The organism is Lysinibacillus sp. FW12 (assembly GCF_050817245.1).
GTDB classification, from domain to species: Bacteria; Bacillota; Bacilli; order Bacillales_A; family Planococcaceae; genus Lysinibacillus; species Lysinibacillus irui.
In genome coordinates this window covers 170,172-227,842 of the sequence record NZ_CP139094.1, presented here as the reverse complement: position 1 = coordinate 227,842, position 57,671 = coordinate 170,172, and the positions used below count along the sequence as shown (strand labels likewise).

At 35.5% G+C, this 57,671-nt stretch carries 53 protein-coding genes (1 of these 53 only partly in view); 26 read left to right on the top strand and 27 right to left on the bottom strand.

The genetic code is table 11. The annotated features are described in order from the left end of the window. Nucleotides 1–94 precede the first annotated feature (94 nt). Nucleotides 95–1,285 (top strand): coenzyme F420-0:L-glutamate ligase, encoded by a 1,191-nt coding sequence (locus SJW71_RS01140; protein ID WP_274795009.1) that lies wholly within the window; start codon nt 95–97, stop codon nt 1,283–1,285. A 210-nt stretch (nt 1,286–1,495) separates the two neighbouring features. Here the strand turns inward: SJW71_RS01140 and SJW71_RS01135 are convergent, their stop codons facing one another. Continuing rightward, complete coding sequence (locus SJW71_RS01135; protein ID WP_431811669.1) at nt 1,496–2,131, bottom strand: RNA ligase family protein; 636 nt, start codon at nt 2,129–2,131, stop codon at nt 1,496–1,498. Between the two features lie 24 nt (nt 2,132–2,155). Then, on the bottom strand, nt 2,156–3,112 hold the full coding sequence (locus SJW71_RS01130) for an AAA family ATPase (protein WP_313470986.1): 957 nt from the start codon (nt 3,110–3,112) through the stop codon (nt 2,156–2,158). Nucleotides 3,113–3,536: 424 nt separating this feature from the next. Here SJW71_RS01130 and helD point away from each other — a divergent pair, with 424 nt between their 5' ends. After that, entirely contained in the window at nt 3,537–5,840 is a 2,304-nt protein-coding gene (gene helD, locus SJW71_RS01125; protein WP_274795012.1) for an RNA polymerase recycling motor HelD, read from the top strand. A 44-nt stretch (nt 5,841–5,884) separates the two neighbouring features. On the opposite strand, the gene SJW71_RS01120 is transcribed toward helD, so the two are convergent. From SJW71_RS01120 to SJW71_RS01100, 5 genes are all read right to left on the bottom strand, one after another. After that, the gene (locus SJW71_RS01120) at nt 5,885–6,640 is read right to left on the bottom strand and encodes an amino acid ABC transporter ATP-binding protein (protein WP_274795013.1); all 756 of its coding nucleotides are present in this window, start codon (nt 6,638–6,640) and stop codon (nt 5,885–5,887) included. Nucleotides 6,641–6,653: 13 nt separating this feature from the next. Further along, a complete protein-coding gene (locus SJW71_RS01115; protein ID WP_274795015.1) occupies nt 6,654–7,355 on the bottom strand; it encodes an amino acid ABC transporter permease in 702 nt (233 codons plus the stop codon). Nucleotides 7,356–7,367: 12 nt separating this feature from the next. Then, nucleotides 7,368–8,075, bottom strand: a complete 708-nt coding sequence (locus tag SJW71_RS01110) for an amino acid ABC transporter permease (protein ID WP_274795016.1) — start codon at nt 8,073–8,075, stop codon at nt 7,368–7,370. 83 nt (nt 8,076–8,158) lie between these two features. Continuing rightward, nucleotides 8,159–9,022, bottom strand: coding sequence for a transporter substrate-binding domain-containing protein (locus SJW71_RS01105; protein WP_274795017.1), 864 nt, complete (start codon nt 9,020–9,022; stop codon nt 8,159–8,161). A gap of 35 nt (nt 9,023–9,057) precedes the next feature. Continuing rightward, nucleotides 9,058–10,224, bottom strand: a complete 1,167-nt coding sequence (locus SJW71_RS01100) for an acyl-CoA dehydrogenase family protein (RefSeq protein WP_431811668.1) — start codon at nt 10,222–10,224, stop codon at nt 9,058–9,060. 438 nt (nt 10,225–10,662) lie between these two features. On the opposite strand from SJW71_RS01100, the gene SJW71_RS01095 reads away from it, so the two are divergent. Further along, nucleotides 10,663–11,409 carry a hypothetical protein gene (locus SJW71_RS01095; protein WP_313471401.1) on the top strand — a complete coding sequence of 249 codons (747 nt, stop codon included), beginning with the start codon at nt 10,663–10,665 and terminating at the stop codon, nt 11,407–11,409. An 83-nt stretch (nt 11,410–11,492) separates the two neighbouring features. On the opposite strand, the gene SJW71_RS01090 is transcribed toward SJW71_RS01095, so the two are convergent. After that, nucleotides 11,493–11,873 carry a VOC family protein gene (locus tag SJW71_RS01090; RefSeq protein ID WP_313471400.1) on the bottom strand — a complete coding sequence of 127 codons (381 nt, stop codon included), beginning with the start codon at nt 11,871–11,873 and terminating at the stop codon, nt 11,493–11,495. A gap of 226 nt (nt 11,874–12,099) precedes the next feature. Between SJW71_RS01090 and SJW71_RS01085 the strand changes: the two genes are divergently transcribed. Continuing rightward, entirely contained in the window at nt 12,100–14,049 is a 1,950-nt protein-coding gene (locus tag SJW71_RS01085; protein ID WP_312506385.1) for a methyl-accepting chemotaxis protein, read from the top strand. A 60-nt stretch (nt 14,050–14,109) separates the two neighbouring features. Here SJW71_RS01085 and SJW71_RS01080 read toward each other — a convergent pair whose 3' ends face one another. Beyond that, nucleotides 14,110–14,529: a VOC family protein gene (locus SJW71_RS01080; RefSeq protein ID WP_274795022.1), complete on the bottom strand. Its 420-nt coding sequence runs from the start codon at nt 14,527–14,529 to the stop codon at nt 14,110–14,112. 235 nt (nt 14,530–14,764) lie between these two features. On the opposite strand from SJW71_RS01080, the gene guaC reads away from it, so the two are divergent. Continuing rightward, entirely contained in the window at nt 14,765–15,748 is a 984-nt protein-coding gene (gene guaC, locus SJW71_RS01075) for a GMP reductase (RefSeq protein ID WP_274795023.1), read from the top strand. Nucleotides 15,749–15,917: 169 nt separating this feature from the next. Next, nucleotides 15,918–17,639: a methyl-accepting chemotaxis protein gene (locus tag SJW71_RS01070; protein ID WP_431811667.1), complete on the top strand. Its 1,722-nt coding sequence runs from the start codon at nt 15,918–15,920 to the stop codon at nt 17,637–17,639. Nucleotides 17,640–17,687: 48 nt separating this feature from the next. Here the strand turns inward: SJW71_RS01070 and SJW71_RS01065 are convergent, their stop codons facing one another. Beyond that, complete coding sequence (locus tag SJW71_RS01065) at nt 17,688–17,912, bottom strand: hypothetical protein (protein WP_004233486.1); 225 nt, start codon at nt 17,910–17,912, stop codon at nt 17,688–17,690. A gap of 234 nt (nt 17,913–18,146) precedes the next feature. On the opposite strand from SJW71_RS01065, the gene psiE reads away from it, so the two are divergent. Continuing rightward, a complete protein-coding gene (gene psiE / locus SJW71_RS01060; RefSeq protein ID WP_322611872.1) occupies nt 18,147–18,602 on the top strand; it encodes a phosphate-starvation-inducible protein PsiE in 456 nt (151 codons plus the stop codon). A gap of 17 nt (nt 18,603–18,619) precedes the next feature. On the opposite strand, the gene SJW71_RS01055 is transcribed toward psiE, so the two are convergent. After that, complete coding sequence (locus SJW71_RS01055) at nt 18,620–19,879, bottom strand: GNAT family N-acetyltransferase (RefSeq protein WP_322611873.1); 1,260 nt, start codon at nt 19,877–19,879, stop codon at nt 18,620–18,622. A gap of 126 nt (nt 19,880–20,005) precedes the next feature. On the opposite strand from SJW71_RS01055, the gene SJW71_RS01050 reads away from it, so the two are divergent. Further along, on the top strand, nt 20,006–21,013 hold the full coding sequence (locus tag SJW71_RS01050; RefSeq protein WP_274795027.1) for an HAAS signaling domain-containing protein: 1,008 nt from the start codon (nt 20,006–20,008) through the stop codon (nt 21,011–21,013). A 150-nt stretch (nt 21,014–21,163) separates the two neighbouring features. Then, complete coding sequence (locus tag SJW71_RS01045) at nt 21,164–22,312, top strand: fused response regulator/phosphatase (protein ID WP_274795028.1); 1,149 nt, start codon at nt 21,164–21,166, stop codon at nt 22,310–22,312. A gap of 44 nt (nt 22,313–22,356) precedes the next feature. On the opposite strand, the gene SJW71_RS01040 is transcribed toward SJW71_RS01045, so the two are convergent. Then, nucleotides 22,357–23,211 carry a CheR family methyltransferase gene (locus SJW71_RS01040; RefSeq protein WP_274795029.1) on the bottom strand — a complete coding sequence of 285 codons (855 nt, stop codon included), beginning with the start codon at nt 23,209–23,211 and terminating at the stop codon, nt 22,357–22,359. Nucleotides 23,212–23,216: 5 nt separating this feature from the next. Continuing rightward, on the bottom strand, nt 23,217–25,958 hold the full coding sequence (locus tag SJW71_RS01035) for an ATP-binding protein (protein WP_322605778.1): 2,742 nt from the start codon (nt 25,956–25,958) through the stop codon (nt 23,217–23,219). 185 nt (nt 25,959–26,143) lie between these two features. Between SJW71_RS01035 and SJW71_RS01030 the strand changes: the two genes are divergently transcribed. From SJW71_RS01030 to SJW71_RS01000, 7 genes are all read left to right on the top strand, one after another. Further along, nucleotides 26,144–27,334 carry a M14 family metallopeptidase gene (locus tag SJW71_RS01030; protein WP_431811666.1) on the top strand — a complete coding sequence of 397 codons (1,191 nt, stop codon included), beginning with the start codon at nt 26,144–26,146 and terminating at the stop codon, nt 27,332–27,334. Nucleotides 27,335–27,521: 187 nt separating this feature from the next. Then, nucleotides 27,522–27,851, top strand: a complete 330-nt coding sequence (locus SJW71_RS01025) for a PadR family transcriptional regulator (RefSeq protein ID WP_274795032.1) — start codon at nt 27,522–27,524, stop codon at nt 27,849–27,851. Then, complete coding sequence (locus SJW71_RS01020) at nt 27,848–28,255, top strand: permease prefix domain 1-containing protein (protein ID WP_274795033.1); 408 nt, start codon at nt 27,848–27,850, stop codon at nt 28,253–28,255. Before SJW71_RS01025 ends, SJW71_RS01020 begins: the two co-directional genes overlap by 4 nt. Before the next feature lie 2 nt (nt 28,256–28,257). Beyond that, a complete protein-coding gene (locus SJW71_RS01015; protein ID WP_312506381.1) occupies nt 28,258–28,914 on the top strand; it encodes a hypothetical protein in 657 nt (218 codons plus the stop codon). A gap of 199 nt (nt 28,915–29,113) precedes the next feature. Beyond that, nucleotides 29,114–29,521, top strand: coding sequence for a MarR family transcriptional regulator (locus tag SJW71_RS01010; RefSeq protein WP_312506380.1), 408 nt, complete (start codon nt 29,114–29,116; stop codon nt 29,519–29,521). A gap of 145 nt (nt 29,522–29,666) precedes the next feature. Beyond that, nucleotides 29,667–30,326, top strand: a complete 660-nt coding sequence (locus tag SJW71_RS01005) for a hypothetical protein (protein WP_312506379.1) — start codon at nt 29,667–29,669, stop codon at nt 30,324–30,326. Beyond that, on the top strand, nt 30,323–30,604 hold the full coding sequence (locus tag SJW71_RS01000; protein ID WP_431811665.1) for a hypothetical protein: 282 nt from the start codon (nt 30,323–30,325) through the stop codon (nt 30,602–30,604). Before SJW71_RS01005 ends, SJW71_RS01000 begins: the two co-directional genes overlap by 4 nt. A gap of 118 nt (nt 30,605–30,722) precedes the next feature. Here the strand turns inward: SJW71_RS01000 and SJW71_RS00995 are convergent, their stop codons facing one another. From SJW71_RS00995 to SJW71_RS00980, 4 genes are all read right to left on the bottom strand, one after another. Next, nucleotides 30,723–31,802, bottom strand: coding sequence for an ankyrin repeat domain-containing protein (locus SJW71_RS00995; protein ID WP_274795038.1), 1,080 nt, complete (start codon nt 31,800–31,802; stop codon nt 30,723–30,725). A gap of 227 nt (nt 31,803–32,029) precedes the next feature. After that, on the bottom strand, nt 32,030–33,511 hold the full coding sequence (locus SJW71_RS00990) for a malate:quinone oxidoreductase (RefSeq protein WP_274795039.1): 1,482 nt from the start codon (nt 33,509–33,511) through the stop codon (nt 32,030–32,032). A gap of 388 nt (nt 33,512–33,899) precedes the next feature. After that, nucleotides 33,900–34,670 carry a nucleotidyltransferase domain-containing protein gene (locus tag SJW71_RS00985; RefSeq protein ID WP_431811664.1) on the bottom strand — a complete coding sequence of 257 codons (771 nt, stop codon included), beginning with the start codon at nt 34,668–34,670 and terminating at the stop codon, nt 33,900–33,902. 119 nt (nt 34,671–34,789) lie between these two features. Further along, entirely contained in the window at nt 34,790–34,939 is a 150-nt protein-coding gene (locus SJW71_RS00980) for a hypothetical protein (RefSeq protein WP_274797399.1), read from the bottom strand. Between the two features lie 156 nt (nt 34,940–35,095). On the opposite strand from SJW71_RS00980, the gene SJW71_RS00975 reads away from it, so the two are divergent. Next, nucleotides 35,096–35,587 carry a hypothetical protein gene (locus SJW71_RS00975; RefSeq protein WP_274795041.1) on the top strand — a complete coding sequence of 164 codons (492 nt, stop codon included), beginning with the start codon at nt 35,096–35,098 and terminating at the stop codon, nt 35,585–35,587. A gap of 66 nt (nt 35,588–35,653) precedes the next feature. Here SJW71_RS00975 and SJW71_RS00970 read toward each other — a convergent pair whose 3' ends face one another. Further along, on the bottom strand, nt 35,654–35,929 hold the full coding sequence (locus SJW71_RS00970; protein WP_274795042.1) for a hypothetical protein: 276 nt from the start codon (nt 35,927–35,929) through the stop codon (nt 35,654–35,656). A gap of 173 nt (nt 35,930–36,102) precedes the next feature. Next, entirely contained in the window at nt 36,103–36,315 is a 213-nt protein-coding gene (locus SJW71_RS00965; RefSeq protein ID WP_431811663.1) for a hypothetical protein, read from the bottom strand. A gap of 227 nt (nt 36,316–36,542) precedes the next feature. Here SJW71_RS00965 and SJW71_RS00960 point away from each other — a divergent pair, with 227 nt between their 5' ends. From SJW71_RS00960 to gnd, 4 genes are read left to right on the top strand one after another with little or no spacing between them, the layout of a single operon-like run. Continuing rightward, the gene (locus SJW71_RS00960) at nt 36,543–37,274 is read left to right on the top strand and encodes a GntR family transcriptional regulator (RefSeq protein WP_274795045.1); all 732 of its coding nucleotides are present in this window, start codon (nt 36,543–36,545) and stop codon (nt 37,272–37,274) included. After that, nucleotides 37,267–38,808, top strand: coding sequence for a gluconokinase (gene gntK / locus SJW71_RS00955; RefSeq protein ID WP_274795046.1), 1,542 nt, complete (start codon nt 37,267–37,269; stop codon nt 38,806–38,808). Before SJW71_RS00960 ends, gntK begins: the two co-directional genes overlap by 8 nt. Nucleotides 38,809–38,823: 15 nt before the next feature. Beyond that, a complete protein-coding gene (locus tag SJW71_RS00950) occupies nt 38,824–40,170 on the top strand; it encodes a GntP family permease (RefSeq protein ID WP_274795047.1) in 1,347 nt (448 codons plus the stop codon). Between the two features lie 26 nt (nt 40,171–40,196). Further along, nucleotides 40,197–41,597 carry a decarboxylating NADP(+)-dependent phosphogluconate dehydrogenase gene (gene gnd, locus SJW71_RS00945; protein WP_322611474.1) on the top strand — a complete coding sequence of 467 codons (1,401 nt, stop codon included), beginning with the start codon at nt 40,197–40,199 and terminating at the stop codon, nt 41,595–41,597. 60 nt (nt 41,598–41,657) lie between these two features. Here gnd and SJW71_RS00940 read toward each other — a convergent pair whose 3' ends face one another. Continuing rightward, nucleotides 41,658–43,187 carry a histidine kinase N-terminal 7TM domain-containing diguanylate cyclase gene (locus SJW71_RS00940; RefSeq protein ID WP_431811662.1) on the bottom strand — a complete coding sequence of 510 codons (1,530 nt, stop codon included), beginning with the start codon at nt 43,185–43,187 and terminating at the stop codon, nt 41,658–41,660. 82 nt (nt 43,188–43,269) lie between these two features. On the opposite strand from SJW71_RS00940, the gene SJW71_RS00935 reads away from it, so the two are divergent. After that, a complete protein-coding gene (locus tag SJW71_RS00935; protein ID WP_274795050.1) occupies nt 43,270–43,602 on the top strand; it encodes a BRCT domain-containing protein in 333 nt (110 codons plus the stop codon). A gap of 41 nt (nt 43,603–43,643) precedes the next feature. Here the strand turns inward: SJW71_RS00935 and SJW71_RS00930 are convergent, their stop codons facing one another. The 4 genes from SJW71_RS00930 to SJW71_RS00915 form a co-directional block, all read right to left on the bottom strand. After that, entirely contained in the window at nt 43,644–44,735 is a 1,092-nt protein-coding gene (locus tag SJW71_RS00930; protein ID WP_431811661.1) for a DUF4179 domain-containing protein, read from the bottom strand. Then, nucleotides 44,732–44,911, bottom strand: coding sequence for a sigma factor-like helix-turn-helix DNA-binding protein (locus SJW71_RS00925; RefSeq protein WP_431811660.1), 180 nt, complete (start codon nt 44,909–44,911; stop codon nt 44,732–44,734). Before SJW71_RS00925 ends, SJW71_RS00930 begins: the two co-directional genes overlap by 4 nt. Then, nucleotides 44,877–45,308 carry a sigma factor gene (locus SJW71_RS00920; protein WP_431811659.1) on the bottom strand — a complete coding sequence of 144 codons (432 nt, stop codon included), beginning with the start codon at nt 45,306–45,308 and terminating at the stop codon, nt 44,877–44,879. The genes SJW71_RS00925 and SJW71_RS00920 overlap by 35 nt, the downstream gene beginning before the upstream one ends. Before the next feature lie 153 nt (nt 45,309–45,461). Beyond that, on the bottom strand, nt 45,462–46,136 hold the full coding sequence (locus SJW71_RS00915) for a peptidylprolyl isomerase (protein WP_431811658.1): 675 nt from the start codon (nt 46,134–46,136) through the stop codon (nt 45,462–45,464). 401 nt (nt 46,137–46,537) lie between these two features. On the opposite strand from SJW71_RS00915, the gene SJW71_RS00910 reads away from it, so the two are divergent. Continuing rightward, on the top strand, nt 46,538–49,315 hold the full coding sequence (locus tag SJW71_RS00910) for a bifunctional diguanylate cyclase/phosphodiesterase (protein ID WP_431811657.1): 2,778 nt from the start codon (nt 46,538–46,540) through the stop codon (nt 49,313–49,315). Between the two features lie 32 nt (nt 49,316–49,347). Further along, a complete protein-coding gene (locus SJW71_RS00905) occupies nt 49,348–50,985 on the top strand; it encodes a thiamine pyrophosphate-binding protein (protein WP_274795055.1) in 1,638 nt (545 codons plus the stop codon). 131 nt (nt 50,986–51,116) lie between these two features. On the opposite strand, the gene SJW71_RS00900 is transcribed toward SJW71_RS00905, so the two are convergent. Next, nucleotides 51,117–51,710, bottom strand: coding sequence for a hypothetical protein (locus SJW71_RS00900; RefSeq protein WP_431811656.1), 594 nt, complete (start codon nt 51,708–51,710; stop codon nt 51,117–51,119). A 143-nt stretch (nt 51,711–51,853) separates the two neighbouring features. Then, complete coding sequence (locus SJW71_RS00895) at nt 51,854–53,731, bottom strand: leucine-rich repeat domain-containing protein (RefSeq protein WP_431811655.1); 1,878 nt, start codon at nt 53,729–53,731, stop codon at nt 51,854–51,856. A 217-nt stretch (nt 53,732–53,948) separates the two neighbouring features. Here SJW71_RS00895 and SJW71_RS00890 point away from each other — a divergent pair, with 217 nt between their 5' ends. Further along, nucleotides 53,949–54,926: a tRNA dihydrouridine synthase gene (locus SJW71_RS00890; RefSeq protein ID WP_274795058.1), complete on the top strand. Its 978-nt coding sequence runs from the start codon at nt 53,949–53,951 to the stop codon at nt 54,924–54,926. Nucleotides 54,927–55,024: 98 nt separating this feature from the next. On the opposite strand, the gene SJW71_RS00885 is transcribed toward SJW71_RS00890, so the two are convergent. Beyond that, complete coding sequence (locus SJW71_RS00885; protein WP_274795059.1) at nt 55,025–55,915, bottom strand: LysR family transcriptional regulator; 891 nt, start codon at nt 55,913–55,915, stop codon at nt 55,025–55,027. Between the two features lie 120 nt (nt 55,916–56,035). Here SJW71_RS00885 and SJW71_RS00880 point away from each other — a divergent pair, with 120 nt between their 5' ends. Further along, nucleotides 56,036–57,671 carry the 5' portion of a YhgE/Pip family protein gene (locus SJW71_RS00880; RefSeq protein ID WP_431811654.1) on the top strand. Its footprint extends 368 nt past the window's final position, so 1,636 of the gene's 2,004 nt are visible here — the first part of the coding sequence; its start codon is at nt 56,036–56,038; its stop codon lies off the right edge, out of view.

The following is a 57,671-nucleotide window of genomic DNA, read 5'->3' as shown; positions in this document are numbered from 1 at the left end:
ACTATTAATTTTACTTATATCATTAATGAAGAGTATAGTAAAATCATATGGATTTTATTTCATTTGACGTTAGAGAGAATGAGGAGAGATTAAATTGGAACGTGTAATCGGTACAGTTGTAAGAGGTCTTCGTGGTCCTATTATTAACGAGGGCGATAATATTGAACAAATCGTTGTAGATACAGTGTTAAATGCTGCAAAAATTGAAGGATATGCAATCGAGGATCGTGATATTGTCACAGTAACTGAGTCTGTCGTGGCACGTGCACAAGGTAACTATGCAACGATTGACGATATCGCAGTAGATGTAGCGGCAAAGTTCGGTGATGATACGGTAGGTGTTATTTTCCCAATTTTAAGTCGCAACCGCTTTGCAAACTGTTTACGTGGAATCGCAAAAGGTGTAAAAAAAGTTGTATTAATGCTTAGCTACCCATCCGATGAAGTTGGTAATCACCTTGTAGATATTGATGAGCTTGATGTAAAAGGTATTAACCCATGGACGGATACACTAAATGAGGTTGAGTTCCGCGAGCATTTTGGCTATAAAAAACATACATTTACTGGTGTAGATTATATTGAATACTATAAAGAGTTAATTGAAGCGGAAGGGGCTTCCTGTGAGGTCATCTTCTCTAATAATCCAAAAACAATTTTAAATTATACAAAGAGTATTTTAACATGTGACATTCATACACGTTTCCGCACAAAACGTATTTTAACAGCGAATGGTGCAGAAAAAGTTTACAGCCTTGATAACATTTTAGCTGAATCTATTAACGGTTCTGGCTTCAATGCGGAGTATGGCCTTCTTGGCTCGAATAAAGCAACTGAGGATAGTGTGAAATTATTCCCACACACTTGCCAACCAATTGTTGACGGAATCCAAGCAAAAATTAAAGAAGCTACTGGCAAAACTGTAGAGGTCATGATTTACGGTGATGGCGCATTTAAAGATCCAGTAGGCAAAATTTGGGAGCTTGCAGATCCTGTTGTTTCGCCAGCGTTCACAGCGGGATTACATGGTACACCGAACGAAGTAAAATTAAAATACTTAGCAGACAATGATTTTGCGGACCTTCGAGGTGAGGAATTAAAAGCTGCTATTTCGGAATATATTCAGAATAAAGATGAGGATTTAACTGGTCAAATGGCTGCACAAGGAACAACACCTCGTCGCTTAACTGACCTAATCGGTTCCCTATCTGATCTTACATCTGGTTCAGGTGATAAAGGAACACCTATGATTTACATTCAAGGCTACTTTGATAATTACACTAAATAAACAAAAATGAACTCTCGTCCTAATGAAGAGAGTTCATTTTTATTTATGATGAGGATGACAGGAATCGAACCTGTAATCTCTTTGAAAAGGGATATGCTATCCTTGCACACTTCCTCATAGTTTATAATTTTTGAAAGATTATTATAGTATTACATTTTTCTCAGTCCTTTTTATTGTATAATTCGTCACCTTAATTTCATTAGCTCCATTTTATTTTAAGCAATTAGGTATGATTTCTTCTTGTAGCCAATGCTCACTTGTTTGAACATGCTGTGGTCTCACAAATTTCCCCAAATTATATCGAAAATCATCATAATGGAATGCATCAATATTTCTAATGACATATCCCTCTTGTTCACCATCAAATATTGATTTACCAGTAAATGTACGTTTTATCTTTTCTTCATCAAAAATACCCCGATATAAAACAGGAACCGTTTCAATACCTAATTCAGCCGCATATGCTACTGTTTCGTCCCAGCTTAAACATATATTTTCTTCATTCCAAATACTAAATAAATAAAAATAGCTTGTTAGTGCTTTATAATAAATGGAATGCTTCGCATACACATTTTCCCCGCATAATCGCCAATCATTCGGTATATGATAAGCAAAACTCGCATGAAATGTTTTTACCCAATGTCTAGAGGGATGATTAGCGGAATGGATGCTTCTAGCATGCATATAGTCTTTATATAGTGTTGTACCTTCCCCGTCTAACTTTTCAGTTACAACAACCTCTTTCCCAACAAAATGATTTACATTTTTAGCAACCTTATCATCATGTGTGTAGCCTCTGCTCCATGGCAAATGAAAGCTTCTTGGATATTTCATTAACTTCGTCATATTTTCACTCCCTTTCCCTATTGTTTATTTGGCAAATTGATCTGCCTCACGGAAAAAATAAAGCCTTGTTAATAAATCACCATCTAATAAGTGATAAATTTGGCTTCCGCCTCGATCGCCCCCATACTGGATTAACATATGAAATTGCACTAAATGAACAACCTTTAACACAAAGTCCTTTTCAAAGCCTAACTCTAATAGAAAATGGCACACCAGTTGAGCAGATACGTTTTCATGTCCAAAATAGCCATAGCGTTGTTGTAATGGTTTATATTTTTTGCAAAATGGTTTACCGACATCATGAAACAATGCAGCTATTTGTAGAGCTAGTTTATCGCTTTCTAAATAATACTCATTGATATACGCATACACAAAATACGTATGCTGACATAATAAAAATTGATGGAATGAGTTTTCTTGATCGAATTGATAAATTTCTTTAAAAAGTGGAACTGATCGAAGTGTGTGAAAAAGTTCTTCATAAGTGGGCTGGCTTTGTAAGAGTGAAATAAATTGTTGTTGAGAAATATCATAAGGACCTGATTCATGTACAATATGCACTTCATCAAAACCTTCTCCTACTGTCGGGAATTCTAAATACTTTCTCATTTTCTCCATTACCATTAATGGGACATGCCGTTTCCGTTGCTGGTTTCTTTCTACACAGGTTACATAAGGTGTATCAAAATAATAACACTCCTTTTTAAAGGTACTTGGTAACTTTCGTAATGCAAATATCCTGCGCTCCCGTTCAATATTGGTTGCATCCACAATGACAGAAAACCCTTTTGCCACTAAGTTATTAAGACGCTCATATAATGTACGAAAGACCACACGCGATTTCTGCTTAGTTGCGTCACCAAACAATTCATCCCGTATAGCGTCACTAGATAGGATAACCGCATTTTCTCTTTTCGCTAGCTCTTTTACAAATGTACTTTTTCCACTACCAGGCAACCCTACTGTAAAGATCACCTTCATTATTTTCACCTCCCTTCAAGTTTTTATATCGTGTAATGTGGCGTCATCTTTAGTATATCGCCTATCGTTTCTAATAAAAATTTATGGTCATCAGTCATAATATGATGCAATTTTACATATAAAAAAGACTGCTCCACCTTTTTTAGAGCAGTCTATGTATATCAATAACTTATTAGCTTATACATTTATTATAGCATAAATTTACAAAAATTACTAGACTATACTTCCTTCAGGAGTAGAGGTATGATAAATTTCCTACTTCAATCACCCTATCGAATAATTGCATTGAGGCTCTTTTGCTTTTTCCTAGGGTCTTTGGACAACCTATAAAAGAGAATCACAATTACCTTCATCTCACCATTTATATAGGTGAGGGTTATTGTCAAGGGAAGCAAATAACTACGGAGAGGAATGTGAGTAAACGTTGGAAAATCAAAAAGAATGGCTAGAAGAAAAGCTTTATCTTGAGGATTCTTTAAACCTCATTCATCACAAAATAAAAGAAATACAGCTAAAAGAGAAAGGCTTCAAAGAAAATGCTGTCGCCTTAAAGAAAACGTTTTGGAATGACGTCAGGGTTAATTTAGATACGGCTGAGGATGTCGATGAAACTTTTTTTGCCATTAAGCAACAGGTAGAGCTTTTATCTGACTCAGAGCTTGCACAACAACGTGCGATTCGAAATGTGAAGGTCTATGAACGTTTACAACAATCACCCTATTTTGCTCGTATTGACTTTTTACAAAATGGGGAAAAAGATCCCTTAAAAATTTATATAGGTGTTGCTACATTATTGGATGAACAGGATGAAAATATAATCATATATGACTGGCGAGCGCCTATCTCAAGTATGTATTATGATTACACACCTGGCGATGCATCCTACGAAACATTAGGTGAAGAAATTCATGGAGAAATGTTATTAAAAAGACAATTTATTATTAAAAATGGCCAACTACAATCGATGTTTAATACAGGCCTTACAATTGGCGATGATTTATTGCTAGATATTCTTGCCCAAAATGCAAACGAGCATATTCGTAGTATCGTTGCAACGATTCAAGCTGAACAAAATAAAATTATTCGACATGTGAACTCCCGATACCTCATCGTCGAAGGTGTTGCTGGTAGTGGTAAAACTGCGGTGGCCTTACAGAGGGTCGCCTATCTATTGTATCGTTATCGCAATGAAATGACTGCCGATCAAATATTACTAATAACGCCTAATCAACTTTTCAATCAATATGTCCATACGGTCTTACCCGATTTAGGTGAAGACAATATGCAACAATTAACTTTTATAGAGTATGTGGAAAAACGATTAGGTCGTCAATTCCAATTGGAATACCCTTATGAGCAACTAGAAGATCTTTTAACAGAAAAGGATGACGCTCATTATGAAACTAAATTAAGTATTATTTCATATAAAGCGAGCCTTGATTTCAAAGATTTAATGGATCACTATGTAAGCTATTTATCGAATAAGGGCTTATTATTTAAAAATATTGTATTTCGTGGGGAACGTATTATTACTGCACAGGAAATTTCGGAATACTTCTATTCCTTCCCTTCCTCTATATCGATACCGGATCGCCTACAATTCGTGAAAGAGTGGTTATTACAGCAACTAACGAAATTTGAAAGAGCTGAGCGTACAAAGGAATGGGTAGAAGAAGCAACTGAACTTTTAGATAAAGAAGACTACTCTAAGTCTTACAGTGAGCTTTTATATGAGGGAAGCTATACAGAAAACTCCTTCGATGATTTTGATCAAGAACGCCAAAAATTAGCGAGACAAATTGTTAAAAAACACTTTAAACCGTTACGTAATTCTGTTACCAAGTTAAAGTTTGTTCATATTTTAGGTATATATCGCCAACTCTTTGATCAAAATAGCCCTTTTTACAAAGCTTTACAGCATCTTATGCCCGATCATTGGGAAGATATTTGCCAACACACACATACTAATTTAACAAAACGCCTTATTGCCTATGAGGACGCCGCTCCATTTTTATATTTACAGGACAAAATTGAAGGGCAACAGACAAATACGATGATCCGTCATGTTTTAATTGATGAAGCACAGGACTATTCACCATTCCAACTCACAGTATTACAGCAACTATTTCCAAAAGCTCGAATGACCATCTTAGGGGATGGACACCAAACGATTCACCCTCATACCTTTGAGAATCCTTCACTACTTGACCCTGAATTATATGGTGGGCAGGCCGAAAAAATGATTTTAACCAAAAGCTATCGTTCGACAAAGCAAATCATTTCACTCACTTCCAATATTTTAAATGATGGTAGTGAAGTAGAGGCTTTTAACCGCAATGGTCCTGAACCTTCAATTACCATTGTGCCAAATGAATTAGAGTTAGTTGATCGAATTATCCAGAACATCAATAATCTTTCTACCAAATTTGAAACAATTGCAGTCATTTGTAAAACTACAGCTGAATGCTCTGCTGTATACGAACAATTAAGAAACCAAATAGATATTCAACTCATTACTCACAGCACTAAGCAATTTAAAAAGGGTATTTTATTACTTCCAGCGTATATGGCGAAAGGAATTGAGTTTGACGCTGTCATTATCTATAATGCGTCTGCCGCTAATTATTCAAGAGAAAGTGAACGGTACTATTTCTATACAGCCTGTACGAGAGCTATGCATGAGTTGTTCATCTATTCCATTAATAAAGTAACTTCTTTCCTTCAATAACAGGTTACAGGAGATTCTGCATTTTACAGACTCTCCTGTTTATTTTATATATAGAACGTATAGTCTTCTGGAATGACACGTTTTAAAAATTTCTTTGTGCGCTCCTCTTTTGGGCTTACGAATATATTATGGGGACTACCCTCTTCAACAACAACGCCTCCATCCATGAAAATCACGCGATTGGCGACATCTTTGGCAAAGCCCATTTCATGTGTGACCACAAGCATTGTAGTACCCTCAGCCGCAATATTTTTCATGACTTGCAATACTTCTCCTACTAATTCGGGATCAAGTGCAGATGTTGGCTCATCAAATAAAATAATATCAGGATTCAATGCTACTGCTCGTGCAATGCCTACACGCTGTTGCTGACCGCCAGATAACTGACTAGGATAGGCGTTGTATTTTTCAGATAAGCCTACTTTGTCTAGTGCCTTTTTGCCAATTTCCACAGCCTGAGCCTTCGGGATCTTACGTCCAACGATTAACCCTTCGGTAACATTTTCTAATGCCGTTTTATTTGTGAACAGATTATAATTTTGGAAGACAAATGCGACGCGCTGACGAATTGCATGTACGTCTTTTTTCTTTACATGTTGAAAATCAACTTCGATATCTCCAAATGTCGCATAGCCTTGATCTGCCTTTTCTAAAAAATTGATGCAGCGTAATAATGTTGTTTTCCCTGAGCCACTAGGACCTAAAATAACAACAACATCCCCTTTATCAATAGCTAAATCAACACCTTTTAAAATTTCATTGCCTCCAAATGACTTATGAATATTTTTAATTTCTAACATAATTATTCACCCCTTAGGCATGTGCCGCTTTGTATTTGCTTAAATACTTTTCATAGCGCTTAAACAAGTATTCGACTGTACTACATAAAATTAAGTACACGATAAAGATATCCAAATAGGCTTCTACGTAATTATAGCCAACGTTTGCTGCCACTTTTGCCTTCAATGTAATTTCAGGAAGGGACATTGCGTAGCCTAGGGAGGTAGCCTTAATAAGATTAACGGTAGCTGTGCAAATATTCGGCAATGCAACTACTAAAGCTTGCGGAATGATGATTCGAGTATATGCTTGGAATGTTGTTAAACCTACTGAATGCGCTGCCTCTAATTGCCCTTTTTCAATTGTACTTAATGCAGAACGAAATACCTCTATTAAAATTGCCGTTGAACTGAACGCGAAAACAATAAATGCATACCAAATTGGATTGATTTTATAAATATCATATTCTATATGATACTTTTCAAAAATAACTTTTAACATTAACGGGATACTACTATATATAATAAAGATTTGTATAATGATCGGCGTCCCTCGTACGAAAGAAACATAAATTTTCGCTAGATGGTGGATAACTGGAATTTTATTAATCCTCGTAAGTGCCAGTAAAAAACCAAGTGGTAGAGCTATCAACAAAGCAACAACTGTCACAAGGAGAGCGATAGGAACACCAGATAATGCAACAAAAAATGTTTCAAGTAAAAATTGATAATTCACAGTTATGCCTCCTTACGTTGTTTCTAAGGTCTTCTTACCCTTGCCAAATACCTTTTCTAATATAGCAAATATTTTTTCTATAATAATTGATAACACCCAATAAATAATGGCTAATGCAATATAAATTTCTAATGCATGTGCATTGATATTACTTGCGATAATTAAATTTGCCTTACCGACAATATCAATTAAACCAATTGTATAAGCTAGTGCACCTTCCTGTAATAAAGCGATCATGCCATTCCCAAAGTTCGGCAGAGCAACTACAAGTGCCTGCGGGAAAATGATTCGACGGTAGGCCTGGAATGGTGTTAGCCCAACACTAACAGCTGCTTCAAACTGTCCTTTGGGAATTGCTAAATAAGCGGATCGTATTACCTCAGACATAATTGCTGCAAACTGCAGGGTGAAAGTTACGACTACGAAAATAGCCGTCTCAATTGAATGGAGATTGAGACCGACATTTTCAGCTAATGCTGGGACACCATAATAAACAAGAAATAATAAAACAATAGAGGGCGTACAACGCATAATTGTTGTATACAAGTTTGCGATTTTTTGTAACCATTTCAAGGAAGATAGTTTAGCTGCCGCTAACAATAAGCCAAACAGTGTACCTAAAATAATAGAGGACCCTGCAACTAGGAACGTAATTTTTAAAAAGGGTACTAACACAGGGATTGCGTTCCAAATATATGTTGCGTCAAAATATTTATCCATTTCCTCACCAACTTTTGTTTTTATGAATAAAGACTGCTGAGTGTCACTGACTCAACAGCCTTATAAATTCGTTATTTTTTCAACTAACGATTAACATTTTCTAATACTTCAAATAAATCACGGCCATAGAACTTAGTGCTTAATTCATTTGTTTTCTTTTGTTCCTTAATTTGTGCTATCGCTTTATCATAAGCATCAGCGAATTCTTGTTCCTTTTTATTGAACAATGGCCATGTTTTAATGACAGCAAATTCGTTATAAACAACCTCATCTTTTAAGTTATAATAAGGGCCATCTTCGGCAAGAACCTGTTGTTTAAATGGTCCCTCAATCATGACACCACCATCAACACGGCCTTCATTTACCCACTGCACAACATCAACTGTAAATGCATCGCCAGCCTCAAGCTTAACTTTATTATCAGGGTTTGCCGTATTGTATTCATCAATAATTGTATATTGAGCGTTATTAGCAGCAATCGGTGCTAACGAATAGCCCTTTTTCGCAAAATCAGCTAATGTTTTCACACCTTCATCCTCTTTACGTAAAACTAGACCTGCACTACTTAACCCTAAAAACTCCTTCGGGAAAATAAATTTCTCTGTTCGCTCTTGCGTAAAGAAGGCATTTTTCACCCCTACTTGATATTTCCCTTGCTCTACACCAATCAATAAATCATCACTCGTTGTGCCTACATATTCGAATTGATAGTCCGGCAATAATTCATCTACTAATTTCATTACTTCTACATCATAACCTGTAGGATTCCCATTATCGTCAATATAACTAATCGGCTTTGATGCTTGATCATAGGCAACCTTAACCGTACGAACCTTATCACCATCGCCTGAATCCTTTTCAGCTGATTCTCCAGAATTACAAGCTGTTAAAAGTGCTATAGAAGCCAAACCAACCGCAGCAAGTTGAAAAATTTTATTTTTCTTCATATGTCATTTCTCCTTATTCCTCATGTAAATTTTCATTAACTTTCAGATAGCTTCTTTTGTTCGATTGCAGCAGTCGCTAATTTAATAATCGTCATATCATCCATTGGCGGATTATGAAGTCCTGCACGAACGTTGCGATAGTAGCGTTGTAATGGATTTGTCAGCTGTAAGCTTTTTGCTCCAACTACTCGCATTGCCTTATCCACTATTTCAATAGCCAGATTTGTAACTGTATGTTTAGCCACAGCCATTTCATTTGTGATAAGTCCGCGTCTAGCTGGATCATCGTAGGCTTCAGCCACCCCATACAGGACAAAGCGTGCTTGATGGAGCTTTAATTCAATATCTCCTAAAAGCTGTTGTACATTTGGTAACGTACTAATCGGAGCATTCAAGCTATTGGGCTGATGATGATTAGCAAAATGAATGGCATAATCACGGGCAGCTTGTGCAATACCTAAATAGGTAGCTGGAATATGGAGTATCCAGCCGTTTATCTTACCGCCACTAGGATGACTTGGTAACTCAACTAAATGCTCCTTTGCTACAACGACATCTTTTAACACAAGATCATGGCTACTTGTGCCTCGCATTGCAGACATTTCCCAATTTTCTTCAATGGATAACCCTTTCGAATCTTTATGAATGAGGAAAAACCCAATTTGTTGCTTTTCTTCAATCCAAGCTGAAGTTAGAAAATAATCGAGTACTGGAGATGCAGTCGTAAAGATCTTGCGTCCATTTAATAGCCAGCCATCTTTTGTAGAAACAGCGGTTGTTCCAGGTCGACCACCACGCGTTGGACTTCCCGTTGCTGCCTCACTAACAGCTCTATTAATGATGGCACCTCCCTTTATTTCTTCAGCAAACGCTGTTAATAAATTCTCAGTCCATAACTTCGTTTCATATATTTCACCGACAACGCCTAATGTCCACCCAAGGGATAGAGATGCGTTTTCGTCATAGCTTGCTAACGTTTCTTGCACAAGCACCATATCATAGACTGATAGACCTTCTCCGCCATATTGCTTCGGTAAAGTAAGCTGCGGGTAGCCCATTTGCAAAAGTAATCGATACGCCTCGAAAGGGAAACGAGATTGTTCATCCACCTCAACAGCCTTGGACTTGATCGGCTCTGCAATAGCTGCGAGTTGCTCTAACCAAAATCGTTGTCGCTCTGTTTTTACAAATAAATTTTTCAAGTATATCTCCTTCTTCCCACAATATATCAATTACACCTCGGCATATTTGTATCTAGATTTTTTTGGGGCTTGCTCGAAAAGCTCCCCTTCAAATCCGATACTTCCGAAGGGTTTACTTGATTGAGCACCCAGTGAAATGAATCATCTTCCTCTCTAGAGGAGGAGTATTCCGTTCAATTAATATAAATCATATAAATTTACTAAGAATTATTAGTGAAAAAAAATCTCTGCCTACTTATTGTAGGGAGATGCTATTAGGTACTGAATTTTCAGATTCGTTGACACTTATAATACTTTTCACATTTAAAAATGTCAATGGGTAATATACAAGTTTTTTTGTTAGTTTAATATGAATTAAAATGATTCAACTTTACCCTTTTATTTATGCACCAAGCTTTGTTTACAACATATGCTAAGACTAATGAAAGAGGTGTATACATGACGAACAACTTCACTTCGCCACAAAATGGTGGCACCTTATCCTATTTCGCTCCACAAGTAATTCAAACTAAGTTTGGTGATATTAATGGTGATGGCTTTTTTGAAACCATTTTTTTAATGGGCACTAAACAGCCTGATAGTCCCTTATGGAAAGATATAACACTCGCTATTTTTTATGGTCAAACAAGACAAATGGAACAAATTCCACTGAAACAAAATATAGGCTATAACCCAACCCTTTTCTTAGGCGATTTTACTGGTAATCATATTGAGGATATTTTTGTAATCTCCGATACAGGAGGTAGTGGAGGTATAATTAATGGCGAGATATTTGCCTCGATCAACAACCAAATACTTTCTATTTTTGATGCAGAGTCTTTCAATAACAAACTAAAATATAGTGTCCGTTATGTTGATCACTACAAGGCTGTTGTTCAAAGTTCGAATCCTGCTAAACGATACACCATCGATTTACAGTATAAGGGTACAGACTACTTAGCAGAAATCTATAATCCAGATGGCACTTTAAAGCAACCAATTGAAGGCTGGGTAGATCCTTTTAGTGGACTATATCCCGTTGATTATGATCGAGATGGGACATATGAAATTTTAGGATATCAAGAAATTGCCGGTAGATATCATGCTGACGGATTAGGTTATGTAGAAAATATTTTAAAATGGAATGGTCGTGAATTTATAATAGACCGACAAACAGTATCTATTTTTGGAGAGGATTTATCATAGAGACTATCTCTATTAAATAAGATAAAAAGTAAATCTGCTCGTTTTAATGCAATAATCTAACAAAAACGAGCAGATATTGGTATTTATACTTGTTTTTCAACTAAAGCAAAATAGTTATTTTCAGGGTCTGCAAAATTAAAAACTCTACCCATTGGCATCATTACTAGATCCCCTACCTTAATGCCCTTTGCTTGAAAGTCTTGGTACATTTCTTCAATTTTATCGGCGTAAAACATAATGGAAGGTGTTCCTAAATTTAGTTCTGGCTGCATTTTAGCGATAATTTCTTTATTGTGCAATACAAAGGATGTTTGAGCTTCCTTCGTTGGGGCAATTTCTATCCAGCGCATCCCAGCTTCTTCCTGTTGAGCAACGACAACAAATCCTACTTTTTCAGTCCAAAACTTTACCGCTACATCTTGATCATTAACATAGAGCATTACCTGTCCAATTTGATGAATCATGATATTCCTCCCTCCTCTTTTGAGATTAGTATACATCAATTTTGACCTTTATATAGCTTCTAACAATATTTAATTTTGAGAAATTTCGAATAATTGATAGTCATATATATTACTCACAAATAATTAATCTAAAGTACTTAACTTTTCTTTTTTTTCTGATAGAATGAGAATTATTTACCTTCTAGGGAAAAGTATAGAACAAAAAAATTATGTGAGGATAATACAAGTGAAACAACTAAGTTTAAGAAAAAAGCTTATTTTCTCGTTTTTAGCAATGCTTCTCATCCCAACACTGTTAATTGGAATTGTTTCCTACCAAAGTGCTGAAAAGCAGATTTCAGAAGAACAACAAGCAAGTGCAACTGAAAGTGTACGTATTCTTAATACCAACATTACGAACATGATTAAACCAAAATTAGAGGATGTACAATATTTTTCAAAGAAATTTAATAAATCCTTCTTTCAAGATGAAAATGTTCCAAAACTTAAATCATTACTAAATGAATACGTTAATATGCACCCTGAAGTAGAATTGATTTATATTGGTACTTCTGATGGCAAACTATTGGACGAGCCTGCTCAAGACTATCCTGATGGCTTTGATCCACGTACACGGCCTTGGTATACACAGGCTTTAGATAGTAATGGCGGGGTTTCTATTACAGCTCCATATGTAACCCAATCTACAGGTGACATCGTTATTACAATCACTCAAGCATTACCAGATGGCTCTGGCGTATTAGGACTAGATTTAAATATTTCGACACTAAGTGACATAACGAATAATATTCGCATTGGAGAGACTGGCTTTGCTTCCCTTTTAGATAACAATAAAATTTATATTGCCCAGCCAGATAAAGAAAGTGGTACCGAGGCAGCAGAAAGCTATATTACAAAAATTTATGAACAAGAAAGCGGATCTATTGTTGAAAAGGACCGTCATATGCAGTTTATGACCAATGAACTAACTGGTTGGAAGGTAATTGGTACAATGTTTACTGCAGAGGCTGCAAAGGCTGCTACCTCCACATTGAAGATTAACTTAATCATTATTGTAGTTTCAATTTTAGTTGGCGTTTTGTTTATGCTCTTCATGATTAAATCGGTTGTCAACCCGATTAATAAACTTAAACAAAGTGCCTTAAAAATTAGTGATGGTGATTTAACAGAGTTTATTGACATTCATTCTAAAGATGAAATAGGACAACTCGGTGAAGCATTTGTCTCGATGAAAGTTAGCCTAAAAAAGCTAATTCGTAATGTTGACCAAAGCTCACAACAGGTTCAAAATTCTGCCCAAAGTCTTTCTGCAAATGCTGAGCAAAATATTGCAGCATCGGAACAGGTAACAGAAGCTATGCAACAGGTTGCTATGAGTACTGAGAAGCAAACAACCAGCATTGACCAAAACGCTATTTCAGTTGAGGAAATTGCTAAAGGGGTTGTCGAAGTTGCTGATAGCGCACTCCAAGTTTCAGACCTATCCAGTCAAGCCATTCAACTAGCTGAAGAAGGAGGCCAATCTGTCGAACAAACTGTACAACAAATGAATTATATTCATGAATCTGTTACACAATCGGATAGAATGATTAAAACTCTTTATGACCGCACTAAAGAAATCGGTTCAATTTTAGAAATGATCAGTGCTATTTCTGACCAAACCAATTTACTAGCTCTAAATGCTGCTATTGAAGCAGCACGAGCAGGAGAACACGGCAAAGGCTTTGCAGTCGTGGCAGATGAAGTTCGAAAATTAGCAGAGCAATCCCATCAATCAGCGGAACAAATTTCTGCGCTTATTACAGGTATTCAACAGGATACGGCTAAATCTGTTCAAACAATGATGAAAGCTTCCTCAGATGTCCAAGAAGGTCTACAGTTATCCAAGGATACAAAAAAGAAATTTACAAGTATCATTGAAAGTCTTCGAGAGATGGCACCGAAAATGGAGGATATTTCTGCATCAGCACAGGAGATGTCTGCGGTGGTGGAAGAAGTGTCAGCAACAGCGATTGAACTGTCAGACCATGCAAAACTTAATGCTGCTGCCTCTGAAGAAGTGGCAGCATCAACGGAGCAAACATTATCTTCCATGCAGGAGATTGCTTCTTCAGCTAAAACGTTACTCGATATGGCTGATGAATTACAGGGCTATGTAAATCGTTTTAATTACTAATGAAACAGCACGATGATCGTTGGGTAAAACCCAGGATCATCGTGCTTTTAATTGCGCTATTTATTCATTTACCTCATGGCTAAATTGCCATTCAACGCCGAATTTATCAGTAAGCGAGCCGTAACATTTACTCCAAAAAGTTTCTTGTAACTCCATTGTCACTTTTCCACCATCTTTAAGCTTGTCAAACGCTTTTCGCATTTGTTCTTCATCATCGGAAACAATCGCTAGCGTGACATTATTCCCAACTGAGAACGGTGAGCCCGGAAATGTATCTGAGAACATAATTCTACTACCAAATACAGAAAGTCTTGTATGCATAACAAGATCCTTCGCTTCCTCTGGTAAGGGATAATCAGGATTTTGGGGTGAATCTCCAAACGTCATAATTTCAGCCTTGTCCGTATTAAAAACATCTTCATAAAACGTAACAGCTTCTCGACAATTCCCATTAAAAATTAAATATACCTCTACTGCCATTTCCAACACTCCCTTGTCATTTTTTGAAACAATTCTATTGTACATGGATTACAAATCAGAACACAAATTATAAATGAAAAATTCATTTACCCAAAAATTTTACTACATTTAATTTTAAATTTTTTATTTATTTTCACAAAAGCTTTGACATTTACTCAAAAATCATGTAAATTACCAAATGGCGAACAATTTAAATTAAATCTTTAAAAATATTCGTATTTTAGGAGTGTATATAATGGATAACGTATTTGACTATGAGGATATTCAACTAATTCCCGCAAAATGTATTGTAGAAAGTCGTTCAGAATGTGATACTTCTGTTACTTTAGGAGGACATACTTTTAAACTTCCTGTAGTACCTGCAAATATGCAAACAATTATCGACGAAAGTCTTGCTAAGAAGCTAGCTGAAAACGGTTACTTTTATATCATGCATCGCTTCCAACCAGAAAAACGTAAAAACTTCATTCAAGAAATGCAAGGTGATGGCTTAATCGCTTCCATAAGCGTTGGTGTAAAAGAAGAAGAGTATACTTTTATTGAAGAATTAGCAGCTGCCCAATTAGTACCTGATTTTATTACAATTGATATTGCACATGGTCATTCAAATGCTGTTATTCGTATGATTCAACATATTAAGAAACACCTACCAAGCAGCTTCGTCATTGCTGGTAACGTTGGAACACCTGAGGCAGTACGCGAACTCGAAAATGCTGGAGCAGACGCAACGAAAGTAGGAATTGGACCAGGGAAAGTTTGTATTACTAAAATCAAAACAGGCTTTGGTACAGGGGGCTGGCAATTAGCTGCATTACGTTGGTGTGCAAAGGCTGCTACTAAGCCAATTATTGCTGACGGTGGTATTCGTACACACGGAGATATCGCTAAATCTGTACGCTTCGGTGCTTCAATGGTGATGATTGGTTCACTATTTGCTGGTCATGAAGAATCACCAGGTGAAACAATCGAAATCGATGGTAAAACAGTGAAAGAATACTTTGGCTCTGCTTCTGAATTCCAAAAAGGCGAACGTAAAAATGTCGAAGGTAAGAAAATGTATGTTGAGCATAAAGGAAGCATCAAAGATACTTTAATTGAAATGCAACAAGACTTACAATCATCTATTTCCTATGCTGGTGGTACAAAACTAGAAGCTATTCGAAATGTTGATTATGTGATCGTGAAGAACTCTATCTTCAACGGTGATAAAGTATACTAATAAATCGTAACCCCAATTAAGAGCAAACATCTTAATTGGGGTTTTTTATGAACCTTACCTCTTTTATAATTCTTTATAAACTTATATTTATTATCAGAATTTTCTATTTAATTAGAAAACTTTGTATTATAATGTAACTATATAGAAGTTGGAACGGAGGTTTTGTCTTATGAAGACAGTACGTCATAAACTTGTTAGTCTTGCCATTATCGTTATTCTGATATCCACAGGACTAGTTGGAACGGTCAATTACATTGTCGTAAAAGGCGAACTAGATCAAGTAGGCCAGCAAAGTCTTAAGAATGGCACACTAGGTATACTTAATTTAATTGAGCAGCTAGATGCCCAAGTTCAGAATGGAAAGCTAACTCTTGAAGAAGCCCAAGAAAGTGCAAGAACACAGATTGTTGGTAAAAAAGTTGAAGATAATAAACGCTCTATTGATAATCCCGTCAAATATGGAGACAACTTCTACTTCTATACCTTCCAGGATAATGGCCTGGTCGAAACACATCCATCTCTAGAAGGACAAGATATATCTGATTTACAAACAGAGGATGGTCGTTATTTTGTAAGAGAAATGATTGAAGCTGCAAAAGCTGGTGGAGGGTATGTACGTTATGATTGGGCAATCCCTTCCAATCCTGAAGTTGTTGCGCCCAAAATTACTTATGTAGAAATGGATAAGCATTGGGGCTGGATTATCGCGGCTGGTACATACGAAATGGATTTTAATGCTGGTATTAACAAGGTTTTATATTACACGCTCGGTTTGACAGTACTTGCAACTGCAATCGGTGTAGCTCTTTTCTGGTTCTTCTCTGGTCAAATGACCACTTATATACGCAAAATTATGATCATCACATCGGATATTTCGAAAGGTAAGCTAACTGGGGATGACTTACCTGTAACTACAAAAGATGAATTAGGTATACTGGCTAATAATGTGAATAATATGAAACAAAGCTTACACGAAATGGTCAATAACACCAAGGATAGTGCATCGCACATAAGAGTTTCTTCAGAAATGCTTAGTGCCATTACAGAGGAAACTACCGCTTCAGCAGATGAAATCCATCAAGCAATCAATGCTATTTCTAAGGGAGCTATTGTGCAAGCTGAAGAAGCAGAAATGGCTATCAGTAAAGTTGAAACACTATCATCACTCATTTCAAATGCTACAGAGAAATACAGTGAGATTACTGAAAATATGGGTATAATTAATCAATCTCAAGATAACGGTAGGCAAAAGGTTGATGTCTTACTGCAAAATTCAAGTGAATTCACACAGGTAATTGAGGAGTTAAGGGCAAATTTTTCAAGTTTGACAAGTCAAATGAAAGAGATTCATCAAGTGGTACAAACTATAACATCTATTTCGGAGCAAACAAATTTATTGGCACTAAATGCTAGTATTGAGGCTGCACGTGCAGGTGAACATGGTAAAGGCTTTGCCGTAGTAGCTGAAGAAGTACGAAATTTATCTGAGGATACCAACGAAGCTACTAATCGTGTTAGAAATTTATTGCAACGTATTGAAGTTGATACCGCTAATTCAGATGCAAAGATGATACACACGCTGCAACTTTCACAAAGTCAGGCGATGTCAATTAAAGGGGCTTTTACTTTCCTCGCAGACTCCATCCGCGACATTTCGGAGCACCTTGTCTCACTCGATAAGGGGATGAACGAAATGGCTGATAATCGGATTATTGTGATGAAAGCTATTAATGAAATAGCCAGTGTAGCTACTCAATCTGCAGCAGCTACTGAGCAAATTAATGCTTCTATTGACGAACAAAAGTCAGCAGTAACCTCTATCATGAACTCCTCTATGGAACTTCATACAGAGGCCGAGCGTATGCATGACTTAGTAGAACGCTTTACATGAATTTATAAAAAAGAATGCTACGCATAGTCCGTAGCATTCTTTTTATTATTATAGTTTGTTAATAACAGCGTGGATTGTTTCCTTAAGTTCTGCATCATGATCAGCAAGATCTACAAGGTTACCTAGACGCTCACGTAATACAGGACGCTCAATTACTAACTTTTCATCAAGTACTTGTACTAGTAGTTCAATAATTAGACGGTCACGAACATTTAACGCTTCTTCTAAACGTTCTGGTGTAATTTTCGCATCAGTTTTTGCAGCTTTTGCCATTTTAAAAACCCCTTTTAAATTTTATATTCATGCACATCTATTTTAGCATACCACTAAATTATTTTGAAAACTTTCTTTCATGAAAATATACCAAAACTTTACAAAACCAAAAGGAAACATTAACGATAAATTGTTATATTCATATCATAATGCATCTAAGCTTAGCCATATAATGATGTGTTGCTCCCTCATTATTTAGAAACGTTTAATAAGGAATTCGATTGGAGGAATTACATGAATCAAAAAAACTCAACTTACTTACGGCTCATTAAAGCTGTGCCTAAATCTCTCCAGCTATTTCTCAATGTCTGCCTTGTATTACTAGCTCTCATACTTTCATTTTTACTTTTTAAGGAGCTAATTGAATTTCTAAAAATTTTACTTTTTGCCAATGAAGGCGGCGATTATAAACAATTCCTTGCCAATATTCTTATTTTCTTTTTATATTTTGAGTTCATCACAATGATTATTAAATATTTTAAAGAGGACTATCATTTCCCGCTCCGCTATTTTATATATATAGGTATCACAGCGATGATTCGTTTAATTATTGTAGAGCACGATCATCCTTTGAACACGTTAATTTATTCTTTAATTATTCTAATATTAATAATAAGTTACTTTATTATTAATATCACACCACTTGAAAGACCCTCGAGATCATCTCTTTTTATAGAAAAAGAACATTAATAAACCGTGAGAGTCTTTTAAAATGCCGATAAACATGTTGGCTTTTCAATGACGAAGAAAAATTGCTGCAATACCTGTAAATAGTGCTCATCGCTAACCGTTATTTGACTAAGCATAAAGAGCTCTTGGACTGTTACGACACCCATTATCAATGAAGAAAGCTCTGCTACATCAATGCTTACTTCAACATCATAGCTACCACTTTCTAAAATGTTAATGGTACCATTAACGGCTTCAATAATGAGCTGTTGGCTATTCTCAACGAGTAAGGAATCCATAACGATCAATTTAAGTGTCAGGGTGACACCGTTAAAATTACGCGTCTTAAGCTCATCAAAAAAACCCTTCACATTAATAATACGATACATTAGTCCAACTCCTGACATGGCACTTGCATGATAGACACTTGGAATTAATTGATTTGTACCATTCCTAACATCCCCTAGAAAGAAATGAACATTTTCTTCTTGGGTATTCCATTCAATCCTATTTACCTGGTCTGCCTGGCTGTTTAAGAATGTACTAAGCTCTAATAAAGCTTGTGGAGTCTCATAGATGAACTCTTTAATAACCATATTGTTCAGCATAAAATTATCGTCACTTTGCTTTTTAAACGAAAAGACTATATAGCCCTGTACAGTACCTTGCTGTTCCATCGCAATCACATAATTTTCAATGTTTTTAAAAATAAAGGATACCTCAGATGTTGTTTTAAGAAACATCCCATGCTTTTTAGCTGCAACTCTGTTATAGCAATCTATTAGCTGTTGCTGATCTTCAATGGTTAAATATTTTAGGTGCTTTTTCGTAGGTCCCTTAGGAAAGCTTAATGGCTCTACTAAGTATTGATAGATTTTTGGTCCATACCCAAAGCCCATTTTCTTATAAAAATCCGGTCTAAATGGATACAGTGCCACGAAGTGAATATTCTTCTCTAGAAAAATACTAAAAAATTGCTCGATTAATTCCTTTGCAACCTTCTCTTTTTTATATAATAAATCCACTGCAACTAATCCTACCCCACCGACTGGTAGCATGTTAGAGAATAGGTTCATTTGAAAGTCATGTAGTCGCATACCACCTATGAGTTTGTCATTTTCCCATAGTCCATAATAATGAAGAGACTCGTCATTGCTCTGATTGTACATAAATAGATTCTTTAGCTGCTCTTTTGTCGGTTGTGCTCCATCCATTCTTCCCGGATAGGCTCCTACAACGATATTTACAAAGGATACAAAGTCTTGTTCCTTTACTATTTTCTCTATCACTCTCACCATTTCCCCTCCATTTTTAAAGAATTGCATGTTGTTCTTGATTTTTTCATATTAATTTTTAGATGCCATAATAACATATATTACCACAATAAATCATGAGCATTGAAAATGATTAAAGGAGGAATTTGAATGACTTTAATTGATTCTTATCTTCACGAAGTGTCTAAAAAGCTACATAAGAATACGCGGCGTGAAGAAATATTGCTTGATCTAAAGGCTACTATAGAGAATATGTTGCCTGAGCAATATTCAGAATCTGATGTGAAAACCGTACTCCAAAAACTCGGTAACCCTGTAAAAATTGCTGCAAGCTATCAGGATACACCCCGTTTTTTAATTGGCCCAGATATTTTTGACCAATACATCGGAACGATCAAACTAGTCATACCTTGGGCAATGTTCATGACGATCATTATTCAAGTAATTAAAAAAATAGTGCTGTTTGCAGGGGAAGAGGCACTTCTCACAACAATTATTTCAACATTTTCCATGATCATTGTTGCCATGATTTCTGTATTTTTTCACGTATTGTTTTGGATCACGGTTGTCTTTATCATCGTTGAGCGATCTGGTTCTAATAAAATTCAACTGCCTTTTTTGAACGCGAAACAATGGTCCCCTGATGATTTAGTAAAAATAAAAAATATTCCTAAAGACAAAGTCATCACTTTAAGCGATACAATTTTTAGTCTTTCAGGGATCTTTATTTTTGCTTTTGTTTATTGGAATGCCTATCGTCTTTTAGGTATTTATACAACAAACGACAACGGTAGCTTGAAATTCGTTATGCCGATCTTTAATCAAAATATTTTACAAACGTTTGCCCCTATAGTCTTCCTATGTATTATTCTTAGTGTCGTTTTAACGTTCGTCAAATGGCGCTCAGGTCAATGGACAATGCCAATCGCTATAACTAATGCACTGCTTCAAGGTGGAGGAACCGTTGTATTTATTGCCCTGGCAATGCATCAAGATTTTATTCATAGTGCCTCCATCCCCTATATAGCCACTATCACAGATACAGCTTCAGCTAAGGTAACATTTTTTATAGATAAGATTTTACTCCTCGGTATGATTACTGCTGTATTAGTAAATGCATTTGATATATATCAAGGATTTAGAAAAGCTAAAATGTAAACTCTCTTTCATTCACTTTCTAGCAAACTATACATTCAGATCGCCAAAATACCTTTATTCTCTGATGTTTTGTATAATGATAAAGTTGAAAGTATTTTATATACATGAATAATAATCTGCACAATTCAATCAGAGTAAGGAGAAGTAACTATGACCATTCTTCTAGTAGATGACAATCAAGTCAATTTATTTGTCATTGAAAAAATACTAAAAAATGCAGGTTATGATAACTGTGTTTCTCTTTCATCTGCTTATGAGCTATTTGATTATTTACAATTAGATGCACCAAATCCAACAGGAAATTCAGTAGATTTAATATTGTTAGATATTATGATGCCAGAAGTAGATGGTATTGAGGCCTGCAAACGTATTAAACAAAATGAAAGTTTGAAAGATATTCAAATTATATTTGTCACAGCGCTCGAAGATAAAAACAAGCTAGCAGAAGCATTAGATATCGGTGGTGTAGATTATATTACAAAACCAATTAATAAAACGGAGCTGCTTGCAAGAATTCGAGTTGCATTACGTTTAAAATCGGAATTAGATTGGCACACTCAGCATGAAAAGAAAATACAATATGAACTCGATTTAGCCACTCATGTACAACGAAGCCTACTAAGCCCACCATTAAACGAGAAGGATATCCGTATTGAAGTTTCTTATTTACCATCCTCAAATTTAGCGGGTGATATGTATTATTGGTATAAAATAGATGATCATCGCTATGCCATTATACTTTTGGATATGATGGGTCATGGAATATCTGCAGCACTTGTTTGTATGTTTATCTCCTCTGTTTTAAGAGAGGCTGTTAAACAATTAAACGAGCCTGAACTTGTCATTAAAGAACTGAATCGTTATATGACCCTGTTGCAAGATGGAAAAGACAATAATCTTTATTATTTTACAGCCATATATTTAGTAATTGATACAGAGCAAAAAACAGTCGAATATATAAATGCTGGTCATCCTCCTGGATACGCACTAATAGACGAAAAAACATGTATTCCATTAAATCAAGGAAGCTGTGCAGTTGGCTTTTTCGATGAAATTAAAGTTAAAAAGCAATGTATTCAATATGAACAGGATATTCAAATTGTGCTATTTACAGATGGCGTATTAGAAGCAATGGGACCCTGTGAAATTGAATCAGAAAAGCATTTGCAAACGCTAACATCCTCCAAGTGGGATTATTCACAATGCCTGATTGACAATTTATTACCGAAGGATAAACAAGAAAATCAACCTGATGATATGTGTGTATTAATGATTCAAGCAACTAGCACTTCTATATAAATAACAAAGAGAGGCTATCCAATGTTAGGATAGCCTCTTACTCGTTAATATATTTTTTGATAAATTCTTTCATTGCTAGCAATTTCACTATATTTTGAAATAACCTCATCAAAGCGCAATGTTTCTTTATCCCCTAAGCATAGAAAACCTTGCTCACTTAGACTTTCATAAAACAACTGATGTACTTGACTCTGTAGCTTAGGTGAAAAATAAATAAGGACATTTCGACATAAGACTACATGAAACTCATTGAATGATTGATCTGTTACTAAATTATGTTGAGCAAAAATAATATTTTTCAATAATGTTGGGTGGAAGTAGGCATATTGATAATCTGTATTATAGTACTCCGAAAAAGCGTGGACACCCCCAGCAAGCATATAGTTTTTCGTATAAGCCTGCATTTTATGAATAGGAAAAGCGCCTTTCTTTGCTTTTTCTAATACTTGCTCATTCATGTCTGTTGCGTAAATTACTGCCCTATCGATTAGCCCCTCTTCTTGAAGCAAGATAGCCATAGAGTATACTTCCTCACCTGTCGCACAACCAGCATGCCAAATCCTTATTTCTGGGTACTCTCGTAAAGTGGGGATCACTTTTTCACGAAAGGCTTTAAAAAAACTAGGGTTACGAAACATTTCGGTTACATTTATCGAAAAGTCATTCAAAATTTGCTCTAAAAATTCCTTATCATGAATGACCTTTTCTTGTATACGTGAAATCGTTGGAATGTTATTTATTCTCATCCTATTGAAAATTCTACGCGAAATCGATGAGCGATTATATTGACGAAAATCATACCCAGATAAACGATAAATAGCCTCTAGTAACAAATCAATTTCTAAATTTGTTTGCTTATTTAATTGTATATTTTGCTCCAAAGGCTGAAATTGTTCCATGTTCATTAACTCCCTTTAGAAACCAACCATACTCTTAAAACCGATATTAATTGATCTAAATTTAATGGCTTACTAATATAATCTGATGCACCAGCCTGTAACGATTTATCGCGATCATTTTTCATAGCTTTTGCTGTCAGCGCAATAATCGGTAAATCTGTGCGTTTCATTTGTTGACGAATAATAGTCATCGCTTCATAGCCATCCATATTAGGCATCATAATATCCATCAGAATAAGATCGATCTCAGCATTAGCTTGCATGACCTCTAAACATTCAAGTCCGTCTTTGGCCACTAAAATGTTCATACCTCTTTTTTCTAGAGCAGTTTTTAACGCATAAATATTACGGTTATCATCATCTACTATTAAAATATTTTTCCCTTGGAAGACCTCTACTTCTTGTTGAAGAGCTTCCTCCATTTCTTGTGGTTGTTCTTCTATTTGTTCCTCTTCTACCGTCGTAGCGGCAACTTCGTTCATAGCAAGCTTTTGGCAATGTTCCTCTTCAATTCCATTTGGTAAACTTGGAATCGTTAACGTAAAGCTACTTCCTTGTCCCTCTGCACTTTGCAGCGTAATCCAGCCACCAAGCAGCTTAGCAAATTCCTTACAAATTGAAAGACCGAGCCCAGTTCCACCATATTTCCGAACTGTAGCACCATCTGCTTGCTGGAATGATTCAAAAATTAGCTGATGCTTGTCTTTTGGAATACCTATCCCTGTATCAGATACGGTAATTTCCAGCCAATCTGTGCTTATGTCTTGCATATTATTTGTTAATTGTTGTGGTGTTAGCTGATTAATGGCTAATGATACAGATCCTTGTTCCGTAAATTTAAACGCATTTGATAATAAATTTTTTATGATTTGATGGAATCTCTTTTCATCCGTATAGAATACATCTACAACATGATCTGCCTTTGAAATATCGAATGCTAAATTTTTCTTCATTGCAACAGGTGCAAAGGTATGTTCAATTTGCACTGGTACTTCACTCATATTCACTTCATTAAAAATGATATCAAGCTTCCCAGCCTCTACTTTTGATAAATCTAAAATATCATTGATTAAAGCAAGTAAATCTTCTCCAGAAGAATGAATCACTTTAGCAAACTCTGTTTCCTCGTCTGTTAAGTTTTGTTGACTATTTTCTGCTAGCATCTCCGATAAAATTAATATGCTATTTAAAGGTGTTCTTAATTCATGTGACATATTTGCTAAGAACTCGGATTTATAATTAGAATTAAGTATTAGTTGTTCTGCACTTTCTTCTAATTCCTTCTTCGCCCTCTCCAACTCTCTAGATTTAGATTCAGCCTCTTTCGTGCGCTCTTCTAGTTGCTCATTAATCATTGTCAGCTCTTCTGTTTGCATTTGTAACTCTTCAGATTGTGTCTGAAGCTCTTCTGACTGAACCTGTAATTCTTCTGTCATTGCTCTGGATTCATTTAATAGACGAACAATTTCCATACGCCCTAACACACTATTCACTGTTAAGCCAAATGTTTCAGTAACTTGCTGCACTAATTCTTGCTGCAACTCACTAAATTTAGTCATTGTTGCGATTTCTACCACTGCTATAACTTCATTCTCAAAAATTATAGGGATCAATAAAATATTTTGCGGCCTTACTTCACCTAAACCCGTTCTAATTAAGCGATAGTCTTGCGGAATATTATCATAAAATAATATCCTTTTTTCTAATGCGCATTGACCGATTAATCCTTGTCCCATTTTAAAGCTTTCAATACCGACACGGTCATCTCCATCAGCAAAAGCAGCCTTTTTCACAAAATGTACTTGTTCCTCTGTTACTTCTCTGACATAGAATGCACCAAGGGAGGCTTGTGTTTTCTGTGCTACTTCTGATAGGAAGATCTCAGCTAATTTTGTAATTGCTGAAACACCTTGATATTTTGTCACGATTTCTGCAATATTACTTTGTAACCATTCTCTCTTTTCTACTGACTCTAACAGTATATTTGTTGCTTCAGCAAGATCATTTATTTCATCATTAGAGCTCACATGGATTCTTCTCGTGAAATCACCTTTCGTAGCAGCCATTTCTTTAATGGTTTGTGTAACTTCCGTTATCGTTCTCACGATTGAACGTGAAATTCCACTAGCTATCACAATGGCAATGACAGAAACTAAAATTAAGATCCCAAATAAGCCACTTGTTAATTTACTATTCTGTTTGTCTAATTGACTTGCCTTTGCTTGTGTATAAGCATTTTCAGTTGAGCGGAAGGAATCAAATAATTTGCGCATTTTCTCCATATCTTGGCGCCCACTATCTACTTTAAAAAATTCATTCAACGCTTCTATATTATTATCCTTTTTCAATTGGATTGTTGGCTTACCTGAAGTATTTATCCAATGTTCAATCGTTTCCTCTATCTCTTTTAACTTTTCCTGTTGAGAAGGTTTTTCCTTCATTTGCTGATAGAGATTATTAAAATCTAACTTCCAATTTTCAGCCGCATTATCATAGGGCTCTAGATAACTTGGTTCACCTGTAATGATGAAACCTCGCTGACTCGATTCCATATCTAATACATACTTTTCAATCTCATTGGTTAAAGTTTGAACATTGGAATCGTATTTAATAATAAAATTCCGTTCTTTTTGTAAAGAAGTAATTTGATTATTTAATATGACAACGGCAGCAAGTAAGCAAAGAATGATTACGATATAACCTAATGTAATCTTGGAGCGTATACCCAATTTCAATTTATTTAACATTTGGTTTTCCTACCTTTACCTTTCTTTCACTTTATTATTATTACTAGTATACATGCAAAAATAACTAATTATCTCTTCTTTTAACATTCACAATAAAGAAACTTTGCCAATTTCATATTAATAAGTCTAGAATTTTTTCATATACATCATATAGTGAACGAATTCTAATTAAGGAGAGAATACATGTGGATATCATCGTAAGGCCAGGAGATTCACTTTGGCATTTTAGTGAAGTGTTTAACATACCACTTCAACTAATTCTAGATTCCAATAAAAATATTAATCCCCAATTTTTAAGAGTTGGACAACGCATTCGTATTCCTGGTTTTATAAACATTAGCTATCAAATCAAACAAGGGGACTCTTTTTGGCAGATTGCACAGAGTCGAAACCTGCCCCTCATCGCCATATTACTCGTTAATCCTGGTCTCAACCCCAATCACTTACAAATAGGTCAGATCATTCACATACCTCAACGCATTACATGGCGCTTAGTTGAAGGTAAACAAAATTACACGTACACTCATATGATGAATGATATAAAAAAGCTGCTCAACGTATATCCTTTTCTCCAAAGTACAAGCATTGGTAGCTCCGTTTTAGGGAAAGAACTCCCTGAGCTTTTAATTGGCAATGGAGCTAAACGTATTCATTATAACGGCTCGTTTCATGCGAATGAATGGATTACTACACCTATTATTCTAACATTTTTAAATGACTATTTGCTCGCCCTCACTAATCAAAGTAGTATTCGTGGCATTTCTCCATTTTCTTTATATCAACAAACATCCCTTTCTATAGTACCCATGGTGAACCCTGATGGAGTCGATTTAGTATTACTAGGCCCACCAAGTGATGAAGCATTAAAAAATCAATTGATTACATGGAATAATGGGAGCTCCGATTTTTCTGGTTGGAAAGCAAATATCCATGGGATCGATTTAAATGATCAATTTCCTGCAAAATGGGAGCTAGAAAGTGCCCGCAATCCCAAATCACCTGGCCCTAGAGATTATAGTGGGGAAAGGCCTTTATCTGAACCCGAAGCCATTGCAATGGCCAACATGACCAAGCAACGTGATTTTTTAAGAGTTCTAGCATTTCATACACAAGGTCGCGTTATTTATTGGGGCTTTGAAAATCTTGAGCCCCCAGAATCCGAAGTCCTTGTGAATGAATTTAGTAGAGTTAGTGGCTATGAGCCCATTCAATCTGCAGGTAGCTATGCAGGCTATAAAGACTGGTTTATTCAAGATTGGCGTAGACCGGGCTTTACCGTTGAGCTGGGAAGTGGTACAAATCCTCTCCCCCTCAGCCAGTTTGATGACATTTATGACGAAGCTTTAGGGATTTTCCTCGCTGCATTGTATATGTAAAAAGATTGTGCGAACTCCACTCACCATGAAAGAATCCTTTTAGGATTTTCAGTGAGTGGAGTCTTTTTGTGTGGTATTGTCTCGGCATACTACCAATATAAAAAAGAAAACAAATTACTTTGACAGGTAGAGTAATGTTTGCTAATATTACTCTAACAGATAGAGCAATAAATAAAGTAGGTGACTTATGGTTCGCAGTGATATTATCCGAGGACATTTGGATTCGATTATTTTACGGCTAATTTCAGAAAAGGATCGTTATGGCTACGAAATTTCTCAGGAAATAAGTCTCCGTACAAACAATCGGTTTCAAATCAAGGAAGCAACTTTGTATGCAGTTTTTCAACGACTTGAGAAAAAGGAAATTATTGAAGCCTATTATGGAGATGTTTCACATGGAGGCAAAAGAAAGTATTACCGTATTACTCCATTAGGTAGAGCCTATTTAAATGAGTTAGTGAAAGAATGGTCGGAAGTAAAAGAAATAATCGATTTATTTATGGAGGGCTTAGAATGAAAAGAATAAAAAACCATATTGATGAGCTTTTTAAAGATATTCCTCGTAACAACGAGACTGAAATGGTCAAACAAGAGATTATTGAAAATCTTGAAGAAAAGGTATTTTATTTGATGGATCAAGGAAAAGAACAAGAAGATGCTATTAATAAAGCAATTGTAGAATTTGGAGATATTGAAGACTTAAAAAAAGAATTGGGCGTTAAAGAGCCTGCAAAGAAAAACATGGCAAAATTAAATTTAGAGTTTTCAATTTGGGGAAGTAGCTTAATTATTGCCTTTTTTATTTTCATTAATCTTTATTACACGCCGCATACAATTTGGGCAATCTATCCGATCTTCGCTATTCTATGGTGGCCTTTATCTATGTACTTTGTGTGGACGCGTAAGAGATGGGGTGAATAATCATGAGGAACTTTATTAACTTTTCTATAGCTGGGAGCTTGATGACAATGATTTTCTTAGGGATTGTCAATTACACGACATCGCCTCAAACAATGTGGTTTATCTACCCTTGCATACTGCTTCTACTATGGCCTATTACATTATTTTTTATGTCAAAAAAAATGTATAAACAATACTCTATCGTTTGTAGTGCTATAATTATCTCGTTTCTTATTATCGAAAATTATCTATACGCTCCAAATCATTTATGGTTCATTTATGCCATCTATCCGATTATCTGGTGGCCACTTCTAATGTATTTAGGAGAAAAAGCAAAGACGTTACAAACAGCACTTATTGGCTGTGCTTCTACAATTATATATTACGCATTGCTAAATATCATGGTATCTCCACAATATCCTTGGGCGATTTATCCCGCATTTTTAGTCATGTGGTGGCCTCTTGCTTTATATCATGCTCAACGCAAAACTTTTGTAGCCTTCTCCGTTACAGCTACATTGCTAATTAGTATCTTTTTCATTACAGTCAATGTTATTTCTTCACCAAGCGTTATATGGGCAATTTACCCTATTTTCGTGACACTATGGTGGCCACTAAGTATGTACTTTTATGTCTATAAAAGAAGAATGTATCACGCTACTTTTGTGAAACGAATGTAAAAAAGAAGTCTATTAAAAAATTCATAATATACCTTGATATGATGTTTCCTTTCTTTTATTGGCGCTACTATTCCCACCATGGACTCATCTATAAAAGGGGCTAAGGTACTTGTAGCTTTTAAACAATTATTAATGATTGGAAAGGTTAATTTAGTTGCTATATAATTTAACCATTAAATATTTTAACGGACGTGATTATATGGCTGAAAGTCTACACAATGTAGAGATTATTATGAAGGAAATGCTAGATATACAGCAAAAGTCAAAAATGTTTGTAGAGCTTTTATCTAAAGGGGAAGCGTTATCACAAAACCAATTAATTTTACTCCTGCAACTAAAAATAAATGATGGTATGAAGGCGACAGAAATTGCCGAATTCTTCAGTATCACTCCTGGAGCTGTCACTTCCATGTGCGATAAACTGGAAAAACTAGAGCTGATACAACGAATTAGAGAAAATAATGACCGCCGTGTCGTCAAAATGACTTTAACAAGCAATGGGGACAAAAAGGTTCAAGAAATCTTTTTAAAGTTTTCACAGGATAAACTCATAGATATGGCCAATATTTTACGTGAAGTAAATCAATTAATGAATAAAATTTTTTAGGATTTCAACAAATTGAAATCCTTTTTTATTGCCTCAAAATTAGGGAATTCATTTGTTCTTGACAAAGGGAAGTTGCATATACTTTAATTGATATATATTTTAGTAATTAAAATATATATCAATTAAAGTATATGAGGTGACTTTTATGTTTCAACAACTGCGTACCCTAACACTTACGAATGGCCGTATTAAACATTTGGATATTGAGTATGAGCAATTAAATATTCGTGGAGCCGTAACAATACATCAAGAAGTTCGCATGCAAAAAGTGTCTACTCATGGCCATAGCTCATTTTATTTTCCCGTTATTGTCCATGAATTTAACAGCACAGGTTCATGTACGTTAAAAGATTATTGTGAAATCGATGAACTAACAAATGCAGGTAACCTTAAAGTAAAAAAAGGTTGTGTCCAAAAAATCAATAGTACCGGGAAAGTAATAATTGAAGGGAAACTACAGAGCGAACATTTTGAGGCTCTTGGTGTAGTGAAAGCCGCTGAATTAGTAGCTAATCACTTTCAGTTGAAATTATCAGGAGAAAGTAAAATTGGCAGGCTGCAAGCTGAAAATGTAATGATAAAAAAAGATCGAGTGACACTTCTTCCATTATTTAAGAAAAGGTTAATTTGTCACACAATCTGTGGAAAACAGTTAAAGCTATCTTATACAAATGCACAAATTGTGGAAGGTGAAGTAGTTATAGTAGGAGAAAATTGTCTCATCGAAAGGCTTTATTATACAGATGATTATTCAATCGATTCAAATGCAGTCGTGCATCATATTATTCGGAGGGAAATAGAATGATATTCCTAAAAATGCTACAAGCTTTTTTTTGCTCACTAGCTCTTGTTGTATTGTCAGTTCTATACATTGGCTTACTCTTAAGTGCTATACTATCTATATTCTCTGGCTTTTTACGAACATTCGGACTGGATCAAATTAAAATGAGTATCTGGTACGGTGTAGATATACCTATTATTTTCAGTATCCCTCTAGCACTTCAAGTAGCTGTACTTCTGTTCTTTTGCGCCACATACATCAAACGTTCTATTGTATTCTGTATATCCAAACTTCGCGTTTAGAATAATCAAGAAAAGGCATATTCTTTTGGGAAACTGCCTTTTCCTGAGCAATACGATGACTCTTTTTATTAAGGTAATCATTGTTCCATTCTCAGTTATCAAGTATTAAGGAACATTGCTAAAGCTCCCCTTCTAGAAAATTGATGATGTAGACTTCTGGTCTAGCAAGAAACTCTGTAAAGCTGCATAAATCAGCGTATTCTTCATGCTCCACATCATAGCACCCAATTTGGCCCTTTCCATTTGGGTTCCACACTACTTCTATGTCAGAATAATTATCAACATATGCCGAAAGTCGGAGAAGTTTTTGACGACCAAGCTTCATCTCAATTGTGTCTGTAAGCTTAAAAAACTCAATATACTGAATGTCATAATCATTTGGTGGAAGTTTAAGATACAATTTATCACCCGTTAGAAAATCGACCAATTCATCTGGTAAATTATATTTATTTAATGCATATTTTTTATTTACTATTGAATGAAGTTCCGCAGGTTCTTGTGCTTTCAAATAATTCGCTAGCTCTTCATTTTTCAAACCTACGGCAATAGTATAAGCTCTTTCTCCATTTTTCTCGGTTAAAGAGACATCTGCACCACGTTCAACCAAATATTTCACCATAGCAATATTCCCCATGCGTGAGGCAATAGTTAACGGTGTGGCAGCATAGGGGTAAACCATGTCAGACTTTTGATAATTAATATCTGCCCCCTCATCGAGTAAATAAGTGACTGTTTTCATATCATAATTAGCTACAGCCTCACGTAATACGGCCCCACCATGTTCTTTAATATCTAGTCCGAGCTCATGAATAAGTGGGATATTTTTTTTATTCCCATAGTAGGCCTGTGAAAAGGCTCCAGAACCAACCTGATTATATCCATCTAGATTTGCCCCTTGTTTGACAAGGTAACGGATGATATTCTCCTTACAATATCGAACAGCAACTAAAAAAGCAGGGTTTTTTTCGACATTCAAGTTGACATTATATTCAACTAACAGTTTTACTACATCAAATTTTTGTAAAATCAGTGCTAAGTTTAATGGACTTAACGTGGTATGCTTACTTAATATAAAATGTTCTTCAATATTCCAGCCCCTATTCTTTGCTACTCGTAAAGCGGTGATATTACCAGTATAAATATGCATTGCAATCTCTGGTAGCTCCTGAAATGTCCCAATATCTTTTAGCTTAATCATCTATTGAATGGCTCCCTTCCTACATTTACGAAAAGTATAGAAAACAACCTATAACAAAACAACAGGATATATGGCTCCAGTTTTAAAAAGATCATGATGAAGTCAAAAAGATTTATACTAATTTTTATAGTTACTTTGTTAAAATTGTGGCAAGCATTAAAAATTTCCCAGGAAAAGGCATACAAAAAGAGCTCTCAATTTTAAATAGATTGAGAGCTCTTCCTTATTTATTTCAAACCTAGTGCTTTATCTGTTGTTGCATTAATTTCTTTTAGAAGCTCTGGGTTTTCTGCTAAAGATAAACCATATGATGGAATCATTTCTTTAATTTTTGGTTCCCACTCTTTGATATGTTGAGGGAAACATTTATTAAGAACCTCAAGCATAACATGTACAGCAGTAGACGCACCTGGTGAAGCTCCGAGTAAAGCTGCAATTGAACCATCAGCAGCACTTACAACTTCCGTACCAAATTGAAGTGTACCTTTACCGCCCGCTTCTGTATCTTTAATAACTTGTACACGTTGACCAGCAACGATAATATCCCAATCATCACTCTTCGCGTTTGGAATGAACTCACGTAACTCTTCCATACGTTGTTCTTTTGAAAGCATAAGCTGTTGGATTAAATACTTTGTTAATCCCATCTCTTTAACGCCTGCCGCTAATAAAGTTGTGATATTATGCGGTTTAACAGAAGCAAATAAATCCATATTTGAGCCTGTTTTTAAGAACTTAGGTGAGAAACCTGCGAATGGTCCAAATAGTAGTGATTTTTTATTATCAATATAACGTGTATCAAGATGCGGTACTGACATTGGTGGAGCACCAACTTTTGCTTTTCCATACACTTTTGCATGATGCTTTTCAGCTACTTCTGGATTATTACATTGTAAGAATAGACCACTAATTGGGAATCCACCAATATGTTTTCCTTCAGGAATACCAGATTTTTGTAGTAATTCTAGGCTTCCTCCACCAGCTCCAAGGAAGACAAATTTCGCTGAATGATATTCCATTTTACAGCCGTCTAAATCATGCACACGTACTTCCCATGAACCATCACTAGTTTGTTTTAAACTTTCAACACTGTGTTTGTAGTTCACATCTACATCTTGTGCTTTTAAGTGGTCAATTAACATACGTGTTAAAGCACCAAAGTTAACATCTGTACCAGTGTCAATTTTCGTTGCAGCAATATCTTCACCAGCTGGACGATTTTCCATAATAAGTGGAATCCATTTTTTTAGTGTTTCAGGATCTTTTGAGAATTCCATTCCTTCAAATAAAGGATTTTTTGTCATCGTTTCATGACGTCTTTTTAGAAACTCAACATTTTCTTTCCCTTGTACTAAACTCATATGTGGTAAAGGCATAATGAAGTCTTGTGGATTATTGATCAGCTTATTGTTTACAAGATACGACCAAAATTGTCTTGAAACATGGAACTGTTCATTAACATTAATCGCTTTTTTGATATCGATTGATCCGTCTTTTTTCTCTGAAGTGTAGTTCAGCTCACATAGTGCAGCATGTCCAGTTCCAGCATTATTCAATTCGTGAGAACTTTCCTCGCCTGCTTTCTCAAGCTTTTCAAACACTGTAATTTTCCAATCTGGTGCTAATTCTTTGAGTAATGTTCCCAAAGTTGCACTCATGATTCCGGCACCAATTAAGATAACATCTGATTTAATTTGTCTGTTACTCATTTTTACCTTCCTTATATATTAAGATTTGCAGAAAGGATGTAAGCACTCCTGCTTTAGAAGTACTGTAAGCCATGGAGCAACCTCGGAGCACACCATTTCTGTATCAATTATTACCTTATTGCAGTTTATCACAATTAGTTCAAGAATAAAATATCAACTATTTATATGAGAGTTATCCGCTTTTTTCGAGTCTTTCTGTTCATAATTCAAGCAAAAAACTCACTATTTCTTACGGATAAAACTAGGATTATTTAAGCTTTTTGGAATAATCGGCCTAAAAATGGTTGACATTTTCATAAAAAATAGGTTCTTTTTTTATTATATCTATATAATAACATAAAATTAGGGAGCTCGTCTTGTTTCTGAACTAACTCCCTACTCCTTAAGTTTAATCATCGATTGGACTTTTCATATGCCAGCCATCTATACGAAAACCCCCCATTTTTTTGAGTACATAATTGACTAATGCTTCAAATAACTCCATCTTCTTTTGAGCATCATCTTCTTGCATTGCTTTCATAAAAGATTTTTTAAAGTAATCATCTGGAAATGCTGTCTTACAATATTTTTGTAGATACAGTGGATCTTCAAGATACGCACAGATTTGATAAGAAGGTATCATTTCTAAATTCAAAAAGTGACAGTACTCCGTAAACAAATTAGCTAATTCGTTATGGTACGTAAAGGTAAAGTCTTTCCTATCTTGTTCATAACAGTCCTTTAAATTATCTAATGCATCCCATAATCCGTATTTTTTTATTTCTAAGACAGTTTTATTCACTTTCTTATATCTTTTGCTTAGCCACTCTTCTGCTTCATATTTTAGGTCTTTTATTATTCCAGTATAATCACATAGAATTCTACCTGTTTTAAATTGCACCATCGACATAGTTCTACGCTTGTTAAAATCATCTAGGAAATACCGACGAATTTGACTTGGAGGATTAGCAAAGTATTCAATTAGAAACCCATTAATCACTCGATTGCCTCTTTCCCGCCATGCCACATCTTCTGCCAAAATAATATGTACATCGATGTCAGATCGCTTAGAGGGATTCCCCGTAACATAACTCCCACAAACAAGCGCTCCTATAACCTCATCTCTGTCTTGCCAATCTTTTAAGAACGTTTCTAGTGCTGTTTTCCATTTGTCCAACAATTAATCAATCCCTTTTGTAATTTTTTAATAGTATTATTTTTTTCTTCAGTCATTCCCTATTTCTATAATAGAGTTCATTGAATAAAAAAACCGTACTCTCTTTCAAGTACGGTTCTTAGTTAAAATAAACTTGATAAAAATGTTTGCATAGATGTTGGTAATAGCTGATAGAACAGTCCTTCATATTTAATATCGAGTACGCCCGCAATGATGATAATAACGATTATGAAAAATAAAAGAATTTTCTTATTTTTAGAAGTCCACTTCAATAGATTCACTCCCCTGACTTTATAGTAAGCATGTTCAGTATAGATGGGTTTATATAAAGTAGTCATCCCTAATTTATAGTTGTCACTTAATTTTATAATGTCACATAAATTAAAATAATACGGTAAAATCGATCATTATGTAAGAAAGGAATGACTATGGTAAATTTTAAATCTTTTCGTGGTGTGATAACAAACATAAATAATTTTCCTGTAGGACAAAATGGGGACCGAGATGGCTGTTATAAAATGATGACTGTAGAAGATGGAACTGGTGGAGTCGTAAATTTTATCATTTCTCCTTCTACTTATTTTGTAAATCAAGAAATCGTTACAACAGGTCAATGGGTTACAGGTTATTATGATGGTGATGCACCAGTACCAATGATTTATCCACCACAATATCGTGCATTGATTGTTGTCAAAGAAAGTAATTATCAAAATGTTAAGGTGGACTATTTTAATAACCAATTAGTTAGTAATGATGGACAATTACAATTAAATCTTTCTTCTACTACTATTATTTCACTTAAAAACGGTCAACCTTTTTCAAATAATCCAGCTAATCGCAACCTCATTGTCATTTATGGTCCTACTACTAGAAGTATTCCTGCGCAAACTTCACCATATGAAATCATTGTTTGGTGTTAGTTACATCACTAAAATGATAAACGGCTTAGTTCCCTCTTTATGGGTGTAAGCCGTTCATATTTGTCATTATCTATTCATATCATTTTTCATTTCATGCAATTGCTGTTTAATCTGATCCAAATATTCTTTATTTTGCTGAACAGTATCTAAATGTTCACCATATTGCTCTGCATTAAAACGAGCATTTTCTGCATGCTTAATTTGGTTAAAGGCATGCTCTATTGCTATTTCTTCTGGATGTGACTTTGCATGCTTTAACATGCGATCAGCCTTTTGTACAGAATTACTAAACAATGTACTAGGATGATCCTGCTTCCAACTTGTATCTGAGTGTTTAGCCAATTGATACATCTTCCCTTCCTAAAGAAATTTCATTGTTCTAAAAGTAGTATTATGAATTGCTTAGGAAATATGTATGGAAGAAAATTAAAAAACAGTATTTCCCAGGACATAAAAAGAACTAAGGCTAAATCCTTAGTTCCTCTCAATGTGTTGAATAGATAGTCAAATATAAACTAGTGCCACGCAGTTCTCTCACTAACCGGTTGTTTGATACCTGTTTTTCCTTGCGTTTCAGCAAAGTCCTTGACCTGTGATGAAGCCGCATCAAGCCCAAATTCAGCACCAAACTCTTCCTGAGGAAGTTTCTGACGCTGCTGAATTGATTGCTTTGCACTTCTCGTTCCATTTGCTTTTGCATTGTTACGATTTGTTTTCATATTTGACATAACCATCCTCCATCGATTATTTGAAAAGTTTCAAAACCGTTTATTTGGTTTTTTAAACTTCTCACTCTAAAGTTTGTCCATCGAGGAATAAAAGAATGTGCATTAAATTTTCTATTTAGCTAAGGATAATGTTGAGGCTTTTTCAATGTTAAGTCGCTTGCAATCTTATTTTCTTTCTGACTATAATACTTGTATACAAGTATACTCTGGATCGAAAAGGTGATATTATGAGCGAATTAAAGGATTACTTATATCCACAAAAATGGCTTTCTAAGGCTTCAACAGGCGATCGCGTAGCATATGAACTTAGAATGCGTATTATTTCAGGATTAATTGAAAGCGGTACCATTCTTTCTGAAAATAAACTTGCAGCAGATTTTGAAGTAAGTCGTTCGCCCATTCGTGAAGCATTAAGAATATTAGCGGCTGAAAATATCATTCGATTAGAAAAAATGGGTGCTGTTGTCCTTGGTTTATCGGAAAAAGAGATTGAAGAAATTTATGATGTTCGATTGCTGATTGAAACATTTGTGTTTGAACGTCTTATAAAAATGGATACAACTAACTTAGCGCTAGAGCTTAGCAAAACATTAGAAATGATGAAGGTTGCCATTAAATATAACGATGCAGACGAATTTTCTTATCAGGATATTATGTTCCACGAGGCAATTATTCGCTCCATCGGACATTCCTATATCACCATGATTTGGAATAATTTAAAACCAGTAATGGAAGGCTTAATTTTATTATCAATGCGTATGCGCTTTAAAGAAAAATATGAGGATTTTACTCGCATTGTGAAAAATCACGAACTCTATATTGATGCTATTAGAGCCAAAGATCGAGAGCTTATGATCAAATCCTTACATGAAAATTTTGATGATGTTCAAGGCAAGGTAGAAGACCTATGGCGGTCACAGCAAATGCTATCTAAAGGGGTTGAGCCACAAAATGACTAACTATATGTTAGGTGTTGATATAGGGACTACTAGTACAAAAGCTGTGTTATTTAGTGAACAAGGTAAGGTTATTCAACAAGAAAATATAGGGTATCCATTATATACGCCTGATATTTCAACAGCTGAGCAAAATCCAGAAGAGATTTTTCAAGCTGTACTGCAAGCCATTTCTAACATTATGAAAGTCCATTCAGATAAATCATTATTATTTGTGTCCTTTAGTAGTGCTATGCATAGTGTAATCGCTATAGACGAAAATGATTTACCGTTAACACCTGTTATCACATGGGCAGATAATCGTAGTGAAGCTTGGGCACATAAAATTAAAGATGACTGGAATGGTCATGAAATTTATAAAAGAACAGGTACACCTATTCACCCAATGTCACCTCTAAGCAAAATTACTTGGCTTGTGCATGAACATCCTGAAATCGCGTGCAAAACAAAGAAATATATCGGTATTAAAGAATACATTTTTAAAAAATTCTTTAATCAATATGTCGTCGATTATTCATTAGCCTCGTGTATGGGCATGATGAATCTCCACACATTAGATTGGGACGAAGAAGCGTTAACTGTTGCCGGTATTTCGAGAGCACAATTGTCGACACTCGTACCAACAACTCAATTATTTTCGAACTGCAATGACCTTTTAGCTAAACAAATTGGTATTGACCCACAAACACCTTTTATCATTGGTGCAAGTGATGGCGTACTTTCTAATCTAGGTGTGAATGCCATTCGAGAAGGTGAAATTGCTGTCACAATTGGGACAAGTGGTGCTATTCGCACTATTATTGATAAGCCTAAAACTGATGTGAAAGGTAGAATTTTCTGCTATGCCTTAACAGAGAATCATTGGGTCATTGGTGGACCTGTAAACAATGGCGGTATGGTACTTCGCTGGATTCGGGATGAATTTGCTTCATCTGAAATTGAAACAGCCAAAAGACTCGGGATTGATCCATATGAAGTATTGACCAAAATTGCAGAACGTGTAAGACCGGGTGCTGATGGATTGCTATTCCATCCGTATTTATCGGGTGAACGTGCACCTTTATGGAATCCAGATGTACGTGGATCATTTTTTGGTTTAACCATGTCGCATAAAAAAGAACATATGATACGAGCAGCTCTTGAAGGGGTTATCTACAATTTATATACCGTCTATTTAGCATTGCTCGAGTGTATGGAAACTCCCGTAACTCGTATTCAAGCGACAGGTGGTTTTTCACGCTCTGAGATTTGGAGACAAATGATGGCTGATATTTTTGAATCGGAAGTAGTTGTCCCTGAAAGTTATGAGAGCTCCTGTCTTGGTGCTTGTATTTTAGGTTTATATGCTATCGGAAAAATCGATTCCTTTGACATTGTCGCTGATATGATTGGTGACACTTATAAACATACACCTATCGAAGATGCAGCAAAAGAATATAGACAGCTACTCCCTATTTTCATTCGTTTATCCAGGGTGTTAGCAGATGATTATGCATCCATTGCTCAATATCAAAGGAGCTTAATTAAGCCCGACTAAAGAGGAGGAGAATACATGCCATTAATTATTGTAGGTATTGGTATTATCGCACTGTTAATTTTAATAATGGGCTTTAAATTAAATACGTTTATCTCATTAATTATCGTTTCATTTGGAGTGGCATTGGCTCTTGGGATGCCTTTAGATGGCATCGTGAAGACGATTGAAGCAGGATTAGGCGGTACATTAGGTCACTTAGCATTAATATTTGGACTTGGAGCTATGCTAGGGAAACTAATTGCTGATTCAGGAGGGGCACAGCGTATTGCCATGACCCTTGTTAATAAATTTGGGGAAAAGAATATCCAATGGGCTGTTGTAGCGGCATCCTTTATTATCGGTATAGCTCTTTTCTTTGAAGTAGGATTAGTGCTATTAATCCCTATAGTCTTCGCTATTTCAAGACAATTAAAGGTTTCTATTTTATATTTAGGAATTCCTATGACTGCAGCATTATCTGTTACACACGGATTTTTACCACCTCATCCAGGACCAACTGTCATCGCTGGTGAATTCGGGGCAAACATTGGTGAAGTTTTACTTTATGGATTTATCATCGCCATTCCGACCGTTATTTTAGCAGGGCCGCTATTCACAAAATTAGCGAAAAGGTTAGTGCCTGAATCATTCAACAAAACTGGTAATATCGCTTCTCTTGGTGAACAAAAAACATTTGAACTAGAGGATACACCTAGTTTTAGTATCAGTGTTTTCACTGCACTACTACCTGTTATTTTAATGTCTATCGCTACTATTATTACACTGCTACAAAAAACAATAGGCTTTGAAGATAATGGCTTCTTAGCAGGAATCCGCTTCATCGGTGAAGCTGGTACATCCATGTTAATCTCCTTACTAGTGGCTACCTATACGATGGGAATCGCAAGAAACATTCCTATTAAACAGGTCATGGAATCATGTACTACAGCAATTACTCATATCGGCATGATGCTCTTAATAATTGGTGGAGGGGGCGCCTTCAAGCAGGTATTAATCGATGGTGGTGTTGGGGATTACGTTGCTGAGTTATTCCATGGAACTACCTTATCACCGATCTTACTTGCTTGGATTATCGCCGCTATTTTACGTATTTCATTGGGATCAGCTACCGTTGCTGCTTTAACAACAGCTGGGTTAGTCATTCCAATGTTAGGTCAAAGCGATGTAAACCTTGCCTTGGTCGTATTGGCAACGGGGGCAGGAAGCTTAATTGCTTCACATGTCAATGATGCTGGTTTCTGGATGTTTAAAGAGTATTTTGGGCTGAGCATGAAGGAAACCTTTGCTACATGGACACTACTCGAAACAATAGTATCTGTGGCTGGTTTAGGATTTATTTTATTACTTAGTTTATTTGTTTAAGAAATGTATAAAAAGGAGCGGGCACAATGTTAAATACAATAGGCGTTATTGGTTTAGGCGTGATGGGCAGTAATATCGCTTTAAACATGGCTAATAATGGCGAGCAAGTAGCCGTTTATAATTACACACGAGATTTAACCGACAAACTTCTAGAAAAAGTCGAAGGACAGGCGCTTACTCCCTACTATGATATAGAAGACTTCGTACAATCTTTAGAGAAACCAAGAAAGATTTTTTTAATGGTTACAGCAGGAAACGCTATTGATTCTGTTATTCAGTCTGTAGTGCCTTTCCTTGAAAAAGGCGATGTGATTATGGATGGTGGTAACTCACACTATAAAGATACTGAGCGTAGATATGATGAATTAAAGGGACTAGGAATCGGATATTTAGGCATTGGTATTTCTGGTGGTGAAGTTGGTGCATTGACAGGTCCTTCTATCATGCCAGGTGGAGATCAAGAGGTCTATGAAAAAGCTGCGCCTATTCTTACGAAGATCGCAGCACAAGTAAAAGGGATGCCATGCTGTACGTATATTGGCCCTAAAGGTGCAGGTCACTTCGTTAAAATGGTCCACAATGGAATCGAATATGCAGATATGCAACTAATTGCCGAAGCTTATACATTTTTAAGAAAAAATGTTGGGTTATCTGTTGAGGAAATTGCTACTATCTTTGAAACTTGGAATCAAGGCGAACTAAAAAGCTACTTAATCGAAATTACAGCTGACATTTTAAGAAAAAAAGATGAAGTAACGGGATTACCGCTAATTGATATGATTCTTGATAAAGCAGGTCAAAAAGGGACTGGAAAATGGACTAGTATGCAATCCATTGATAATGGTATTCCTACATCCATTATTACAGAGGCCTTATTTGCACGCTATATTTCATCATTAAAAGGGGAGCGAGTTCGTGCGGAGGCTGTATTAACAGGACCTGACTACAATCAACAAAGCCTTGATAAAGAGGTTTGGGTTGAATACGTACGACAAGCTTTGTATATGGGTAAAATCTGTGCTTATGCGCAAGGTTTCACACAATATAAAATGACATCGGAACTTTATGACTGGAACTTGCCATTAAAGGATATTGCATTAATTTTCCGTAGCGGCTGTATTATCCGTGCAGAGTTCTTAAATGTTATTAGTGAAGCCTACCAACAGCAGCCTACTCTAGATAATTTATTAATTGACCCATACTTTGCAGAAAAGACGAAGGACTATCAAATGGGATTGAGAAAAATTGTGTGTGAAGGTATACAAGCAGGTAATGCATTCCCATGTTTAAATGCTTCTCTCACATATTATGATAGTTATCGCACAGGTTCATCAAATGCCAATATGTTACAGGCCCAACGTGATTACTTTGGCGCTCATACGTATGAACGTATTGATGCAGAAGGTGTTTTCCATACAAATTGGTAAGTAAAAAGCTAAAATATACATCATTCCCTATCGATGACTGATTGTATATTTTAGCTTTTTTTATTCTCTATAAACATGGACTCGATTACGTCCTGCTTCTTTTGCTGCATATAAGGCTTTATCGGCTTTATTCAAAAGCTGATAAAGCGACTCTTCTCCAATTTTACCCTCTGCCACTCCACAGCTAATCGTCGCTCTAATAGTGCCCACAATAGTCATAAGGGGAGAAGTCTCTATGCTGCGACAGAGCTGATTTGCTAATTTTTCACCTTCAGCTAATGTATAGCCCTTGAGTGTAAGAACAAACTCCTCACCGCCATACCTTGCAAAAAATTGTCCATTTTTCAGCTCACTCTGGCAAGCCTTTACAACATGAACAAGTAATTGATCCCCAGTTCCATGTCCATACGTATCATTTACATGTTTAAAGTGATCAATATCCATTAAAACGACTGTAAAGCCAGTAGCTTCTTCGTACGTTTCTAGATGTTTGAAAAAAGCTCGACGATTATAGATTTGTGTAAGCTCATCATAGTAAGCCTGTTGTTCTAACATATGTTGTAGCTTTTTTACTTCAGTAAAATCCGTGAAAATTAGCAGTAACCCATTACCATGATTAACATGCTGGAGTGCTGATATACGTACTTGATAAGTACGATTGATATGGTTTAGCTCAATTTCTTGCGTATTCTCTATCGCTTTCAAATTAAAGGGCATAAATTGTCCAGTTACCTGGAGCCACACCTGGGCAAAGTCCATACCAAACATGGATCTAGATAGTTGAGGGAACATTTGGTTACACGATTGATTAAACTCTATTAATCGTGACGATTCATCTAGCACAATGACACCATCATTGATATTATGAAATATTACATCCTTAGTAATAGGCATGACGCTAAATAAACGAGAGGAACTTATTGACCATAAATACAACAGTGAGGAAGCCCATAACACCATTGGAACGGGATCAACTCCTTGAGGTGTTAAGCCCAACAAGTAAATAAATGCGGTTACCATAGGGATCAGCTGACCACACATTAAAGCAATGAGTTGTTTTCGATAGGCTTTACTTGTTTCTTTCCATTGCTTTACTATTAATAAAAATGCTACAAACATACAGCCAAATGTAAATATCCCATGTATGATATACCATACTCCAATTTCCTGATGAATATAAGGTGATCCCAATACAGGGTCAATTTCAAATACTCTATAATGAAAATGGTGCATATCATTTGTAGCAACCATGATTAAGCTGATAAAGGGAATGGAAAGTAGTGCAATTACCTTTTTCCGTGTCAGTTGAAAGCCCAAATATCTCATGATAAACAATAGTCCGAGAGGTGTTGAAGTGGCCATACCTGCGTATTGAATAGCGGTCCAAAACTTTATTGCCCCCAATGTTGTCGCTATTAAACCAAAAGCAGAGGCAAAACAATATATCGATATTAATGCGGTATAACTAATAAACAAATGCGCAATTTTTGTATAGTTAAATCGTTGTAGAAATACGTATAAACATAAATACAAATTTAGTACACCCGATGTGCAGCCAAGAGTAATAAAAGCAGTCAATTGTGAATTCATGTCTATGTACCTCTTTAAAATTTTGTGGATTTATTTATTTATTGCTCAAATGGTAGCTAAAAAATTTTTAAGGAGTACCAGTATGACTAATAGGGACAACCCTGAAATCATTTTTATTACAGATCCAGCCGAAAGCCTAACCCACCCGTTTTTTAATAAACAAATTGTTTTTACTGGAGCTCTTTCTACAATGACCCGTTCAGAAGCAGCTAAACAAGTAAAAGTTTGTGGAGGGTCCTTGCAAGGCGCCGTTACACAGCAAACAGACTTCGTTATTCTTGGAGATAAACGTCGTGGTATTAGTACTAAACAACGTAAAGCAGAACACCTCATAAATCAGGGTCATGACATTCAACTAATAATAGAGGATGATTTTTTATGGCTTATTTCGATGAAAGAGGACATTCAAAAATAAAAGGAGTATGTAAGATCAATTTACATACTCCTTTTTTATGCTTATTGCAGCGGAACAACGATCGGCTTTATTGTATACGGTTCTTTTATAAGTTCCAATGCTCCTGTACTATCCTTGATCTTGTAGAAGTTTACTACAGGAGTGATCATTATAGATGTTGCTTGTTTATCAAAATTATTAATAACAATGCGTGGGAAATTTCCTCGACCTACAAAGTCTGTATTATGACTATTTCCTCTAAAATGAATAACATTATACTCATTCCCTAAATTATCTTTCACGACATATTCAATGCCAGCCCCTCGCCATTCACCATTTTCCTTCTCTACAAACACCTCTTCTGAAAGATAAATTGCTGTAGAGATAGGGGTTTTCGTTATTTTAAAAGCTTCTATTTTTATACCTTCCGCTTCCGTTTTCATGCTATCTTTTTCTATACGCTGTGTTTTACTTTCAAGCTTCCCTAAAGTAAATTCAAATGACCAATTTCCTGCCACAGCATTATTCACATTATTTAAATCAACAACTTGATCTCCTTGAAAAGTAATATGAACTTCCTCAGGCTTTGAGCCTCTGATGAGTTCAAAAATATATAATACTGCATACTCATTGTCGTTTATCTTTTGAACCAAATGATTCGTGGCATAGCCTCCATATTGATACCTTTTACCAAATTCCTTAGCAGTTAGTTCACGATTTTCACCATATAATACTGGCCTTTCTCCTAAATCTTTCGCACTTTTAATGGTGTACGCAATGGTAATATTTTCTCCATCATATACAGCATCGTTTACAGATACTTCGATCCCATTACTCTCCTGGACCATTCCAATATTTGTAGAGTATTCATCATAATTGTCGAAAACATACTTTTCGTTATCAATGAACAACTCGAAGATATTTCCGATAATCGGCATATTCGCTGCAAATGTAGGAAATGCATAGCCAATTGTAATACTAGAAGCGATGAAAAAGGTTGCTGCAGCAACAAAATTTCTAATAAAGTGCTTTTTCTTTTTTGCCTTTAACACATTTCTTTTAATTCTCTCTTTTTCAAGCGTACTCACTTCCATTGGCTCTATATTTATATGATCAAGATTTAAATGATTAAATTGTTGATATAGCTTTTTCATGACATACTCCCCCCTAAATGAATTTGCTGTAATCTTTTTTTCCCACGATATAATCGGTTATTAATAGCAGCTTTTGTTAAACCACAATGCTCAGCAATTTCTTCGTTTTTCATATTTAAAAAGTATTTCATTGTAAAAATATCACGGTCCAATTGCTCCAATTGACTCATCATCATAAGTAACTCCTCTGTAGATGACTATTAAATATTCATCCTCAGCAGATTTTACTGCATTTCCTGTTTCAATTTCATAAAAAAATGGCGCTTTAGATAGCTTTCTTTGCTTCGTAATAGCTTTATACTTCGCTATAGTGCAAATCCATTTTCTAAAATCCTCTTTATCTCCCTTGAACTGTTTAGCATTTTCATATGCACCTAAGAAAGTATCACTTATACATTCTTCAATTATTTGAGGATCATTATAAGATTTTAAGGCATTGTAAATAATAGCTTTTACAATTCCGATACATTCATCAATCACGTATTGAAGTGCTTCTTCTCGATTTTTCTTTAGATGCTTTATAAAGTTTTCAGCTGTTATCCTCATCCAAACACCCTTTCTTCTCACAATCATAAAGGACCCTTCATACAAAACATCGCTAATATTTGGAATTGTTCTCATATTATTTAAAAATATTTACATTTTGAATTGTATAGCCAATATAAAAGGCTAAATCGTCATTGATTTAGCCTTTTACTTATTTAAATATCTATCACTTCACATCAACTATTTATTTACCTTAGGTGCTGGATAATCAAAGCCCTTCGTATCAACCTCAACCTTTTTCATTTGTTGATCTTCTAGTGGTTTATCTGTAGCATCTCGCTCAGCTGCAACAATTGCATCGACTGTTTCCATACCCTCGATGACTTTTCCAAAAGCAGCATAATCTCCATCAAGGTGCGGAGCTTCCTTGACCATAATGAAGAATTGAGAGCCGGCAGAGTTAGGGTCCTTCGAACGAGCCATCGAAATAACACCCCGTTCATGCTTCATGTTATTGTCAAAACCATTTAAAGAAAACTCACCATCAATCGAATAATCTGGTCCACCAGTTCCATTCCCTAATGGATCTCCACCCTGAATCATAAAATCAGGAATCACACGGTGGAAAATAAGGCCATCATAAAACCCTTTATTTACTAAGGAAATAAAATTAGCAACTGTGTTCGGTGCTACGGTAGGCTCCAATTCAATGACAATTTTCTCATCATTATTCATTGTAATGGTTACTATTGGTTTTTCCTTTACCTCTGATGCGTAATTAGCTGTTTTCTGAGATTCCTTAGTTGTATTTCCCTCTGTTTGCTCACTATCTTTAGCAGTACCACAGCCTGTCAACATCATAACGATTGCTAACAGTGAAAACACTAAATAGAAACCTTTAAAACGTGCGAACATATTCTTTCAACTCCTCTTGTTAACCGTCTATTCATTATAAAACTATCGGGTTATTTACAACAAATCAAGGTAGTTCCTATCAGCAAGATTATAAAAACCTTTGTATTATTCATAGCATTAGAACAATTATGCCAGGAATGGTAGATTTAATTTTCCTATTAAATACATATCAAAAGAAAGATAACTGAACTTCACATAAAGAAGGATTGTAGTCCTACTTTATAAAGCTAATAACAAAAACTTAGAATACTTTTAAAAATTTTTAACTAATTTCTACATTTTTTTACCAACATGTTTATTACTACTGTAAAATGAAAATAATGAGACATTCGATACGAATAAAGCAAAAATTTAATAAAAATTTCTATGGGACAACGATACAAAATGGGAGGTTCACTTAAATGTCTATGGAACAAACAAGGTATTCTCGACTGGCCAATATTACGAAGATGATTAACATGAAGCTAGATTTACGTGAAGTATTGGAGCAGGTAACAACTGCAATATCTGAAGAAATCGTCAAATGTGATTCTGTGGGCATTTATCTGCCACAAAAAGATGGAACATTTAGAGGGTATGTTGGAAAACCAGAAGTAATTAATGGTTGGACATTGAATATGCATATTATTGACACCGAAATAGATTTACTGGCTAAAGAAGTAATTGAAACAAAGAAAACAATCTATATTCCTGATACGTCAAAGGATAATCGACCTGACCCTCGAGCTGTTGAAGGATTTCATATTAAATCTTTGTTAGTACTACCTATTTCCTTTGAGCAAGAATTATTTGGTCTTGTTTTTTTATTTGATTATGGTATTCCAATGAACTTAACAGAGGAAGAAATTCAAACGGTTGAAGCATATGTAAATATGGCTGCTGTTGCTATCCAAAACGCAAACAACTTAGCTTATAAAGAACACCTTATTAACGAAAAACAGTTGCTGCTGGATGTTACACGTGACTTATCAATGTGCTCTTCACTACAAGAGAGTCTTGATAAATGCTTTTTTTACTTAGAAAAGGTTCTAGACAATAAAAATATTGGCGTTCACCTATTAGACCCTTTAGCAGAAAAGAATATTAAACCAGCAAAGTTGAGTAAGGATAGCGATTGGACAGAAGAAAATTGGCTAAAAACACATAATAAAATAAAAATTGATGAAAGCAATGATGCTGTAATGCAGGAGGTTTTTGAAACCAAAAAGGCCATTCTTATTCCAAATGTCTTTGAGGATGACAGACCTAATCATGAAGTCTGTCGCAATTTTGGCATAAACGGTTTAGTTATGTTTCCTTTGATATCAATGGGTGAGATTTTAGGACAAATCTCTATTGTAAATCTTGAGAAAAAGCCATTCTACTACTCAGAAGCTCAATTACAATTAGCCCAATCAATTGTTGATACTACTGCATCTGCATTATCAAACCTGTTATATATGGAAAAGCAAGAGATCATTATCGAGGAAAGAACCTCCGAAGTAAGAGAAAAAAATAAAGAGCTTGAAAGAGTTGTCGCAGAGTTACAGCAGCTTAGCCGTGAAAAGGAGTTGATTCTCAATTCCGCAGGGGAGGGGATCTTTGGGTTAGATCTTGATCGAAACATTACATTTTGCAATCCTGCGGGTGCACACATGTTGGGATATGAAACAGAGAAGGAACTGATTGGAAAATCAGTCGATATTATAATGAGTGGCTGTGAAACAGAGGACAAAATTATGGTTTCACCCTTCTTAAACACAAATTTTAATAGCTACAAAGTTTTTTTTAGAAAAGATAATTCAAACTTTCCAGTCGAATATGTAACCTCATTAATAAAAGAAGGAGACAATGTCGTAGGTGAAGTTGTGACATTTAAAGATATAACACAAAGAAAGCAACTAGAAGAGAAAATTAAATACCACGCTTATTTTGATAGCTTAACAGATTTACCCAACCGAATTCTTTTATTAGACCGATTAACTCAAGGTTTAAAATCTGCAAAAGTGAATGGTGAAAAATTAGCAGTTCTCTATTTAGATCTAGATCGTTTCAAATTAGTAAATGATTCACTCGGTCATAGCTATGGGGATCTATTGCTCCAAAATGTAGCCAAACGTTTAAGTGCTTGCGTTCCAGAAGATGCAACCGTGTCAAGGCAGGGTGGGGATGAGTTTACAATCTGTTTACCTAATATTAAATGTGAAAACGACATTTTGAAGGTTATTAATTGTATAAATGATTCCTTCTCTAAACCTTTTAATTTAATAGACCATGAAATTTACATTAAAACAAGTATCGGTATAAGCCTGTTTCCTGAAAACGGTGAGACTACAGAAACATTAATAAAAAATGCAGACACAGCTATGTACAAATCAAAAGAAACACCCGGTACTAGCTACCATTTCTTTAGCGAAGGGATGGATACAAGAACTTTTGAAAGTATCCAACTTGAGAATGATTTATATAAAGCTTTAGAGCGAGATGAACTAATTATCTTCTATCAGCCACAAATAAATTATAAAACAAATAGAATTAAGGGTGTTGAAGCTCTATTAAGATGGAATCATCGAAAACATGGAATGATAGCACCGGATAAGTTTATTCCCATTGCTGAAGAAACAGGTTTAATTGTTCCTATAGGTGAGTGGGTTCTTAGGGAAGCCTGCAAGCAATTAAAAGAATGGCATAACCAGGGATGTCCTTTAATTAGTGTGTCGGTGAATTTATCTGTCCATCAGTTCGAGCAGAATGATTTATTTGCTATTGTAAAAAACGTCCTAAAGGAAACAGATTTGTCACCCGAGTATTTACAACTAGAGCTTACGGAAAATCTCATTGTTAAAAATACAGAGGTAACTTTAAAAACGATGACACAACTGCAAGGACTTGGGGTAAATTTAGCAATTGATGATTTTGGTACTGGATATTCATCCCTAGGTTATTTGAAAAACTTGCCGATTTCTACATTAAAAATTGATAAATCCTTTGTTCAAGAAATGTTAACGGATGACGCAGCAGCCATTACGAATACGATTATTACGCTTGCTCAAAACTTAAAACTGGAGGTTATTGCCGAAGGAGTTGAAACCAAAGAACAGGCAGACTATTTATTGGCACAAAATTGTCATTTAATGCAAGGATATTTTTTCAGCAAGCCTATGAAATCTGGAGAAATTATGAAAAAATATTTCAAGTAGTGTTTAAATTTATTAAGCAAAGGAGATTTAAAATGAAAGCAGCTCGTACGGTCTTAGAGTATTTAAAAAATAGCGGTGTGCAATATATTTTTGGCATTCCAGCAGGTTCAGTCAATGCATTTTTTGATGAACTCTATGATATGAAGGAATTAACACCGATTGTCACAAAGCATGAAGGAGCAGCATCATATATGGCTGCTGCTTACGCAAAGTATACAAATCATCTAAGTGTATGTATTGGCTGTAGTGGTCCAGGGGGGACAAATCTTGTAACAGGTGCCGCAAATGCCATGCGAGAGCATTTGCCGGTTTTATTTTTAACCGGTGCTGTTCCTGTTAATACAATTGGTCTAAATGCCTCTCAGGAATTGGATGCGCAACCAATTTTCCAATCAGTTACCAAGTATAGTGTAACTGTTAAAGAATCAAAGGATTTATTAAAGGAAATAGTAAAAGCCTCCGAAATTGCTATATCGGGAGTTCCTGGTCCGGTACATATTGCTATACCAATAGATGTTCAACATGAAACAGTTGAAAACGTAGAAATACCAGCTTCACCAAAAAGAACAGCCATGGTTCCTGAAATAGATACCATTAAAAATGTAGCCGAACAGCTAATACAAAGAAAAAATGGTTATATTTTGGTAGGACAAGGGGTAAGAAATTCTGTTGAATCATTATTAGAATTAGCAGAAATTCTTAATTGGCCTATTATTACAACACCACAAGCCAAAGGGTACATTCCAGAGGATCATCCTCTCCTCGTTGGCGTTTTCGGTTTTGCTGGTCACGAAGCCGCTTCAGAATTGATAGCTGAAGGAGATGGACAAGTATTATTAATTGTAGGTTCAAGTTTAGGTGAAACAGCAACAAATAACTACAATTTAAATCTTACAAAAAACCGCTTTTCTATACAGATGGACTTTGACCAATCCGTCTTCAATCGAAAATACGAGATTGATATGCCCGTGCTAGGTGATATCAATCTAAGTTTATTATTACTTATTGAAGAATTAAGAGCGAAAGGTTTAACAAGAACCTCCCTTGAGATTAAAGAAAATAAAGAAATTCTTGAAAATGCAGAGGAATATAACACGAAAAATGTTCTGTTAAATATTCAAAAATATTTACCAGCATCTACAAGGTATACTATCGATATCGGAGAGTTTATGTCCTATGTCATTCATCATATGAAAGTTTTAGATTATGATACTTTTAATATAAATGTTCATTTTGGCGCAATGGGAAGTGGGATTGGATCTGCTATTGGTTCGAAATTAGCTGAACCTGAACGTCCTGTTGTATGTATCACTGGTGATGGTTGTTTCTTCATGCATGGAATGGAAATATTAACAGCGAAAGAGTATAATTTACCGATTTTATTTATTGTCATGAATAATGCTCGTTTAGGCATGGTATATCATGGACATGCTTTACAGTTTCAACGTACTCATCCATCCTTTGAGCAAAATCCAATTAATATAAGTGCTATGGCTTCAGCGATGGATATACCGAGTTTCCAAGTAACTGGACTACAAGATATTACTAACGATATGATTAATAATTTAATGAATTTAAATGGACCAGCTGTATTGGAAGTAGTTTTAACAGATCATAACACACCTCCTATGGGAGACCGAGTTAAATTTTTATCGTCTTTTGGGAAATAGAACCGTTAAAGCATCATAACTATAAAAAGATCATATAGATGGGGAGAATCTCTCCCCTCTATATGATTTTTTGATCTTACTATAAACTGTTTATGTATTATAAGTTCCCGACTCTAAACCTAACGAATTGTTTACAAATTAGAAAATGAATGTCGAATAACTCCAAGTATAGCCCCTATTGTTTGTCCTTTAAAAGCATCTGAAACTGCTTCACCTGAGGGGTTTGAGAAATAATAGCTGGCCATTTTTTCATTGTAGTAATACCCTAAACCTGTGAGAGCATCTTGTAAGTCAGCTGAGAGCTCTTCTAATCCTGTGTGTTCAGTGAAATACTTTGTAGGAAAGACCTTCACATCCACATCTCCTGCACCAGTGTGTACTACAAATAAGTCTTTTTCATGTTGAACAATCCACTGATCTTTTGAATATAACGAAAGTCGTGATCCTTCTAATGAGGATATTGCTTCTAAATTAACACCAAAAATTTCATTTATTATTTTGCGTATCTTTGCCCCTGTTATTGCCCCATCGTATTGATGTAGATGGTAATCTATTACCCCTCTCCCTGAAGATAAAGACGTCTCTTTTAACTTTTTAGATAGAATAGGTGCTTTATCTAAATTAATACCAAAAATTAAATCAACAACATGAAAAATCTCAGAACTACTCATTTTTCTTCCATAAGAATTTAAATGCTGATCCATCTTTTCTGCCTTTTTCATCATTCAACCCTCCCATAAAAACTATAACACTACTAAAGAAGCAAGAGGTAAATTCTCTTGCTTCTCGCACAATTTTAAATCTAACAATTACGAAAGACCAGGCCTTTAATGTATAAATTCTATAGCAACTAAAAGGTTCATTACCCTCAATAAATCTCAATTTCTTTGTCTAGAACAGACTTATTTTGCACCTGATTTCCTAAAATATAAAGCTTTTTCAAATTAGGTAGATTCACTAAAGGCTCTACATTTGATATAGCGTTGTTTTCCAGATGAAGAACCTCAATTTGTTGCCAGTTTTTCATAATATTTAACGATTGTAAGGAACTATCTTGTAACGTGAATGAACGGAGAGCTGAAAAGTCTACAAAGTAAGGTATGACCTTCTCAACATCTTGTACCCAATCACCATTACCTATTCGACTCGTTACATCATTCAAGGTTAAATGCTCCAACACATTATTCGTGAATGGTTGCGTACTATTTAATTGAAGACTACATTTATAACAATTTAAGGTTTTTACATGCTGTAAATTGAATAATTCACTTGTTTCTTGAAAAAACGCTGTCTCATTAAAGTTAAGTGTATGCAGATTCGGTAGTTGATTGAAAGAACGAATACCTGTAAAATCACCATATTCTCTTGCTGTAAGTTGTTCTAGCTGTGGGTATTTCAGTAATTCTGATCCATCAAAGGACACTCCTGCTCCCCCACTTATATAAACCGTCAAATCTTTTAAAGCTGGCGCCTCTAACTTTTCTATAAAAGAACCTGGAAGTTCGGCCTTTTTCAAATGGGGCACTACAATTGTTGACGTATCTCCATAATAACCAGTTACCGATAACTCAGTCAGTGATGATAGACTGTTCACAATATCAAGCAATTCTAATTGTCCTGGAGAAGATAAACGCAGCTTTGTCAAAGATGATTTATTTCTAAGTTTTTCTAAATTCGTAATGTTCATATATTCAAGATCAAGTGATTGTAGGTTAGGCATATTATCTATAAAATCAAGCGTTTTTAAATTTCTTACTGATGAGAGTTTCAATTCTTGTAATTGATTCAATGAATAAAGTGAGTTAAAATCTGTCGCCTCACTAATTTCTATTGCTAACGATTCTAAATTAGTGAGTGTAGACAACCACTTTAAATCGTTGGTAGATTTTAATGACAGCGATTTTAGTGGTAATTTATTTAGTAGCTGGAAATCTGTAACCTCTTCCGTCATATAAGAAATTTCAAGTGATTGAAGATTAGGAAACTCTAATAATAAAGCAAGCTCATTATTACTTCGTATTTGAATTGAGAGCTCTATAACATTAGATTTATCGCTAAAATATTCCGCAATTTTACTAAATGATTCATTAAAGCTACCTGTATAGCTCTTTAAGTTTTTCAGATGTAGGAAGCTTACATTTTCACTCTGTGAGATTTCATAATCATTCATAAGCTTTAAGACAGCCAGTCCTGTAAAGGCTTCAAAATCTTTCTGTTCGATTTTTTGTGTATTCAATAACTTATCCATCATAATATAAGTGGAAATCTTGGCGTTTTTATTTGTAAATGGATCGTCGAGACTGTAATCAAAATGCCATTGATCGTCAGAATAATAGGCGGCCAAATAACGAATGCTTGCGATTTCTTCTCGAGTGGGCAATACTTCACCTTTTTCAAAAATATCTTTTAAAAAGAATAATAACACTTCGCTTTCAGGCATTGTTCGAACTGGGATTTGCTCTTGATTGCCGTATTCTGTATGATTGCTACCCAAAAGAAAATAACCAAAAAATGCACAAAGGATTATAATCGGCACAATAAGAAGCACCTTTAGATTTGATTTTGGGCGTGGCATCGTACTAGGAGAAGGTGTTCCGTAATAATTATGAATGGTTTGATCTACATAATACACCTTATTCTCTTTCAACATTATTTCAGTATCGCAATAAGGACATTTGAATGATTGCCCTTCTTTGTATTCAATTTTCCCATCACAATTTGGGCAATTTAATTTAATCAATTCCACTGGCAGTCCCCTTCCCAGCTCTATTTTCAATTAAGCTTAGTTGCCCGAAAAATAAATGTCAATATTTCTTTGAAATACTAATTATTATCCATCATAAATTGCAGCGGGGTACTACATTTAATCTCCCACTAATTGCAGAAGCATTAATTATGTAGAAATAAAGTAAATATGATATCTTTTTGCAAGGTAGTATTTTGGAAAGAGAGGATATTCATCAATGAATCAAAATAATTTCTGGCTTGATTTACCACGGCCATTTTTCATTTTAGCTCCAATGGAGGATGTGACAGATGTCGTTTTTCGTCATGTCATTAGTGAGGCTGGACGGCCCGATGTATTTTTTACGGAATTCACCAATACAACGAGCTATTGTCATCCAGATGGTATGGACAATGTACGTAACCGTTTAGCATTCACAGAAGATGAGCAGCCGATTGTCGCACATATTTGGGGAGACAACCCTGAACATTTCCGTCAAATGAGTATCGGAATGAAGGAACTAGGCTTTAAAGGTATCGATATTAATATGGGGTGCCCTGTCGATAATGTGGCTGAAAGAGGCAAAGGAGCCGGCTTAATTCTTCATCCTGAACGTGCCTCTGAAATCATTCAAGCCGCAAAGGTAGGAGGCTTACCTGTAAGTGTAAAAACGAGACTTGGCTTTACAAATGTAGCCGAGTGGCGTGATTGGCTCACTCATATACTGAAACAGGATATCGCCAATCTTTCTATTCATCTTCGTACACGAGAAGAAATGAGCAAAGTTGCAGCCCATTGGGAATTAATTGCAGATATCAAAAAACTGCGAGATGAAGTTGCTCCTAAAACATTGCTGACGATCAACGGAGATATTCCAGATCGTTCAACAGGCCTAAAGCTAGTTGAGCAATACGGTGTCGATGGTGTAATGATAGGCAGAGGTGTGTTTTCAAACCCGTTTGCCTTTGAAAAGGAGCCGACAGAGCATAGTGCTAAAGAATACCTTAGCTTGCTATCCCTTCACCTGGATCTCCATGATCATTACTCTAAAGAATTTGAAACGCGCTCATTTAAAGCATTACAACGCTTCTTTAAAATATATGTACGTGGCTTCAAAGGGGCTAGTCAATTAAGAGTTCAATTACTAAATGCCCATTCGACTGACGAAGTACGTGAACTATTAGCTGCCTATACTGCCAATGTATTAACGGAGTAGATCGACCACATTAAAGGAGACTGGCAATGCCAATCTCCTTTATATTTGCTTTACTTGTAAACGTATATTCTTAACTATGACTATAAAGATTGGTCATTTTATTTACTTTGAGAAATTGATAAAAAATAGTCTAAAACAAATAAGCGAAATTGCTTTGCAATTGGTGTGAAGTAGCGCTTTTCGGACCAGGCTAATCCAATTGTTCGTTGACAAGTTGGTTCAACTATTCGAAGCTTATGCGGAAACTGTCCTGATTTAGGTACCCATGATAATTCAGAAACGAAAGCTACACCTAATCCTTGCCTAACTAAGTCTGAAATAACGGTAGGTTCGTCCCCCTCAAAAGCAATATGTTGAACAAATCCTGCTTCCCGGCAAAACTGGTCAGTTAAGTTTCGGAATCCATACCCTGTATTCATGCTAATAAATGCTTCATCCTTCACTTCTTCAAGCCGGATACTTTCCCTCTCTGCTAGCTGATGATTAGGTGGTACAATCAAAAATATTTCTTCCGTAATGAGTGGCTCCCATCTTACGCCCTCTCCTTCAATTGGAATTGAAGAAATACAATAATCTAAATCCCCTTCTAATAGCATTTTCTTCATAGAAGAAACAGATTTTAAAAATTGTTGAAAACGAACATCGGGATGTTTCGATAAAAAAGAACCTAATAATGAAGGTAACACTCTTGGAATGGTAACTGCTAATGTAATACTCTTTTGATCTTGATCGATAAATTGATTAAGTTCTCTTTGACCCTCATTCAATTCTGCAAAAGCTCGATCCACACGATTTAAAAAAACTTTTCCAGCTGCATTCAGACTTATTTTCCGATGTTCCCGATCAAACAATTCCACTCCTAAATCTTCCTCTAAACGAGAAATCGTTTTACTAAGGGATGGCTGGGCAATTTGAAGTTGTTCTGCTGCCTTCGTCATATGTTCCAGCCGAGCAACTGTTTGAAAGTATTTTAATTGCAAAAGTTCCATGCAGACTCCCCTTTATCATAGACTCAAATCTATTATGCATAACCTTTTATGTATTATACAACATCAACATATTAGATTAAGATGAAATAATCTTTTGCATAAAGAAAGGTAGGATATTTCATGAAAGGATTACAATTAGTATTACAAGACTTAGTGGCCATTTGGAAACATAAGCATGGACGCATTGCTTTAATTTTTCTTACACTTGTTCCTTTAATTTACGTAGGATTCTTTTTAGCTGGCTATTGGGATCCATATGGACAATTAGATAAACTTCCCGTAGCAGTTGTCAATCTTGATGAAGGCGCTACTATCAATAATAAAGCCATTCATATCGGAAATGATTTTGTTGCTCAATTAAAAAAAGGCAAAGAGTTAAATTTTCAATTTGTCTCTGCCAAGACCGCCAAAAAGGGGCTTGAAGCTGGCGACTATTATATGATTATTAAAATTCCAAAGAATTTTTCTAAAAACATAACAACGGTCATGGATAAAACACCAAAACCAGCTAAACTTTTATATGAAGTCAATCCAGGGAAAAACTATGTAGCCTCACAAATTACTACAACGGCCGTTGAAAAAATGAATACAAAAATCAATGCCAATGTCACGAAGATCTATTCTGAAACAATTCTAACTAAATTCAAGGACGTTTCAGCTGGCTTCATGGATGCAGGAACTGGAGCACAGAAACTTTATAACGGCACTGTTGATGCACAAAACGGAAGTAGAAGGTTAACAGAAGGTATTCAAAGTTTAGATGAAGGGGCACAAAAACTTAAAACAGGGAGCACGGAACTTTCAGCTGGCCAAAAGAGCTTATCTTCTGGTGTAAATGAACTTACAACCGGCTCTAATTCCTTATATAAGGGGTTACATCAGCTTACGGATGGTGAACATTCTCTACAATCGGGAATGAATCAAGTAAGCCAAAGCATTACTAACTGGTCTGTTGGAAATACAAAGTTAGCTCAGGGACAAGAACAAGCAGCTATCACCGCTAAGAATTTGGAGGAACAAATAACTCAATATGTAAAAGAACATCCTGAAGCAAATCAGGATGGGAAACTCCAACAAATTATTGCTTTATCTAAAAAATTATCTACGACAGAAACTACTTTAAAATCTGACCAAGATCAGATAGAAATAGCTGCAAAAAAAATTACTACTGCACAGGCTTCGCTTCAAACTGGGATGGAAACGTTAGGTGCTAACATTACTCAGACTACTGAAGGAGCAAAACAGTTACAAGAGGGTACGAATGCATTTGCTAGTGGGTTTACAAAATGGATGACAGGCTATACAACACTTAACACTGGCATTACAACTCTCGCAAACGGAATCAGTCATGAATCAAGCGGATTAGCGGACCTACAAGACGGGCTTTCTTCTCTAGCAATTGGCTCAAATGAATTATCAGCAAAGCTAAATGAAGCTGCAGAAAAAACGTCTAATCTTCAATACAATGACTCTACCTCAACAATGTTTGCACAACCAATTGAATTGGTAGAATCCCATTTATCCAAAGTTCCGAATTACGGGACTGGCATTGCTCCTTACTTCTTATCACTTGCTTTCTTTGTAGGAGGCATTATGGCAGCCAACATCCTACCTTTAGGACGTAGAGAACGTCTAAAAGTAACTGGAACAGTTCACTTTATTAATAAACTAGGATTAGTTTATATAATAGGAATAATTCAGACACTTATCGTGGACCTGGTCGTACTTTTAGGATTTAAATTAGCAGTAGCAAGTG

Excerpts from the sequence above, each read along its gene's own strand:
- SJW71_RS01135 (WP_431811669.1), bottom strand. The coding sequence starts at position 2,131 with ATGACGAAGTTAATGAAATATCCAAGAAGCTTTCATTTGCCATGGAGC.
- SJW71_RS01130 (WP_313470986.1), bottom strand. The coding sequence starts at position 3,112 with ATGAAGGTGATCTTTACAGTAGGGTTGCCTGGTAGTGGAAAAAGTACA.
- SJW71_RS01120 (WP_274795013.1), bottom strand. The coding sequence starts at position 6,640 with ATGTTAGAAATTAAAAATATTCATAAGTCATTTGGAGGCAATGAAATT.
- SJW71_RS01110 (WP_274795016.1), bottom strand. The coding sequence starts at position 8,075 with ATGGATAAATATTTTGACGCAACATATATTTGGAACGCAATCCCTGTG.
- SJW71_RS01105 (WP_274795017.1), bottom strand. The coding sequence starts at position 9,022 with ATGAAGAAAAATAAAATTTTTCAACTTGCTGCGGTTGGTTTGGCTTCT.
- SJW71_RS01095 (WP_313471401.1), top strand. The coding sequence starts at position 10,663 with ATGACGAACAACTTCACTTCGCCACAAAATGGTGGCACCTTATCCTAT.
- SJW71_RS01090 (WP_313471400.1), bottom strand. The coding sequence starts at position 11,873 with ATGATTCATCAAATTGGACAGGTAATGCTCTATGTTAATGATCAAGAT.
- SJW71_RS01080 (WP_274795022.1), bottom strand. The coding sequence starts at position 14,529 with ATGGCAGTAGAGGTATATTTAATTTTTAATGGGAATTGTCGAGAAGCT.
- guaC (WP_274795023.1), top strand. The coding sequence starts at position 14,765 with ATGGATAACGTATTTGACTATGAGGATATTCAACTAATTCCCGCAAAA.
- SJW71_RS01070 (WP_431811667.1), top strand. The coding sequence starts at position 15,918 with ATGAAGACAGTACGTCATAAACTTGTTAGTCTTGCCATTATCGTTATT.
- SJW71_RS01065 (WP_004233486.1), bottom strand. The coding sequence starts at position 17,912 with ATGGCAAAAGCTGCAAAAACTGATGCGAAAATTACACCAGAACGTTTA.
- psiE (WP_322611872.1), top strand. The coding sequence starts at position 18,147 with ATGAATCAAAAAAACTCAACTTACTTACGGCTCATTAAAGCTGTGCCT.
- SJW71_RS01055 (WP_322611873.1), bottom strand. The coding sequence starts at position 19,879 with ATGGTGAGAGTGATAGAGAAAATAGTAAAGGAACAAGACTTTGTATCC.
- SJW71_RS01050 (WP_274795027.1), top strand. The coding sequence starts at position 20,006 with ATGACTTTAATTGATTCTTATCTTCACGAAGTGTCTAAAAAGCTACAT.
- SJW71_RS01045 (WP_274795028.1), top strand. The coding sequence starts at position 21,164 with ATGACCATTCTTCTAGTAGATGACAATCAAGTCAATTTATTTGTCATT.
- SJW71_RS01040 (WP_274795029.1), bottom strand. The coding sequence starts at position 23,211 with ATGGAACAATTTCAGCCTTTGGAGCAAAATATACAATTAAATAAGCAA.
- SJW71_RS01035 (WP_322605778.1), bottom strand. The coding sequence starts at position 25,958 with ATGTTAAATAAATTGAAATTGGGTATACGCTCCAAGATTACATTAGGT.
- SJW71_RS01025 (WP_274795032.1), top strand. The coding sequence starts at position 27,522 with ATGGTTCGCAGTGATATTATCCGAGGACATTTGGATTCGATTATTTTA.
- SJW71_RS01020 (WP_274795033.1), top strand. The coding sequence starts at position 27,848 with ATGAAAAGAATAAAAAACCATATTGATGAGCTTTTTAAAGATATTCCT.
- SJW71_RS01015 (WP_312506381.1), top strand. The coding sequence starts at position 28,258 with ATGAGGAACTTTATTAACTTTTCTATAGCTGGGAGCTTGATGACAATG.
- SJW71_RS01010 (WP_312506380.1), top strand. The coding sequence starts at position 29,114 with ATGGCTGAAAGTCTACACAATGTAGAGATTATTATGAAGGAAATGCTA.
- SJW71_RS01005 (WP_312506379.1), top strand. The coding sequence starts at position 29,667 with ATGTTTCAACAACTGCGTACCCTAACACTTACGAATGGCCGTATTAAA.
- SJW71_RS01000 (WP_431811665.1), top strand. The coding sequence starts at position 30,323 with ATGATATTCCTAAAAATGCTACAAGCTTTTTTTTGCTCACTAGCTCTT.
- SJW71_RS00995 (WP_274795038.1), bottom strand. The coding sequence starts at position 31,802 with ATGATTAAGCTAAAAGATATTGGGACATTTCAGGAGCTACCAGAGATT.
- SJW71_RS00990 (WP_274795039.1), bottom strand. The coding sequence starts at position 33,511 with ATGAGTAACAGACAAATTAAATCAGATGTTATCTTAATTGGTGCCGGA.
- SJW71_RS00975 (WP_274795041.1), top strand. The coding sequence starts at position 35,096 with ATGGTAAATTTTAAATCTTTTCGTGGTGTGATAACAAACATAAATAAT.
- SJW71_RS00965 (WP_431811663.1), bottom strand. The coding sequence starts at position 36,315 with ATGTCAAATATGAAAACAAATCGTAACAATGCAAAAGCAAATGGAACG.
- SJW71_RS00960 (WP_274795045.1), top strand. The coding sequence starts at position 36,543 with ATGAGCGAATTAAAGGATTACTTATATCCACAAAAATGGCTTTCTAAG.
- gntK (WP_274795046.1), top strand. The coding sequence starts at position 37,267 with ATGACTAACTATATGTTAGGTGTTGATATAGGGACTACTAGTACAAAA.
- SJW71_RS00950 (WP_274795047.1), top strand. The coding sequence starts at position 38,824 with ATGCCATTAATTATTGTAGGTATTGGTATTATCGCACTGTTAATTTTA.
- gnd (WP_322611474.1), top strand. The coding sequence starts at position 40,197 with ATGTTAAATACAATAGGCGTTATTGGTTTAGGCGTGATGGGCAGTAAT.
- SJW71_RS00940 (WP_431811662.1), bottom strand. The coding sequence starts at position 43,187 with ATGAATTCACAATTGACTGCTTTTATTACTCTTGGCTGCACATCGGGT.
- SJW71_RS00935 (WP_274795050.1), top strand. The coding sequence starts at position 43,270 with ATGACTAATAGGGACAACCCTGAAATCATTTTTATTACAGATCCAGCC.
- SJW71_RS00930 (WP_431811661.1), bottom strand. The coding sequence starts at position 44,735 with ATGAAAAAGCTATATCAACAATTTAATCATTTAAATCTTGATCATATA.
- SJW71_RS00925 (WP_431811660.1), bottom strand. The coding sequence starts at position 44,911 with ATGATGATGAGTCAATTGGAGCAATTGGACCGTGATATTTTTACAATG.
- SJW71_RS00920 (WP_431811659.1), bottom strand. The coding sequence starts at position 45,308 with ATGATTGTGAGAAGAAAGGGTGTTTGGATGAGGATAACAGCTGAAAAC.
- SJW71_RS00915 (WP_431811658.1), bottom strand. The coding sequence starts at position 46,136 with ATGTTCGCACGTTTTAAAGGTTTCTATTTAGTGTTTTCACTGTTAGCA.
- SJW71_RS00910 (WP_431811657.1), top strand. The coding sequence starts at position 46,538 with ATGTCTATGGAACAAACAAGGTATTCTCGACTGGCCAATATTACGAAG.
- SJW71_RS00905 (WP_274795055.1), top strand. The coding sequence starts at position 49,348 with ATGAAAGCAGCTCGTACGGTCTTAGAGTATTTAAAAAATAGCGGTGTG.
- SJW71_RS00900 (WP_431811656.1), bottom strand. The coding sequence starts at position 51,710 with ATGATGAAAAAGGCAGAAAAGATGGATCAGCATTTAAATTCTTATGGA.
- SJW71_RS00890 (WP_274795058.1), top strand. The coding sequence starts at position 53,949 with ATGAATCAAAATAATTTCTGGCTTGATTTACCACGGCCATTTTTCATT.
- SJW71_RS00885 (WP_274795059.1), bottom strand. The coding sequence starts at position 55,915 with ATGGAACTTTTGCAATTAAAATACTTTCAAACAGTTGCTCGGCTGGAA.